Raw genomic sequence first — 57,671 nt, 5'->3', positions numbered from 1 at the left:
CACCAGCGGGCACCCGCCTCGCAAACGACCAATGCGGATCGTCTGAGGCCAACACCTCCCCTCTAGCGTGCGTGGGCAGTGCAGACGCCTCGAAGCACTCCTGCGCCGCGACGTTTGCTTCCATCCCCGCCTTGGGCTGGATCGCGCCGGTTTCGCGCACCACCCAGTCGATGATCTCTTCGGTGTTCTCCTCGAACAGCTGGCCCGCCTTGCGGAGCACGGCCGCACGCTCGGTCGGCTTGAGCGCGGCCCACGCGACCTGTGCCTCGGAAGCCTGCCGAGCGGCGTCGTAAACGTCGGCGGGAGATGCGGAACCCACCGAGCCCAGGACAGCTTCCGACGCGGGATTCTGAACGGAAATCGAGTCGCCGGACCCATCCCGCCAGCCGTTGATGTAGAGCTTTCCGTGCCAGCGTTCGTCGTCGAGAATTGCCATGTTCGCTCCTTCGGGTGGGTCGGCGAGCGCCGTGCGCAACGCACTGCACACCGCTCAATTTCTCCCCACATTGTGACCCACGAAACACAGATGCCGCTCAAAGTCTTGTCACCGCTCACCGGCGGGAGCAGCATTGAACCATGTCAGTAGTGGATGTTCAGAAGAATCTCGACGCCGCCCAACTCACCCTCGTGGCGGAACTAGACGCCCCCGTGACCACCGCCTGGAACCTCTACGCCAACCAGCAGTTCGTCGAAAAATGGTGGGGTCCGCCCCGCTATCCCGCCACGTTCACGAATCATGACCTCGCCCCCGGGGCCACGGTGAATTACTTCATGACAGGCCCGGACGGCGACAAGTACCACGGCCTGTGGCAGGTCCAAGAAGTCACCCCCGAGCGAGAAATCCACTTCACCGATCGATTCGCGGACGCCCACGGCCAGGTCGACGACGCCCTGCCCGCCTCGGACGTGGTGGTCACCTTCGAGGCGTTGGACGGCAATCGAAGCCGGATCACCACGGTCACCACCATGACCTCACGCGAAGACCTGGAGGAGGTGTTGAAGATGGGCGCGGAAGAGGGCACGGTGCAGGCCATGAACCAGATGGACGCGCTGATCGAGCAATCAGTATGACTCGTCGGGACGGGTGACCACGGCAAGAGCTCACTCCGAACGGCCAAACAGACAAACCAGCACAATAGGCCCGAAAGAGCCGAGCCCTACGGTTGCGGATCCCTTGCGTCGTACCGGCTGAACGCGGGGAACTTCCGCACCAGGACCACCACGAGCACCAGACACACGACCGCGCCGGCCACGGCAGCCAGACCGGGCCCGGCGAACTCGCCCGCGGTGCCCATGTAGGCATCGCCCAGGCGCGGCCCACCGGCCACGACCACAATGAAGATGCCCTGCAACCGCCCGCGCAGCGCATCCGGGGTCGCCGCCTGCAGGATGGTGGTGCGGAACAACATGGAGATCGCGTCCATCGCACCGGCCGCGACCAGCACGGCGCACGACGCCGCCAGCGGCCACACCGTCTCACGTCCCCAACCGCCGGAGGCCAGCAGCACTACGCCACCGAACGCCATGATGCACACGGCCCACCCGGCCACGGCCATCGCGCACGCTTTGCCATGGCGGTTGAGCCGCACCAGCGGCCCGGACAGCAACCCCGCCAGCACGGAGCCAGCCGCGAGCGCCGCGGTCAACAGTCCCACCGTGAACTGGTCTCCGCCCAGGACCGTCGCACCGAGCACCGGGAACAACGCACGCGGCATCGCAAAGAACATGGCGGCCATGTCCAATAGGAACGTCATGCGCAGATTGGGTCGGGTGGCCAGGAACCGGAATCCCTCGACCACGGAACGAAAACCGGCGCGGGACGGGACGCCGTCGGGCGGGAGGGACGGCAACTTGTACATCGCCCACAAGCTCGCCATGAACGCCACGGCATCCACTGTGTAGGCCCACTGGAAACCCAGCCCGGCCACGGTCAACGCGCCCAACAATGGCCCCACCATGAGCGTGGAGCCCATGGTCAGTTGATATAAGGCATTGGCCGCGGGCAGCTGTTTCATGGGCACCAACCGCGGCACGATCGCCCCGCGCACCGGCTGATTGAGCCCTTGGGCAAACGAATGCAGCGCCACCAGCGTGTACAGCACCACCAGTGACGAAATGTGCGCCCACGAGTGCGCGGCTAGCGCGACCGTGACTGCGAACAAACCGAACGTGGTCCACAGCCCCACGGTGCGGCGATTGTGCGCATCACCCATGGACCCGCCGTACAACCCGGACACGATCAGCGGCAGCAGCGCGGCAACACCCACCATGCCCACGGCAAACGTGGAGCGTGTGAGCTCGAAGACCTCCAGGCTGATGGCCACCACCGTGAACTGGTTGCCCAGCATGGACATGGTGGAGCCGATCCACAGGCGTCGGAACGCCGGGGACTCACGCAGCGGGGTGAGGTCGAGCAGCAAACGGGGCACTGGTCGATCCTAGGCCCACGCGCTCGGACAACGAGAGCAGCCAGATCGCCCGGAACCATTTACCCTGAAGGGAGCCCACTTCCCCGGGACATCAGGAGTTCTCATGCGCACACGCGAACAACGCTGGGCCGCCCGCTCGGCGCGCGGTTGGCCTCGATTGCGCGTGTTCGCCATCATCAACGGCATCACGGGTCTGCTGATCGGCGGCCTGATCCTGTGGTTCACCCACGGAGTGTTGCAATTCGAGAACTTCCCCGCCGCGGAGGTCCCCTGGATCTGGCGGGTCCTGGCCCTGGCCATCGCCGTCATGCTCCCCGGAATTCTGCTGTCCATGGGCGTCTATCTCGTGATCGCGGGTGCCTCCGCGCGCAATCGGGCGGCGTTGGCAGCGGGGCGAGCGCGCGACGTCGTCCTCAATGCCTCCCAACCGGACGAGCCCCCGGTGGTCGCCCACAAACTGGCCGAAACCACCCCGCCCGGCGTGAAGATCCGCGCCCACGCGCTCCACGGTTCTGACGCGACCAGTCGGTACACCCGCACCCTGCTAGGCGCGCTACCGGTGCACACGCCCATGGCGCTCGCGCCGGTGGGCTTGGGACTGATCCTGCTCGTGGTCGCCACCATCTACTACGCGACCGGTTACGGCGCCCCGGCCACGGTCATCCTGCTGGGCGTAGCCTACCTCGGCTGGAAACTCTGGCGCGGCTTCAGTAGCTACCAGGCCTTTTCCGAGTCCGATTGGGCACCCACACGCGTCGACGACGCGAACACCGGCCCCATCCCCGCGGTCACCGTGGTGCACGAGACCGAAACGACCCAGCCCATCCCCCGGCAACGCTCCGCGTACGACGACGCCCCGCCCACCTACACGACGCATCACACCGATCACGACCAGGTCGCCTACGAGAACACCGATGAACTCCCGGTCATCGAACGGATCCGGGACAACTACTCGGAACCCAAGAAGATGAGCGCGTCCCAGCGCAGGCTGGCGGAACGGGCCGAACGCGAACGGCTGGTCATGGAACGCCGCCAGCGCAATCGCCGCTCACCCGATGGTCAGCCACCCCACACCATCACGTCCATGGAGCGTCACCCGGACAGCGAGGATCAAGGCGGCGCGGCCGAACAGGAACAGCAGCGGCAACAGCAGCGCCGCTACGAGCAGTACTTGGACGAGCACCAGCGCATGCGACAGGACCGGCTGCGCAACGCGAGTGCTAAGAAACCGGAGGAAGCGCCGTCGTTGTTGGGCTATGCGATGACGCGCTGGAAGAGCAAGCGGAACGGGTCCGCGAACGACCGCTGACCGGCGAGTTGAATCAGCGAAAGGCTCAGTCCGTGATGGGCTCCGGATTGGTCGGGTTGGTCACCTGGCCGCGGAGGTACACGCGCTGGATGTCGGCCAGCGGAGCGACGGCCATGAGCGCTGCGCCCACCATCTCCAGGCCTTCTTCCAGGTGATAGGTCACGCGGTAGAGGAACCAGTGGGCCTCAACGCGGATCAGATAATCGGCAATGAACTCGAAGCCCACGGCCGCGCCCAGGAACACCACGAATCCGCTCACCAGAAGGCGGCCGGGCGTCTTGTGCAGGCGGCGCGAGGCGAAGAACGCCAACAGGATGACTCCCGCGGCGATGGGCGCGCCCAGGATCACCCACGTGAAGGTGAAGCCGGTGTCCGGGGCAAACCTCTCCACGACGAGACCAAGCTTTTCGTGGAGCATGGTGGCGTCGTCCAGGGACATCAACAGCGCGATGACCGCAATGAGCCGCCAGGACAGCCGGGCGCTGCGGCTCGGGGTGTTGGCGGCGACCAGGAACATGAGGGTGGCAGCCACGATGAGCAGGAGCACGTTCCACCACATGGGCAGGTTCACCTCTGAGGTGACCTCGAGGTAGTGGTAGATACCCAGGTTGGGAGCCCACCACACCGCGAACAGGCTGAGCAGCGTGATGATCAGAGACACGATCACTGCGGCCACTAAAGCGCCCAACCAGAACGGTCGCTTGCGGCGAAGGGTGGTGGATCGGCTCATACGTGCCCCCGGATCGTCATGAAGTTTTCACTGGAAAGCAACCCACAGTCTACCGGCGCGTACGATGCCGGGGCGGGGCATGACGTTCCCCACACACGTGTTACTTTCGTTTTGAATTGACTTCTTCATGATGAATCGCATCAATGAGATACAGATGTGGAATTGGTGAGAGTCTCTTAATCTCACCGCCGCACCACACTCCTCAGTTGCGACCTGCGGCGATGCCCCGAATTTCATCCTCTAGGATTTCGGCGGCGCGCTCCAAATCCTCCGATTCGGCTCGATGCATCAGGTGCAGGGCCAGCCCGTCGGTGAGAGCGTGAAGCCGCCGCCCGCTTCGTGTTGCGGCCTCGCTGGGAGCGTCGGGGTCCTCCCCACGCAGGGCGGCGGCCAACCAAATACACGCAGCGGCAATTTGAGCGTGGGCGGAATCTCGGAGGACTTTGAGCTCCGGCACCGCGGTCGCTTCTGCAATCAGCGCGATATTGACGTCCATTTCGGCCCGGGTCTGCTCGGTGAAGGGGACCAGGTTTTTGACCACGGCCAGGACATGGTCTTCGGTACTGCCCTCACGAGGAAGATTCGTAATGCGTTCGTAGGCGCGCTCCATCATGAGTTCCGCGGAATACACGAGGAGCTCGGTGCGCGTGGGGAATACGTGCCGCAGAGACCCCACAGCCAGGCCCGCTTCTTCAGCAACTGTTCGCACGGAGACCGCAGAAACACCCGATCGGAGAATCACACGCCACGCGGCCTCGGCAAGTTCGGCTTTGCGTGCTTCGCGGTCAATTCTGGAAGGCATGGTCCTAAATTAGCACGACTGTGCTAGATTGATTTGGCACAACTGTGCTAATTCAATCGGAGGGGCTTACAGCATGGAGACCATTGGAATCCTCGCGGCTCTTGCGCTGGTCGATTCCACCAGCTTCGGGACTCTGCTCATCCCTATCTGGCTGCTCATGGCACCCGGTCGGCTGAAGCTCGGCCGTCTACTCGTGTACTTAGCCACCGTTCTCGCCGCGTATTTCGTGATCGGCGTGCTCATCATGCTGGGCGCCACCGCCTTCATCGACGCCTTTGGCGAGGCACTGGAATCCCGCACCGCGTACATCATCCAATTGGCGCTGGGCATCGGCCTGATCGTCCTGAGCTACGTCATGGATCCGGGAACCAAGCGGGCCAAACGCCTCGCAGCCGAGCGCGCGGCCGCCGGCAACGCCGCGTCGGCGCCCGGGGGCCGCGTCTCGCGCTGGCGGGCCCGAATCTTGGGTGCCGACGGCGCTCCCATCGGCACTCGCGCCGGCGTCGGTTCCCTGGCTGCGCTCATGGGACTTGCCCTGGTGGGCGTCTCACTCGAGGTGGCCACGATGGTTCCGTACCTGGCGGGCATCGGCATCATTTCGTCGACCAGCCCCAGCCTGACGATTTCGCTGCTCATGCTCGGGGGATACTGCCTGGTGATGATTGCCCCCGCATTGACTCTGACCATCGGGCGTTTGGTCGCGCGCAACGCACTGGAGCGCCCGCTGTCCGCGCTGGAACGATGGTTCACCAAGCATGCGCAGTCCGGCTCGGCCTGGTTCATCGGCATTGTGGGAGTGCTACTGGCACTCAACGCTTTCGGAATGTTGCGGTCAATGTAGCGGGGGTTGGGCTGGGCGCATCCACAGTGACGAGCCCTCGGGTGCGTCACGTGCTCGCGTGCACTTCGCAGAACCCGATGGACTAGCGCGACCCATCCAAGCCCCGCAGCCGCTCCATCTCACGGCGGTCCTTCTTGGTGGGCCTACCCGCACCGCGGTCTCGACGACCCACGGGAACACTGAGTTCAGCGGGCCGCGGCGGCGAATGATCGATGTAGCACTGAGCAGCAACCGGCGCGCCCACGCGCTTGACGATCAACTTGGTGACCTGGAATTCCTGCTGCCACCCGGGGCGCCGCACGGTGACTCGATCCCCCACGCGAACGGGCTGGGCGGCCTTGACCGGCGCCGCATTAAGCCGTACGTGACCGGCCCGGCACGCAGTGGTCGCGGCGGAGCGGGTCTTGAACAGACGGACCGACCACAACCACACATCCAGGCGCACACTGGTCGGTTCATTGGCATTCGCGGGCATGGTCCAACGCTACTCGGGGCGCTCCGAGGCGGAAAATTCGGGGCCTCGTGGGCCGGCCTCGAACGACCTTTCCGAAAACTCTTAACGCACTAAACTTAATAGTGTTCGGGGTCACAGTGACGTGCCTCGGGCGCTGCGCCCGCGACGGACGCGGGCGCTGGTGTGAACAGGAGATAGTTACTCATGCTCAAGAACTTCATCAACAATTCCTACACCGAATCCTCATCCTCCGACTCGTTCGACCTGGTCAATCCGGCCACCGGGGAGGTCATCGACCAGTCCCCCAACTCCAATGAAGCAGACGTGGACGCCGCCTATGCCGCAGCGGCCGCGGCCGCCAAGGTATGGGGTCGCATGACCCCGAGTGCACGACAGCTGGCACTGCTCAAGATCGCGGACGCCATCGAGGCTCGGGGAGCCGATCTTGTCGAAGCCCAGTCCCGCAACACGGGTCAGCCCAAGTACTTGATCCAGTCCGAAGAAGTGGACGTTTCCGCAGACCAGATCCGATTCTTCGCCGGTGCGGCCCGCCTTATGGAGGGCCTGGCGAGCGGCGAATACATGGAGGGCCTCAACTCGGTGATCCGCCGGGAACCGATCGGTGTGGTCGGTCAGGTCACCCCGTGGAACTACCCGCTGATGATGGCCGTGTGGAAGGTGGGACCGGCATTGGCTGCAGGTAACACCATTGTTCTCAAGCCCTCGGACACCACACCCGAGTCCACATTGCTGTTCGCGGAGATCGCCGGCGAGTTCCTCCCGGAGGGCACGTTCAACGTGGTCCTGGGCAACGGTCACACCGGTGAACTGGTCGTCTCGAACACGACCCCGGGTCTGGTATCGATCACCGGTTCCGTGCGTGCGGGACTGTCCGTGGCGGCGTCGGCGGCCAAAAACCTGACCCGCGCGCACCTGGAGTTGGGCGGCAAGGCCCCGTGTGTCGTCTTTGCGGACGCGGATCTGGACGCCGCCGCGACCACCTTGGCAGAGTCCGGGCTGTTCAACGCCGGCCAGGACTGCACCGCGTCCACGCGTGTGCTGGTGGAGGAGAACGCGCGCGACGAGTTCCTCGAGAAGATCACGGAGGCCGCGAATAACACCGCGTTCGGTACGCCCGAGAAGGAGGACATCCTCTACGGCCCGCTCAACAGCGAGAACCAGCTCAAACAGGTGACCGGCTTCATCGAACGGCTACCCGAGCACGCGACCGTGACAACCGGCGGCAAGCAGGCGGACGGTCCGGGTTTCTTCTTCGAACCGACCATCGTGGCCGACCTGAAGCAGGATGACGAGGCAATTCAGAACGAGATCTTCGGCCCGGTGATCACCGTGCAGACCTTCTCGACCGAGGAAGAGGCCGTGGAGATGGCCAACGGTGTGGAGTACGGATTGGCGTCATCGGTGTGGACCAAGGATCACGGCCGCGCGCTGCGGATGTCCCGCGATCTGGACTACGGCTGTGTGTGGATCAACACGCACATCCCGCTGGTCGCCGAGATGCCGCACGGTGGTTTCAAGCACTCCGGCTACGGCAAGGACCTGTCCAAGTACGCCGTGGAGGAATACACGCGCGTCAAGCACGTGATGAGCTCGCTGGACTGACGACCCGCCTTGATCACTGAAAGGAGCGCATCATGACTGACATTCGAGAACTCGTGCTCACCGCCGATCGCGAGTTGTTCACCGAGCACGATCTGAGCACCCTGGACCGCAATTTCTCCGAGGACTACGTGGAGCACTCGCCGCTCGTGGCCAACGGCAAGGACGGCCTGCGGGAGCTGGTCATCGGCGCGGGCGCCGGGCTGCGGCACGACGTCGCTCGCGTCCTCGTGGACGAAGAGGCCGGGTTGGTCGCGCTGCACGGCGCCTACCCCGGTCTGGATCCGGACACCGTGTACGTGGGGTTCGACATCTACCGCGTGGCCGACGGCAAGATCGTGGAGCACTGGGACGGTCTGGTGGATCAAACGTCTCCCAACGAGTCCGGTCACACCCAGTTGGACGGCCCCACCGAGGTAGACGCATCCGCCGATACCGAGGCGAGCCGTGCGTTCGTCAAGAAGGCCTGGGCCACGTTCCTGCAGGGTCAGGATTACGACGCCGCCGGCGACTTCACGCGCGCTGACGACCAGTTCACGCAGCACTCCGGGGACATCGCGGATGGCGTGCAGAACATGGTCGATTTCCTGAAACAGCTCAAGACGGATGATTCCACCCTGACCTACGACACGCTGCACCGCACGGTGGCCGACGGGAACTTCGTGCTGACGTTCTCGGAGGGTTCCATCGCCGGCGAGCGCCACTTCTTCTGCGAACTGTGGCGCATCGAGGACGGCAAGTGGGTCGAGCTATGGGACGCCATCGGGCCGGTCCCGCCGGATGAGGAGCTGGCGCATTCGCACGGGGCATTCAGGTCGGTGGCGGACTGAGGCGACCGAACGGCTGGGTCTCGGACCGGCGTGATCTGACCATGCGGCGGCCCCGTGAACGTTGAGAGACGTTCACGGGGCCGCATTATTGTTGAATTTCGGTTATTCGACAGGGCGCTGCCGAGGCACCAGGGGATTAGTGATCGTGGCCCTCGTGGCTTTCGTGGCCTTCGGCACCCGCGGTGGGAGCGGCGTCGTCGTGGGCGTGGTCGTGGCCCTCGTGCGAACCGTGCTCGCCCGCTTCCTCGTCATGAGCCGGCGCCTCTGGCTTGCCCGTCACCACGGCCATCTCCACCGGGGTTTCCGGCAGGTCGATGGACTTGGTCACCTCACCCTTGGACAGGTCCACCACATGGAGTTTCTTGTTCTCCGCGTCGGTCACGTACGCGTTGGCACCGGCCACCTTGATCACGGGGCCGGCGTCTTGCCAGTCCTCCTTTTCCTCCCACGGCTCGATCACGTCGATCTTCTGGGTGACCTTGCCGGTCTCCTCGTCGATCACGTTGAGCTTGCCGTCATAGGTCAGGACCAGACCTTCACCCTCGGGTCCGCGGGCCAGCGAACGGAACCAGTAGGAGGAGTCCAGGTCGACCAGCTGATGCGAATCGTCGCGGGTGTCGAAGAGCGCAACACGGGTGGGGCGCTCCTGCTCCGCGTCCTCATCCACCTTGTAGTCACCCAGCACGATCGGCGATTCTTCCGAACCCGCCAGATTGCCCGAGCGCGCATAAGAGTCCGCCACGGCCACCTTGTGGAAGTCACCATCGCGGTAGATCACGGGCCCGTTCTCGCAGCCCACCACCACGGTGTCGGTGGTCTTACCCGGTTCCGCAGCAGCCTCGCCGTGCACGCCCGGGCAGTCCTTGGTCTCGGCCTTGACCGAGCCATCCTTGTTAAGCACCTGAACGGTATTGCGCTCGTCCTCGGTGCCCTGCGTGGTGAACAGCGTGCCGTCGGCCAGCTCGAGCGCCACACCGTGGTGCGGATTCTCGGTCTTGGTTTCCTTCATCTCCGGCTTGCCCTCCTTGAGCGCCTCGGAGTCGAAGGTCTTGATGGAGCCGTCCCCGTCGCCGAACAGCGTGGTCTTGCCGTTGTGAACCACCACATGCCCGGCGTGCGGGGCATCGAAGGTCACGTCGGTCAGCTTGGGCGCGGATTCGCGGTAGTGATAGTGGTCCCCGTGCTTGTGCGCGTCCAGGCCGCTGTCGTGGGCCCGGAACACGTCGCTGTCGCTGACCATTACGTGCCGTCCGTCGCCAGCGTTGTTGAGTCGCAGGAAACCGTCCTTCTTGGTGTCATCCACCACCTCTCCGGATTCGGTGTCCACGGTGAGCAGCCCGCCGTCATAGGACACCACGGCGCGCGGGGTCAGGCTCGAGACTTCCTTCGCGGCGGCTTCACTCGTGGTTTCGCTGGCGCTCGGGGACGACGACGCCGCTCCCGCCTCACCATTGCCACCCGCCCCACAGGCGGTGAGAGCAAGTGCCCCGATGGCCATCGCGGCCATGGTGATGGGCGCACGACGGCGCGCCTTGGTGGATCCAGACATGGGCGACTGAGCCCCTTCGGGGGCGATGCGTTCGATGTTATGCATGCGAGCACTTTATCTTAAGTGATTATCATTCTCATATAAGCCATCTGGACAACCCTGCATCGCCAGATTCACCGCAGCAGGCTGCTCTTCTCATCATCCGAAAACCTCCAAGTTTGGTTCCGAAAATCTCCAAGTTGAGCTCCGAAAATCTCCAAGTTGGGGCGCCGGCCCTCACGCCCCTGGACGCTGACAGCGGTCTTCAGGGCATGATGGAACCAGCCGTCACCGTCGCGAGGAGCCACAGCATGAGCCCATCACCGCACACCGTGGGAATCATCGGTCTCGGATCCATGGGGAAGCCCATGGCCGGGCACATCATCGACGCCGGTCACGACGTGGTGGTCCTGCATCGCAGTCTCCACAAGGCGGAGGGGGCACGCGCGGTGGATTCCCCGCGGCACATGGCGCGCCAGTGCGACGTCGTCATCCTGTTGGTACCCGGCGCCCCGGAGATCGACGGGGTGCTCGACGAACTCGTCGAGGGCGCCCGCGAGCGCGACGCCGACCACGACCGCCTGATCCTGGTGATCAGCTCAACGGTCTCCCCCGTTGATATCACTCGCTGGCACCGGGACACTTCGGGCGTGGAGTTCGTGGACGCTCCCATCAGCGGCGGGGAGGCCGGCGCGATCCGCGGAGACCTGTCCATCATGGTGGGTGGCGACGACGCCGCCGTCGGCCGGGTCTCGGACGTCCTGTCCTCGTGCGGTCGCCCCGTTCATCTGGGGCCGTTGGGATCGGGGCAGGTGGCCAAGGCGTGCAATCAGTTGATCTGCGCGGCCGAGATCGTGGCGATCTCCGAGGCCAGCGTGGTCGCCGAACGCGCCGGGCTGGATCTGGCCAAGCTGCTGGACCTGCTCCAGGGCGGTTATGCGGGATCGGTGATCATGAACGATAAGACGCCCAAGCTCGTGGCCCACGACTACTCGGTGTCCGCGCAGGCGGCGTTCGTCCACAAGGACGTCTCCGCCTACTTGGACGCGGCCCGCGCCACCGGAACCAAGTCGGTACTGGGTGGACCCATTGCGAGCGCCGCGGAGCAGCTCATCGACGCGGGGCTGGGCGAGCAGGATTCCGCAGTGTTCCAGAAGTGGGTTGCGGAGCGCGGTACGCCCAAGGACTGATGGCTGCCGCTACGACTTAGCGCTCATTAGCTACCCGGGCCCACGGGCCGCACGCCACGGGTCACACGCCACCGAGCAGTAGAAACTGTGAGCGCCGCACACACCACGTTCCGCTAGAACCCTCGAACACACCTCAGGGCCCGTTAGAACCTTCAAACCACGCCGCAAGGGCTCTTACGAGCCTTCACGTGTAGCGGAGGGTTCCAACGGGCCCTGACGTGCAAAGCCGCAAAGAACGCTTACTTGTAGAAGCGGTTCAAGAAGCGCGCCACCACGGCGGGGCGCTCTTCGCCCTCGATCTCGATGGTCGCATCGGCCACCAGATGCAGGCCGTTGCCCTTGACCTCGGAGACCTCAGTAATGGTCACGGTCATGCGCACGCGTGCACCGACCTTCACGGGTGAGGTGAAGCGAACCTTGTCCAGGCCGTAGTTGACCTTGGTCTTCACGTCGGACACGTCGAAGAGCTCGCCCCACATAGGGATCAGCAGGGACAGGGTCAGGAAACCGTGAGCGATCGGTGCACCGAACGGTCCAGACGCGGCCTTCTCGGGATCGGTGTGGATCCACTGGTGGTCGTCGGTGGCGTCAGCGAACAGGTTCACCTGATCCTGAGTGATCTCGCGCCACTCGGAAAAGCCCAGGTCCTTGCCCGCGAGGTCGGCAACTTCGTCAAAGGAAACAACGGTCTTGGCGGTCATGAAATTCTCCTTGGGGTAATGAGTAAAGAGAGCGCAACGGCGCGAGCGGCGCAGTCGGAAAATCAGGCGAAAGCTGACTTGCCCGTGATGGAACGGCCGACCACGAGCGCGTTGATCTCGTGGGTGCCTTCGTAGGAATAGACGGCCTCGGCGTCAGCATGGAAGCGGGCGACGTCGGTCGGGAGCGTGATCCCGTTGCCTCCGACCACTTCGCGGGCCAGGGCCACGGTCTCGCGCATGTGCAGCGAGATCCACATCTTGGCGAGCGCCGAATCCTCGTCCCGGTACTCGCCGCGGTCCTGCTTCTCGGCGAGATCGGACACCATCGAGAGGCTCGCCGTGACGTTGCCCAGCATGCGCGCGAGCTTCTCCTGCACGAGCTGGAAGCTGCCCAGCGACTTGCCGAACTGTTCGCGGGAACGCACGTAGCGCAGCGCGGCTTCGTACGCGCCGGCCTGGATGCCGGTGGCGATCCACGCGACGTCCGAGCGCATGACGCGCAGCATGGCCGCGACATCCTTGAACGAGTTGCAGTTCTGCAGTCTCTGCGCCTCGGGAACGCGCACGTTCTCGAGCGAGATGTCCGCGTTCTGCATCATGCGCAGCGCGGTCTTGCCGTAAATCTTCTCGAGCGTCACGCCGGGTGCCTCGCGATCCACGAGGAACGCCTTGACCTGGCCGTCCGCCACGTCGCGGGCGAACACGGCCAGGTAGTCGGCGGTGAATGCGCCACCGATCCAGCGCTTGGCACCGTTGATGACCCACTCGTCGCCCTGGCGTTCGGCCGTGGTGGCCAGACCGCCGGCGATGTCCGAACCGTGGTCCGGTTCGGTCAGGCAGAACACGCCCTTGGTCTCGAAGCTCGTGATCTTGGGATCCAGCTCAGCGAACTGCTCCGGGGAGGCACCCACGCGGCACGTGGTGCGGAACAGGCCCGCCTGCGCCGTGTAGAACGTGGCCATGGAGGCGTCCGTCCGGGCCAGTTCGAAGATCCGGAACCCGTGGTACAGCGAGCGCGGTGCGCCGTCGATCTCGTCCGGGGTCATCAGATTCAGCCCGTACAGGGACGGCGCGATCTGGTAGGGGAACTCGCCCTTCTCCCAGTACTCGGCCACTAGCGGCTTGATCTCATTCTCGAGCACCTTCCGCAGCCGCAGGATGGGTGCGCGCTCGGCTTCGGTCAGCCGGTCGGCAATGCCGTATGGGTCGCAGTCCGGGTACAGCTCGCTCATGCCCGCTCCACCTTCTGGGCTTGGGCCGCCTTCTCGGCGGCGTACTGCTTGGCCGCGACGACGACGCCGCCCTCGCTCGGCTCGTAGGTTCCCTCGAGTTCCCCGAGGCCGAAGAGCCGCAGGGCGTTGCCCTTGAGAATCTTGGGCTTGACCTCGTCCTTGAAGCGCTGCTGCTCAAAAGCACCGAGCCATTTCTGCGGGGTGATCAGCGGGTAGTCGGTGCCGAAGAGCACCTTGTCCTGGAGCATGGAGTTGGAGGCGCGTACCAGGGACTCCGGGAAGTACTTGGGTGACCAGCCGGACAGGTCGATCCACACGTTCGCTTTGTGGGTGGCAATCGAGTTGGCCTCTTCCTGCCACGGCACCGAGGGGTGAGCCATGATGACCTGCAAGTTCGGGAAGTCAGCGGCCACCGAGTCCAGCAACAACGGGTTGGAGTAGCCCAGCTTGATGCCGTAACCACCCGGAAGGCCCGCGCCCATGCCGTTCTGACCGGTGTGGAACAGAGCGGGAACGCCCAGTTCCTGAATGGCCTCGTAGATCGGGTAGTACTTCTCGTTCGATGGGTCGAAGCCCTGCAGCGACGGGTGGAACTTGAAGCCCTTGACCCCGAATTCCTCGACCAGCTGCTTGGCGCGTTCCACGGCCTCGGGAACCTGGAGGGGGTCCACGGAACCGAAAGGAATCAGCACGTCGTTGTTGCGCGCTGCACCTTCCGCGATCTCTTCGATCGAGTTGGGCTCATGACCCAGTGCGGTGGTGGCGTCCACGGTGAACACGACCGCGGCCAGGTTCCACTCGCGGTAGCGCTCGGCAATGGTGTCCAGCGACGGGGAGCGGTCCTCCGCCTTGAAGTACTTGGCGGACGCGTCCGTCAGAGGCTTGGGCAGTGACGCGTGGCCGTGGTCCGAGCACTCGATGTGCACGTGCATGTCAATGCCGTCGCGCTGGGCGAGCTCTGCACCGAATTCATAACGCATGGTGGTTTCCCTTCAGTTCTACCGGTCCGGAACGTGGCTCAGCCCTGCGCGGGCTGGAGTTCCTCGGGCAGCGGGGGCATCTTCTCGCCGCAGGTCTGCAGCTTGCCCTCGAACAAGTTGTGCGCCTGCGCTGCCAGGGCCTCGTAGCTCCAGCCGCCCTCGCGGTACTCGGTGACGATGGGCGTGGGGTGGCTGAACAGCTGGAGGCGATCGCCACCGGCTCCGATGGCCTGGCCGGTGACGTCGGCGGCGTCGTCGGAAGCCAACCAGGTGATCAGGCCGGCCACGTCAGAGGCTGTGCCAAAGCCCAAGTCGTGCCGGAAGAAGGGCGGCATGGCCTCGCCGCGCTCATCGGCCTCGACGGCCTTCTGGAAGAACGGGATGGTCTTGGTCATGGCGGTGGCGGCCACGGGGATCACGGCGTTGGCGGTGACGCCGGCCTTCTTCATCTCGAGGGCGAAGGTGCGGATCATGCCCACAATGCCGGCCTTGGCGGCGGCGTAGTTGGTCTGGCCGAAGTTGCCGTACTGGCCGGTGGGCGAGCCGATCGCGATGATGCGCCCGGCCACGCCGTTCTCCTTGAAGTAGCGGTAGGTCTCGCGCACGCAGGTGAAGGTGCCGCGCAGGTGGACCTTGATGACCAGGTCGAAGTCCTCGTCGGTCATCTTCAGCAGCGACTTGTCGCGCAACACGCCGGCGTTGTTGACCAGGATGTCCAGGCGTCCGAACGCCTCCACGGCGCCGTTGACCAGCGCGGTTGCGGCCTCGGTGTCACCCACGGGGGCGACGACGGCCACGGCCTTGCCGCCCTCGGCCACGATGGATTCCACGGCGGCGTCTGCGGTGTCCTGGTTGACGTCATTGATCACGACGGATGCGCCCTGGCGGGCGAGTTCCTGCGCGTAGGCCAGGCCCAAGCCTTGGCCCGAACCGGTGACGATGGCGACCTTGCCAGCGAGAGGTGTCTGAGTCATGTCTGCTCCCAAGTAAGTGATGCGGTTCACGATGTGCTGAAACCATGGCATCGCATTTCGTTGAGATTGTCAATGATTAAGATTCTCCATTACATGACGTTTTCGGGATACCATGGAGCCATGCCGCACACACTGAGGGAATCCGACCTATCGCAAGAGCCCGTGTTTCTCATGGCGCGCGCCAGTTCGCTGGGCTCCGCCACCGCGAACCGCGCCCTGGCTGACCTGGGACTGAAGGTGCGCCACTACTCGGTGTTGTCCCTGGTGTGCGGCAAGAAGAACCCCACGCAGCGCGAGTTGAGTTACCACTTGGTGCTGGACCCCAGCCAGATCGTCTTGATCGTGGACGCGTTGGAAAAGATGGGTCTGGTGCAGCGTCAGACAGACCCCAACGACCGGCGATCCAAGATCATCGTGCCGACCACCGAAGGCCAGAAGCTCTACAAAAAGGCCAAGGTCGCAGTGGAATCCTCCTCCGACCGGACACTGTCCAACCTCTCCGACGAGGAGCGCACCAACCTGCTGGGGATGCTGCGGAAGATCTCGCTGGACTGAGACTCCTTAGAACCAGCCATTGCGTGGCTCTAGCGTCCATTCGCCGTCAGCGTGCACCATGAGGATCTGTTCGTCGCCGCGCGCCGTGATGTCCAGTTCCACGGGTCCCGTTCCGTACTCGAACTGGTGCCATGCGCTCAAATCGTCCGCGTCGTAGACCTCGACTCGCGGCACACCTTCCTCGGATGAGAAGCGGTAATCCTGCTCATCACCGGCCGGGAGTTCTACGACTGCGGGACCGGTACCGGTGATTTCTGCGCCCCGTTCGACGCGGGGGACCTCGGAGACCGGGAACCCTTGCACCTTCCACTGGGTATCGCCATTGCCCTGGGGGTAGATCACGGTGGTCTTGGGCTCACCCGGATCCGCGTCGATGAGCCACATGCCCGTTTGACCGTCTCCGACGGAGCCCATGTGCTCGGTCATCTCCCCACCCTTGCTCTCGTGGGCGTTGAGGAAAACTCCGCCACTTTCGCGGTCACTCGTCACGGACCACGTGATCAAGAGCGGCCCGTCATGATCCGGAACCTCGATCGCGATCTCGTCACTTTCCTCCAGGACCGTCTCCGTGAACTCGCCTTCCTTGCTGAACAAGGGGTCCCCGGTCGGCGCGTGCAAACTTCCACCCTGGGCCACGGGGCGCTCGGGTTCCGTGGTCTCCTCGGGGCTCGGGGCGTTCGACGCCGCGGCCGACGGCGACGTCGTCGGCTCGCGTTCCTGGGTCGGTTGGGCGACCGCCGTAGTGGGAGGAGGCCCGGGCGGATCTTCTTCACCGCCAGTGAATAGTGTGGGAACCGTTCTGGTGATTGCCCAGAGCAGGGCGCCCAGCACGAGCAGGCCGATGAGTGCGGCAACGCCGATCAACAGGATGGCCGTCTTGACCGAGGTTCCTTCTCGAGGCTTGGCCGAACCGTACGCCGGGGCATACTCCTGCGGCCCTTCAACGCGTGAACCGTCCTCGGAGGGCTCGTGAGGGCCCGATGGACCCGTTGGGGGTGTGTAGGGCGAGCTCATGAGAACCTCCGGGGGTCGGTACTGTCATGTTGCCATGCGCCCTATCCGTTTGAGCATAGGCTGGCAGTACCGCCACTTGGACAGCACGCTGACCATGGGCGTTACCCCGTGACCGACCGACCCCCTGAGGTAATTTGCGCTATGCGCCGACTCTCCACCGCCATTGCCACCGCCGCCTGCGCCGCCCTCTTGCTGACAGCGTGCGGCGACGCCGCCACCGAAACCCCCGACCAGGCCGCGGCCACGCAGAACGGCACGGCGGCGTCGTCGGCGCCCGAGGCAACACCGTCACCCACGGAACCACCCGAGCTGATCGGGGGCGGAACAGAGTTGTTCCCGGACCGACGGTTCGTGGCCCTCTACGGACACCCCGGAACCCCGGGCCTAGGTGCACTGGGCGAGCAGGGCCCGGAGGAATCGGCACAGCGCGCGATCGAACTGGCCAAGCAGTATCAGCCGCACAGCGAGGAGAAGGTCATCCCCGCGTTCGAGATCATCGTGACGGCAGCATCCTCGGAACCTGGCGCGGACGGTAACTACTCCAATGAAGTGCCCGTGGAGCACTTCATCCCCTACATCGAGGCGGCCGAGAAGAACGGCGTGTACGTGGTCCTCGATCTCCAACCGGGCCACACCGACTTCCTGACCCAGGCCAAGATGTACGAGGAACTCCTGAAACGACCCAACGTGGGGTTGGCCCTGGATCCCGAATGGCGCCTGGCTCCCGGCCAGGTGCACATGCAACAGATCGGTTCCGTCTCCGCGGAGGAAATCAACGAGACCACCGAGTGGCTCGCCAAGCTCACCGCCGAAAACAACCTGCCGCAGAAGGTCGTGATCCTGCACCAGTTCTCGATGTCCATGATTCAGGACCGCGAGAACATCAAGACCGACCACCCCGAACTCGAGCTGGTACTGCACGCTGACGGGCACGGCACTCCGGAAATGAAAAAGGAAACCTGGGGCGTACTGCAGCAGGGCCTGCCCGAGGGGATCCACATGGCGTGGAAGAACTTCTACGACGAGGACACCCCCACGTTCACCCCGGAGCAGACGTACAACCTAGAACCCAAGCCGTGGTTTGTGTCTTACCAGTAACCACCCCTGACCTGGGTTGATGGCCCGAACAGGCGGGGTGGGCGCACGCTCTGGGCGAAATACCAGGCTCCCCCTCTTCCCCTCCCAGGGAAGTCCGTTTACATTATGGATACCTGTTCGTTCTACGAGAGGAAGTGCCTATGGGAATCGGCGATAAAATCAGTAATGCTGCGGAGAAAGCGTCCGGATCCGCCAAGGAAAAGCTTGGTGATGCCACGGAAAACCGCGATATGCAGGCTGAAGGTGCATCCCAGAAGGCTTCTGGTGGCGCCAAGCAGTCCGTGGAAAACGTCAAAGACGCCGGCAAGAACCTGAAGGACGGGCTGAACTAGGTTCCGCACCACGCAATTTTTTGACCGTAAGGCCCTCGCCACTGGCGGGGGCCTTACGCATGGGTGGGGTCCGTTGGGGCGGGTGCGCGCCCTCACGCGCATCACCCTGCGAACAATTCCGGCCGAGGTTAGCGCTTGCTGGGCCGTTGCGACATTTCTGGCAGAGGATCGTACGCAAACCACTGGTATCCCTGCGATCCCGAGCCACAGATGTCGACGCTCGCAAACCCCTGCCCCATATGTCACCGCCTTCCACCCATATGCTGGAAGGGATAACCGCAACCAAGGAGGCAATCCATGATCTTTATCGTTGTGAAATTCGATGTGAAGCCCGAGCACTCCGACAATTGGCCCCAGCTGGTCGACGAGTTCACGCAGGCCACGCGCGCCGAGGCCGGCAACAAGTGGTTCGACTGGTCCCGCAGCGTGGACAACCCCAACGAGTACGTGCTCGTGGAGGCCTTCAATGACGACGCCGCCGAGGCGCACGTGAAGTCCGATCACTTCACCAAGATGACCGAGCAATTTCCGCAGTACCTCAGCTCCACTCCCCGCATCATTTCCCGTCAGATCGACGGCGACGGTTGGGATGAAATGGGCGAGCTGAAGGTCCAGTGACCTTCTCGGGCGATCTGATCGGCCTGGACATCGGCGGCAGCACCACACGCGGGGTGCTGTTCCGCGATGGCCAGGCCGTTCGTCAAGCCAAGGGGCCCAGCGCCAACGTTCAAAACGTCTCGGCCGACGCCGCGGCGGCAGCATTGCGCGATGTGTTCGGCGAGCTGGGGGCCAGCCCTTCAGTACCGGTGGTCGCCGGTGCCGGTGGTGTGGACACCCCCGCCGACGCCGTTCGGCTCGAGAATCTCGTCCGCTCCGTTTCTGGGGCCGCACCTGACGTTCCCGTGACCGCCGTGCATGACACTCGCCTGATCCTTGCTGCGGGGGGTCACACGACCGGCATCGCGGTGATCGCGGGCACCGGTTCCGTGGCCTGGGGCATTGATTCCACGGGCTGCGAGCGCCGGGCAGGAGGTTGGGGGTACCTGCTCGGTGACGAGGGCAGCGGCTATTGGCTGGGGCGTGAGGCGGTCCGCTCCGTGCTGCGCGCCGACCAGCGCGAACCCGGTGCCGTGGCCGATAAGTTCACTCGGACGATCCTGTCGGAGGCTGGTGTTTCTTCCGTGGTGGAGCTCATTGCGGCTTTCCACGACCGCCCGGACCGATCATTTTGGGCCGGGTTGTCCAGGAGGGTGGTGGAGTTCGCCACTCACGGTGATGCTGTGGCACAGGAGCTAGTGCACCGAGCAGCTTCCGAACTGCACGAACTCACCATCACCGTTGCCCAGCAACTCACCGGGTCTCTGCCCGTGGTGCTGGGAGGCGGGCTGGCGCCAACGGTTATTGGCGAAACGCTGCGATCGTTGCTTGCTGAATCCGGCCTCACGGGCGTGACCGTCCTGGAGCAGGAACCGGTACTGGGCGCGCCAGTCCTCGCTCGAGCGATGTGGAGCTGAGGGTCTATTTCTAGTCCTCGTGGACCGCATTGCCGCCACGTGCATTAGCCGGTTTGAGAAAAACAATGCTGATCGCTAGACCGACCACGGCAACGACCAATGCACCCCTTGAGATTGGATCGCCACCGTCGCGGATGACTCCCAGTGCAAGGGCCAATGCCACAAGGGCAAACGCCAGAGGGAGGGCTACTCGGAGAAATTTGGACGCCGGCACTTCTCCCCCCTACTTCTTGTACTCGTAGAACCCTTCGCCTGACTTGCGGCCGAACTTGCCCTCGGCCACGAGCTTGGAGATTGACTCGTTGGGCTTGTCCTCTTCCGCGCCGGTCTCCTCGTTGGTGGCCTTGGCGATGAAGTCGATGACGTCCAGGCCCACCATGTCCATGAGCTCGAACGGGCCCATGGGGTGGCCCAGTCCGTTGCGGATGGCGGCGTCGATGTCTTCCTTGGAGGCGTACCCGTTCTCGTAGAGGAACAGGGACTCATCGTTGATCGCACCCATCACGCGGTTGGCTATAAACCCGGGGATCTCACGGTTAATGAGCACCGGTTCCTTGCCCATGCGCCGGGCCAGTTCCATGGTGAGGTCCACGGTGTTGTCACTGGTGGAATCGTGGCGGACCACTTCCACGCACTTCATGACCAGGGCGGGGTTGAAGAAGTGCATGTTGCACACTTGATCCGCGCGCCCGGACGCCTCGGCCACCTTGGACGAACCGAGGGTCGAGGAGTTGGTGGCCAGGATTGCGTGCGACGGCGCCAGGGACCCCAGGGATTCGAAGATCCCGCGCTTGATGTCGAGGCGCTCGGTGGCGGCCTCGATCACGAAGTCCGCATTGGCGGCCGCGCGCTCGAGGTCCGTTTCCCACGCCAAGTTGGCCAGAGCGGCGTCGGCGGTGGATTGCTCGAGCTTGCCTTTGGCCACGCGGGACTCGGCCCAACCCCTCATTTCGGTGGATGCGGCGTCGAGCATGTCCTGGCTGATGTCCTGCACCGTGGTCTGATACCCGGCGAGCGCGGCGGTCATCGCGATCTGGCGACCCATGGTGCCGGCGCCGATCACGGTGATGTTCTTGATGCTGTCGATGGTGGTGCTCATGCGGAAGTCTCCTCGAACTCGGATTCGGATTCGAACTCAGTCCTGAAATGGAGGCGCTCGCGACGGAATCCGCCGCGAGCGCCAGGTGGAACGTGCCGATCAGCGGAAGGCCGGCTCGCCGGTGAGGTACTGGCCGAGGATCAGAGTGTGAACCTCGTCGGTACCCTCGTAGGTGCGCACGGATTCCAGGTTGTTGGCATGGCGCAGCGGCGAGTAGTCCAGGGTGATGCCGTTGCCGCCCAGGATGGTGCGAGCTTCGCGGGCGATCGCGATGGCCTCGCGGCAGTTGTTGAGCTTGCCCACCGAGATCTGGTGGTTCTGCAGCGTACCGGCGTCCTTCATGCGACCGATCTGCAGGGCGAGCAGGAAGCCCTTGTTGATCTCCAGCGCCATGTCCACGAGCTTCTGCTGCGTGAGCTGGTAGCCGGCCAGGGGCTTGTCGAACTGCATGCGCTGCTTGGAGTAGTCCAGGGCCGCCTCGAACGAATCGCGGGCCGCGCCCATGGCGCCCCAGATGATGCCGTAGCGGGCTTCGTTGAGGCACGAGAACGGCCCGCGCAGGCCCTTGGCCTCGGGGAGCATCGCGCTGGCGGGCAGGCGCACATCCGTCAGCTCGATTTCGCACTGGATGGACGCGCGCATCGACAGCTTGGATTCGATGGGCGTGGCCTTGTAGCCGGCGGTATCGGTGGGCACCACGAAGCCGCGGATGCCATCATCGGTCTGCGCCCAGATCACGGCCACCTTGGCCACATTGGCCAGGCCGATCCACCGCTTGGTGCCGTTGAGCACCCAGTCGTCACCGTCGCGCTTGGCGTTGGTGGTCATCGAGGACGGGTCCGAACCCGCGGTCGGCTCGGTCAGGCCGAAGCAACCGATCGCCTCACCGGCGGCCATCTGCGGCAGCCACTCCTGCTTCTGCTCCTCCGAGCCCCACTTGTAAATGGCGCTCATGGCCAGCGAACCCTGCACGGACACGAACGTGCGCAGGCCCGAATCTCCGGCCTCCAGTTCCGCACCGGCCAGGCCGTACTCCACAGCCGAGCGACCCGCGCAGCCGTAACCCTTGAGGTGCATGCCCAGCAGACCCAGCTTGGCCATTTCCGGCACGATCTCCAGTGGGAACTCGGCGGCCTCGAACCACTTGGCGATGTTCGGCTTGATCTGCGCGTTCACGAACTCCCGCACGGTCTGGCGCAGCTCGAGCTCCTCGGGGGTGAGCAGGGAATCGAAACTGATCAGATCCGAGGGGTCCGCGGACAGCTCTGGGGTGGTCATGGTGCTCCTTTGCATCATTGGTCATGCCGGTAGTGCGAGGGCCCGGGACAGACTGCGACCGCGCCCATTCTGTAGTTGTGACTCACGTTACGGGGACGACGCCGCTCGCGAAACCTTGCCGCGCCAGCCCCCTTTTTATTTCACTCACCTAAGAAGTTCGGTTGAGCCATTCCACCACCGATTCCGTATGCTCCCCGAGCTGTGGCGGGGCCGCAGTGGGCGTATCCAGCGGCGGATTCCAGGTCACCGGAGGCCGGAACTGGCGGCCCACGGTTGTCCCGGAGGCGTCCTGAACATCCACGGTGGGTTCGAGGCCGAGCTCTTCCGCCAGGGCGACTCCCTGATCGATGCCGCCCACCTTTCCCGCGGGAACACCGACCTCGGTGAGGACGTCCTGCCAGTGCTGAGCGGTGTTGGCGGAAAGGGCTTTTTCAAGCAACGGAACCAGGGTGTCCCGATGGGCCACACGCTCCGTGTTGGTTGCGAACCGCTCATCCTCGGCCAGTTCGGCCACCCCCAGGGCCGCGGCCATGCGAGCGAACTGACCGTCATTTCCCACGGTCACCGCGAGCGGTCCGTCCGAGCACTCCAACAACTGGTACGGAACGATGGACGGATGCTCATTGCCCATGCGCGACGGAACCTTATCCGCGCCCAGGTACGCCTGCCCTTGATTGACCAGTGCACCCTGCAAGCTGGACAGCAAATTGATCTCCAGGTGGGAGCCGCGCCCGTTGTTCCGGCGGCGCGCTTCGAGCGCGGACAGCACGCCAATGGTCGTGTCCTTGGCGCACAGCACGTCCACGAGCGCCACGCCGGCCTTATAGGGCGAGCCATCGGCTGGACCGGTAATGCTCATGAGCCCGCCCACGGCCTGCACCAGGAAGTCGTATCCGGCCAGGTGGCGTCCCCCGGCGGAACCGAATCCGGAGATGGACGCGTAAATCAGCCCGGGATTCTCATCCCTCAGGTCCTCGTAGCCCAATCCCAGCTTGGCCAGGCCCCCGGGTTTGAAGTTTTCGACCAGCATGTCCGCTTTGAGGGCCAACTTCTTGGCGAGCGCCAGGTCCTCTGGATCCGTGAGGTCCAGGGCCACGGACTCCTTATTGCGGTTGGCTGACTCGAAGTACGTGGCTCCGGTTTCGGACCACGGCGGCCCCCAGTTGCGGGTGTCATCCCCGGCGCCGGGGCGTTCCACCTTGATGACCCGGGCACCCAGATCCGCCAGGGTCATGGTGGCCAGCGGACCGGCGAGCACGCGGGAGAAGTCTGCCACCAGAACGCCCTCGAGCGGGAGGGTGGTGTCGGCCGAATTCTCACCCCTGGCACCGGCGGCCGCGCCGGACTGCTCCGCCGAAGCCTGACTGGGTTCTGCGCCCACTGGATCTGGTTGGTCCGTCACTTCTGACCCGCCTCACGCACGCCGCACCAGCGAGCGATGTAGAGCGCGTAGATCTCGGTGCAGCGCTTCACGGATTCCAGGTTCACGCGCTCGTCCTTGCCGTGCAGAGTTTCCGCGAGGGGTCCGTACACCATGGACGGGATCCCCTGGAACGTTCCGTAGACCCGTGAGTCCACGTACGCCGGGGACGGATAGGACTCCAGCGGCGCACCGGTCACGGACGCATGAAGCTCCGACAGCAGCCCCTCCGCGTCCGTGCCTGGTTCCAGGACGTACTGATCGGAGAAGAATCCGGACTTGCTCACGGACACCTTGCCCCGGGAGACCACGGGGTTCTCGCGTCCCGCACGTTCCACGCATTCTTCAATTTCTTGCCACGCCGCGGCCGATCCCAGCGACGGCGGAACCGACACCCGCACCGAGAACGTACAGCGATCGGGCACCGATGACGGCCATTCACCCGCCTGCAGCACGCCGACATTGAGGTTGATGGGGTGTTCCAGGTCTCCGAAGTTCGGGTCCCCCACCGTGATCTGGTTCCAGCGTTCCTCCAGCGCACGAAGATCTCCGATGAGAGAGTACGCGGCATCCAGCGCGTTGAATCCCTTGGACATCTCGTGCGCGTGGGCGGCGGTTCCGGTGACGTCAACGTCGAACCAGATCACACCCAGATTGGCGCGCACCAGGGTCTCCGCAATGGGTTCGGAGATCAGCACGGCGTCCGCGGTGTAGCCGCGCTGCATAGCGGCCACGGTGCCGTTGCCGGTGCATTCCTCTTCCGGCACGGACTGCAGGTGCACGCGACCAGTGGGTTCCAGCCCTGCAGCGCGCAACGCCTTGAAGGCGAACAGGTTGGCGACAAGCCCGGCCTTCATGTCACCTGCACCGCGGCCGTACATCCAGCCGTCCTCGATGCGACCGTCCCACGGACTGGTGGTCCAGGTGTCCTCGCGTCCCTCGGGCACCACGTCGACGTGACCGTTGAGGATCAGGCTGCGAGCGCCGTCGGCGGGGGCGGAAGGCTCAAAAGTGCCCACGACCACGGGAGTCTCTGTGTAGTCCACGGTGACCGCGCCGGCAGCGGGGTGGGTGGCGAGTTCGGCGGCGTCGAGCGTCCACTGGTCAACGGTCAGGCCGGCGTCCTCGAATGCAGCGGCCATCATGTCCTGTGCTGCGCGTTCCTCGGTGCGGCGCGAGGGTTCGGCCACCAAGCGCTGCAGGAACTCGACCTGCTGATCGAACGCTTCCGCGACCGCCTGCCGAATCGCGGCTTCCTGAGCTTGCGTGGGTTGGGACACTGCGGCCTCCTCGTCGAGTTGTGCTTCACCACACACTCTAAGGCGCGGCGGGGACGCGCATAAGCCGCGCTTGCCGACGCTCGGCAAGCGCGGCCGGCGTTCAGGCCAACTCGCCCTGCGCCACGCGCGTCATCACGCCGATCAGCATGTCCAGCCCGGAGAGCATGTCCTGGTCAGAGGTGAATTCGTACTCGTTGTGCGTGATGCCCTTGTGGGACGGCACGAACAGCATGACCGCGGGCATCACGTCCTTGACGTTGGTGGAATCATGGCCGGCCAGCGTCATGATCCGCGTGTACGGCAGACCCAGTTCCTGCACAACCTGCTCGGCGAGCTCCACACCCTCCGGCGCGTAGTTCTTCACGTCCCAGGCGTTACGGCTCAGAGTTTCGATCTCCACATTCGCCTCCGACGCCGCTTTGGTGATCTCCTGCGCGAAGGCCGCGTCTGCGGCGTCGAGCCGGGCGGCATCCGGGCTGCGCAGGTCGATCAACAAGCGAGCCTCCCGAGCGACCGCGACGGGAGAATTGGGCAGGATCAGCAGCTCACCGCATGAGGTGATCACGTCGTGCTCCAGCGCGATCCGGCGCGCCGCAGCAATGAGCAGCGAGGCACCCAACAGCGCGTCCTTGCGATCCTCAATCAGCGTGGCACCGGTGTGGGACTGCTCGCCGGTCACCCGGAATTCGTACTTGCGCGCACCCCACGTGGCCTCCACCAGGCCAATGGTCTGGCCGTTCTCCTCCATCGACTTGCCCTGCTCGATGTGGATCTCCACGTATGCCGCGGCCTCGGGAATGCTCTCGGTTCCGCGCTGACCGAGTGCGTCGAGGGCGTCGCGCACGGTCATGCCGTCCACGTCCTCGATGTCCAGAGCCGTCTCGAGATCGAGCTTGCCCGTGTACACCAGACTGCCCATCATGGACGGCTTGAACCGGCAACCCTCCTCGTTGAACCAGTTCACGACGCACAGGTTGTACTTGAGCTCCAGCTCCCCCGCCGACGCCGCTCGGTACAGTTCCGCACACACTGTCGCCCCCGCGAGCACGCCGTATGCGCCGTCGAACCGGCCGGCCCTGGGCTGGGAATCGAGATGCGATCCGACCAGCACGTAGGGCGCACCGGGGTGGAGTTCGAACGTGCCGAACTGGTTACCGATCTCGTCGTAGTGCACCGTGGCACCGCGCGCGGCCAACCAGCCGGCGAACCACTGCCGGTTGAGACCGTCCGCTGCGGTGGCGGCCTGACGCTCAACCCCACCGGAGTCCAACCCGCCGTTGCGGGACATGAGCTGAAAATCGTGCAGGAATGCTTGATGCAGTGCGGACATGACCTCTCCAGGGATAGGAACCAGTTGCGGTCATCGTACGCAGGAGTGGTTCGAATGCAGTAAGGGCACAAAAAGGGTAGTACTGGCTAGAAAAGTGCGTACTACCGCGCACGGGAAGTGCGGGATAGCGTCGTCCTATGAACTCGGCAACTGCTGAAAGGTTCCTACCGCAGTAACTCCTTCTCCTTCCCCATGCCCGAACCCCTCGCCGTGTGGGATTGGTCAGGACGGAAACTCGGGTGCCACTGCCGAGAGGAAGCAATAAAAAATTTCCCGAAGGAGTGCACGAGATATGCCCAGGACTCGACTCTTTGATGATCTTCCCGGATGTGCAATGGAGGCCAGCGTTGCCATCATCGGTGGCAAGTGGAAAGGGGTCATCCTCTTTTACCTCATCGAAGGCACTATGCGTTTCAACCAACTAGCCAGGAAGATCCGCGGCATCACTCCGAGGTTACTCACGAAACAGTTGCGTGAACTCGAGGAAGACGGTCTGGTCACCCGAACGGTCTATCCAGTGGTCCCACCAAAGGTCGAGTACTCCCTCACTGAAGAAGCCCAAAGTCTGGTACCGCTACTGCTGGATCTCAATGAATGGGGCGAACAATGGCTGGCTAAGCGAGGGATCAGGCCTCACAATTCCACCCCAAATTCGGCCACAGATGCCGAGTCGAAAGATGAAACGGAGATGTCATGAGCAAAGTAGTTCGCTTTCACCGCACCGGCGGACCGGAAGTTCTGCAATTGGAAGAAGTCACGGCCCGCGAACCCCAATCAGGTGAAGTCAGGATCCGCACCCGCGCCCTAGGTCTTAATCGGGCCGAAGTCATGTTCCGCAATGGCGCTTATGTGGTTGATCCGGTCTTTCCCTCGAGTTTGGGATATGAGGCATCAGGCGAAGTTGAATCTGTCGGGCCAAACGTATCGGGATTGACCATTGGCGATGCAGTCAGTGTGGTTCCCAGCTTCGCGATGACTGACTACGGCGTCCATGGGGAGCTGGTAATCGCCCCAGCAACCGCAGTCGTCAAGCACCCTGAGAACCTGTCCTGGGAAGAAGCGGCCGCCGTGTGGATGAATTTCATCACCGCCTACGGCGCACTGATCGACCTTGCCAAGGTGCAACCCGGAGACACCGTCCTCATCCCGGCAGCCTCAAGCAGCGTGGGGCTGGCAGCCATTCAGATTGCTCGCATGGCAGGAGCCCAACCCGTGGCTTTGACCCGTACCAGTGCCAAACGCCAGCAATTACTCGACGCTGGCGCTGCAGCCGTGATCTCCACCTCAGAAGAGGACGTGGTAGCTCAGGTCCGCGATCTCACTGACGGGCAAGGCGCCCAGGTAGTTTTCGATCCTGTTGCTGGGCCAGGGTTCGCGGATCTAGTCGCTGCGGCCGCCCCTCATGCCATGATCATCGTCTACGGGGCATTGGCACCCGACCCAACGCCCCTGCCTGTCCTGGGGGTGCTCGGAAAACACTTGACCATCCGCGGATACGAGCTCTTCGAGATCACCCGAGATGACAACCGCCGACAGGATGCTATTGAATTCGTGCTTCGTGGCCTGACCGATGGAACATTGCGGCCGGTCATCGATACCACTTTCGAGTTCGGTGACATTGTCGAAGCTCACCGCTACCTTGAAGCAGGAAACCAGGTAGGCAAAGTGGTCCTCACGGTGCCTCGCTGATCTTGGATCCGCTATCGAAACCGTCCGAGCGGATTGGTTTGGGACGGTTGAAGAGGCTTCGGGCTCCACAGACCGGAGGTTCGCGGATTAAGAACTGAGAGTCCCGCAGCAGTGGCCCGCCGCAGAGAGCGGCGGGCCACCAAGAAGAATGACTAAAAATAGCTAAGGTCGGCAGAATGTCAGTTCGTCGATGGCAATGAACTGCCAACCTTCACGAACTGGGGAAGCAGCTGGGGCCGAATACGTAAAAGTCAATGATGAGAACGGGGAAGGCGCTCTCGTGGTCATGATATTTCTGAAAATCTTTTCATCGTTGTAAGTGACAGTGCGGGAGAAGGTCTGCCCCGCAGCACCACTTGTCCGGCTGGCATGAGTCAGGTCCTCGCCCATGACCCATGGCTGGTCAATAGTAACCGTGTCGGTATAGCGCAGAGTACTGTTCGAATTATTACTTCTTGTGATATCGAATATTTCAAGACTTGCCGAACTGACCGGCTCCGAAAAATTAAACGTCACCGTAGTGGTCGTCCTGTAGCCAATATTAAGTACCAACCCGGGATCCGTGCGACTCAGACCTCTAATGGGATAAGGAGATGTAGCAGGATAACCATTCTGTTCACCTTGGTAACCAATCCTTCCGTTGAATTCGGAACTATATTTCCCAGAAGATGACTCATTTGTCCGTGGGTTCACCGCCCCCGCAGTGCCCCCCATATTCAAAGTCATGGTCACCCGGATGGGAGGCTGGCTGCAGCCGGGCGTCACGGGCGTACCGGTCAAGACAACGCCACTCGCCAGTTTTCCCTGGTCGGCGGACGTGAACTCAGCCGTGTAGCAAAGCCCCTGGCATGCAGGAGACACCGCGTAAGCCGGCGCGGATGCCGCAGCGGCAATCACCGGGACACTCCACGCAGCGCCCTTGGCCACGGTGCGGCGGGACAACCCGCGTTCTTGACGTTCAACGTTCTCAGTTGTCGTGAAAATCTCTCCCCGGGGAACATGGGCAGCCGTGTGAGCGTCTGATGAGCAGGACGCTGGAGGAACACACGCGGACAGAAGTCCACTGCCACGAGAAACGCGAAACTCCCCAATGCTGTTCGCGCTGATCAAAGAATAAGTAACACCGGGCTCTCAACGCAACAACACGCATGCCGTTCAGGACCGGCCAGAACGTTTATCGCCCCACGCTTTTTCGGCCCCGCTGATCAGCAGCACTCCACAGCACATCCACACGGCAGCGGCGGGCCCCAGCGGCGCGGCAAAAACACCGGCGAGTAGCGGGAGCACCACCTGTCCGAGACGATTGCCCGTGAGTCGAACAGCTAAGGCGGAACCGCGCCAGTTGGAAGGCACGGACGTGGTGATCATGGTCATCGTCAGCGGTTGGCCCAAACCCAGCAAGAACCCTCCGACGGCCAGCAATGCGGCCGCTATCCAGAAATGCTGAATGAATAGCGGCGGAATAATCAGAGTAATTCCCGCCCCGAATAAACACGTCAACAAGAGCGAACGCCGGGAAAATCGCATGGACAACCACGGAAGAAGTATTCGGGACGCAATAGATGCCAGTCCCCTGACACCCAGCAGCAAACCGACCACGGCGGGTGCAACGCCTGCTTCTTCGCCGATGACCGGGAGAAACGCGGTGAGAATGTCCAACATGGCCAGCAGGGACAGCGCCGCCAACATGTGCGACGCCACGCGGGGAACCTTGAGCACACCGACTACCGTGGGCTTTTCCGCTGAAACCTGGCTGACTTGGCCGGTGCGAGGTTGGCCGGGGCGCGACGTCGTCGACCGCGGTGCTTTGAAACGGAAAATCAACAACGGAACGGCGAAGAGAGAAAGCGCGGTGCCGATCCACATCGCTTGATTGACGTCAGCTAATCGCTCGGCGGATTCGACCCCGGTGCTCTGGCCCACTAGCCAACCGCCCAACGCGGGCCCAATCATTTGCCCGGCGGAAAAGGCTGCGGTGAACCACCCGAACCCCTTATCCAGGTCCCGATCCGCGGCATAGCGGGCGATAGCGGCCTGTCCCCCAATCGTGAAACACAGATGCCCCATACCCAGCACCACACTGGCCGCAACAATGGCCCACACCGTGGGAGACGCCGCCAAGAGCGAGCCGCCCGCAACCAGCAGCCCCACCCCGGCAAGGGTCAGGAGTTTCAACTGCGGGGCACGATCCGAGTACCGGCCGAGCCACACAGCGGTAAAAAGTGGAACGAGAGCATAGGCGGCGGTGGTTAAACCAATGGTTACGGAATCCGCCTGCAGTGCGAGCAGCTTGTAGGAGGTGACCGGGCGCAGCAGGTTGACGGTGGACTGCGTGAGCACCGCGCACGCGACCAGGAGCCAGAGCCACGCGCTGGACCTGGCCCCGCTGGGCGAATCAGCCACTAATACCCACCTTATTTCCTGTACCCACTTCTGTGGACCTTATACGCCCGTATTCTTACCGTGGCAATATGTTTCTGATCAGTATTCCTTGTCAGTGCATTAGTCACCTTACTGATCTGCCACCAACATCCCTACAATCGCTAACTTTGGTTTTCCGATCCGCATAATCCTCGTGGTTTCATGGAAGGACCGCGTGGATGGGAAGCAGTGTGGGGAACCTGCTGCCATCGCGGTCATTCTAGACAGGGGTGGAAACGATGGCCGAGCCGGGGACGAGGCGGGAACACGGTGCTCACCGAGCCGACCCAAAGGGTCTGCGAGGAAAGCCCCTGCTGTGGGCACTCTTGGCCGGTTTAGTGGTCTTGGTACTGACATCTATTGGGTTCCTGTTGCCATGGGGCGGCCAGGATGAGACGCGGGGCGATCGCGGGGATGCCGCCACCGTTTCTGAACAAGAACTCCGCAACTCCCCGGTGGTCGTGGGGCCCACCGAGACCCAGGCCGCCAATTGGACCGAGGTTCTGGCGGATCCGGCCGTGGAACTGGGCCGTTCCCGTGATGACGAGGGCACCAAGGCATTGATCGCCCGCGCACTCCACGAGGCGCAGGAAGACCCCCAGGTCGAAGAAGAGCTGGATCAGACCTTCAAACTCCGTGCGCTCAATGAAGGCGACATCACCCCGGTCGTGGACGCACCCCAGCGCATAGACAACTCGGAGAAGCAGGCGGCAGAGCCGTCCGAATCAGCCACCCCTGAGGTAGAACCTCCGCCGGCAGCAGCTGCGGGGGCGGCACCCGGTGGCCCGGCCCCCACCCACACCGTGGTGACACGCGCTGAATGGGGGGAGTGGGAGTCCGCGCACCCCGATACGCAGCTGGTGGCCAGCACGCCGGGCGGTAAAGACGATTCCGAATTCTCCGCCGTGGATGACACCACCCTGCAACGATCTCTGGATCAGTGGGCCCAGTTGGCCAAGCCCTTCCACTCTCTGGTGGCGATCGACGTATCCGGATCAATGGGCTATCAAGCGCTGCCGAACGGTGCCACCCGCATGAATCTGACGGCCGGTGCCGCAGTGGCCGCCGTCGAGATGTTCCCCGACCATGACGCTCTGGGATTGTGGGTATTCTCCCGCCACCTGGACGGTGCCAAGGATTACCTGGAAATTGCACCTGTTGAAGAGCTCGGTGCAGAAGACAATGGTGTGACCCATCGTGAGGCCCTGCTCGCCAACCAGTCGGCCCTGCAGTACATGCAGGGTAGTTACACGGGTCTTTACGACACCACGCTGGCCGCCTTCCGGCAGGCCCTGGAAGACGACGCTCCCGACTCGCTCAAGACCGTGATCGTCCTGACCGATGGTGAAGACATTGACGAGGGCTCCATCGGCCTGGAAAACCTCCTGAAGGCACTCGAGGAGGAGCAGGATCCGGAGAACCCGGTGCGCATCATTACCGTGGGGATATCCTCGGATGCCAATGAGGACGTCCTGAAGCAGATTTCCGAGGCCACCGGGGGCTCCGCACACATCGCCGAGCGGCCCGAAGACATCCAGGACGTGTTCATCGAGGCGCTCACCGGCATCTGATAGGCACTCCCGGTTCGATCCCGACGCCGCTCGGGCGGCTATTTGCCCAACAGCGGGAACCGCGCGACCTCATGATGCAGTGCTCCGCCGCCCCGGCCTTCGCCAAGCACGGACGCCATCAATCGAATCTCGCTCACGGGCCATTCGGGGCCCTTGTACACGGACAGCGCGTGCACCACGTGCGGCAGCTCGGGTGCGGAACGCGCGATGGTTCGCGAGCGGCGTCGTTGTTCACGGGCCTTGCGGGAGCGCTCCGCGCGGGACATGCGCGCGACCGTGAGGTGGGCCCGCTGTCGGGCACGCTCGTCCGGATCGAGCGAGCAGGCGTGCATGAGATCAACCAGGTTCTCGGACTGGCCACCGAGCCCCATCCACAGCGTGGTGCCGGAAAATGACCCCGCTCCGCGCAAGCACGTGGTGAACGGCGCAGTCTCGCGGGTCACGGTGCTCAGATGCTCCTCGAGGTCCGGCACCGCACCTTCCGGCTGGTCACCGTAGAAGCCGAGCGTGACATGCCATTGCTCGGGATCTCCCCAGCGCAGGGCCGTACCCGTGAGCTCGCGGACCTCACGCAATGCACTCACCAAGTGCTCGCGTGCGGCTCGCGTGGGATAAACAGCGGCGAACAGCCTCATGGACCCACCCTAAATGGTGGGCGGCGGCTACCGGGTGAGCTCGGCGAGAAGGTTGTCCACGCGAGCCGCAATGTCGTCGCGCACCAACCGCATCCGCTCCATGCCCTCGATGCCGCGTTCGGACGGCTCGTCCGTAAGCCACGTTTCAATGGCCCCGGCCATGCCTTCCACCGGCTCGACCTGGGCTTCCCCGCCCACGAGCACCACGCGATCGACGCGTCGCAACAGGTCCGGATCGATGGCCTTGGGGATCCCGGCGGACATGTCCGCACCCACCTCGGCCACAGCCTCGGCTGATTGCGCATTGATTGCGCTGCCGGGTTTGGTTCCGGCCGAATAGACGTCGACGGCGCCGCGGACCTTCAGCTCCATCAGCGCGGCAGCCATCTGAGACTTTCCGCCATTCTTGACGCACACGAACAAGACGGACGGTTTGTGATCGGCCATGGGGTCTCCTGAATCGATATCTTGAAGTGTCAGCGAGTGGGAACGGTGCGGTCGCCGGGGAACAGCTTGCGGCCGGCCCAGAGTGAAACGTAGACCAGTGCCACGAGAACGGGCACCTCGATGAGCGGACCCACCACGCCTGCGAGCGCTTGGCCCGAGGTCACCCCGAACGTGCCGATGGCCACCGCAATGGCGAGTTCAAAGTTGTTGCCCGCGGCAGTGAACGCCACGGTGGTGGACTTGGAATAGTTCAGGCCCATGCCGCGCGAGGCCAGCAGGCCGATCCCGAACATCACAAAGAAGTAGACCAACAGCGGCAGCGCGATCCGAGCGACGTCCCACGGGTTGGACGTGATGGCATCGCCCTGGAGCGCGAACAGCAGAACAATGGTGAACAGCAGGCCGTAGAGAGCGAACGGGCCGATCTTGGGCAGGAATGTGTTTTCGTACCAGTCACGGCCTTTGGCGCGTTCGCCCAAGGTGCGCGTGAGGAATCCGGCCAGCAGCGGGATGCCCAGGAACACCAGGACGGACAGCACAATGGCGCCGATGCTGAACTCGGCACTCGTGGTGGGCAGACCCAGCCAGGACGGCAAGAGCTGCAGGTAGAACCAGCCCAGCAGGCCGAACGCGATCACCTGGAACACCGAGTTGATGGCCACCAGAACCGCCGCGGCCTCACGATCACCGCAGGCCAGGTCGTTCCAGATCAGTACCATGGCGATGCAACGGGCCAGGCCCACGATGATCAACCCAGTGCGGTATTCGGGTAGATCCGGTAGGAAGATCCAGGCCAGCGCGAACATCAACGCGGGGCCCACGAGCCAGTTGAGCACCAGCGAGAGCCCCAGCAGCTTGCGGTCGCCGGTGACCCGGTGGGTCTCGTTGTAGCGGACCTTGGCCAGCACCGGGTACATCATGACCAGCAGCCCGATGGCGATGGGGAGCGAGACCTCGCCGATCTTCACCGCTTCCAGGGCGGTGTCCAGGCCGGGAACCAGCCGACCCAGCAGAAGGCCCAGCACCATGGCCGCGATGATCCACACGGGAAGCCAGCGGTCCAGGAAGGACATGTCCTTGACCACCCCGTGCTGTGTGGCGGGACGGTCCTTAACGGTGTCGGTCATGGGGCAACTAATCCTTCGGATTGATATTTGTCTATACGTGAGCGTAATGGTCGTATAGACAAACATCAATCCAGAAACGCGCGCCTTGAACAGGCTAGGTTCGCGGTGGCAACTTGATGAGCTCGACCGAGGCGAGCGCGCCGTCGTCGGCGGTGACCCGCATGTACGTGCAGTGCGGCTGGCGGCGCCGATCCGTGGGCGACCCCGGGTTGAGCAACCGCATGCCTGCGGGAGACACCGAATCCCACGGAATGTGGCTGTGCCCGAAGATCAGCACGTCAGTGTCCGGGAAGGCCTTGTCCATACGCTTCTCGCGTCCGGTGGCCGCACCGGATTCGTGCGTCATGGCGAACCGCAGACCCTCCATCTCCCAGTGGATGGTTTCGGGCATAAGCTCGCGCAGCTCGGGACCGTCGTTATTGCCCCACACGGCGATCAACCGCTTGGACCTGCTCTTGAGAGCTTCATAGGTGTCCAGATCCACCCAGTCCCCAGCGTGGATCACCACATCTGCGGAGTCGACCTGCTCCCACACCTGGTCAGGCAGGGCTTTTGCGCGCTTGGGAAGGTGCGTATCGGCAATGAGAAGAATGGATGTGCTCACGGTCCTATTGTCCCGGTCAGCACTCGATCACGTTGACCGCCAGGCCACCGCGGGATGTTTCCTTGTACTTGACCTTCATGTCCGCGCCGGTTTCGCGCATGGTCTTCACGACCTGATCGAACGAGACCTTGTGTTCGCCGTCGCCATGCATGCACAGTCGGGCCGAGTTAATGGCCTTGACGCTGGCAATCGCATTGCGCTCGATGCAGGGAATCTGAACGAGGCCACCCACGGGATCACACGTGAGACCCAGGTTGTGCTCGATCCCCAGTTCGGCGGCGTTCTCCACCTGACGGGGAGACCCGCCGATCACGGCGCACAATCCGGCCGCGGCCATCGCGCACGCCGATCCCACCTCACCCTGACAGCCGACCTCGGCGCCGGAGATGGACGCGTTCTCCTTGATGATGATGCCGATCGCGGCGGCGGTCATCAGGTAGTTGAGCACCTGGTCATCGTTGGCATCTTCCATGAAGCGCGTGTAGAAATGCAGCACCGCCGGGATGATGCCCGCTGCACCGTTGGTGGGTGCCGTGACGATACGGCCACCGGAGGCGTTCTCCTCATTGACCGCGAGCGCCCACAGGTTGACCCAGTCCATGCCTCGCATGGGGTCGTTGTCGGCTTCCTTGGCGCGTAGACGACGTCGCAGTTCCGGCGCCCGACGCCGCACTTTCAGTCCCCCGGGCAGCGTTTTCTCTTCGCGCGTGCACCCGTTCTCCACACACTCCTGCATCACGTCCCAGATATGCAGTAGTTGAGCCCGGGTGTCCTCGGCGGGCCGCCAGGACTCCTCGTTGGCGATCATGACCTCTGCAATGGACAGCCCCTCGGTCTCACACACGGCCAGCAACTCGTCGCCGGTGTTGAACGGGTACTTCACCGGGGTGGTGTCCGCGACGATCTTGTCCGAGCCGGAGGCCGACTCGTCCACCACGAAACCGCCGCCCACCGAATAGTAGATCCGTTCGCGCACCAGGTCGCCAGCGGCGTCGTAGGCTTCGAAGCTCATCCCGTTGGGGTGAGTGGGCAGAGACTTGCGACGGTGCATGATCACATCGTGAGAGCGGTCGAAGCCGATCCCCTGCCGACCGCCGAGCATCAGCTTCTGATCGTCGGTGGCCTGGCGTACTTGATCGTCTGCGGAGTCCGTATCCACGGTCTCGGGATCCTCGCCCATCAGGCCCAGGATCACTGCCTTGTCCGATCCGTGGCCCCAACCCGTGGCTCCCAGAGAACCGAACAGCTGAGAGTGCACGCGCGCCACGGATTCCAGCAAGCCGTCTTCCTCGAGCCCCTCGACGAACAACCGTGCAGCCCGCATGGGTCCCACGGTGTGCGATGAGGACGGGCCGATTCCGACCGAGAACAGATCCAATGCGCTCAGTGCCACGACACTTCCTCCAGATTCACGAATTTTCCCTGACCTGCTTCGATCCGCCGGGGTATGGCCAAAGCTACGCGTGTCTCACATAGTGAGCAAGACACCTGTCGTAGTCAGGGAGGCGCACGGCCTCACCCTTGCGCCTCCCGTAGCGCGTCCGCCGCTCGAATCAAGCCCAGGTGACTGAACGCCTGAGGGAAGTTGCCCGCCATCCTGTGCTGGGCGACGTCGTACTCTTCAGCCAGCAGGCCGAGGTCGGACGAGAAGCCCACGGTGGTGTCCATGAGTTCCCGTGCATCGTCCACGCGACCGGAGCGTGCGTACTGTTCGACCAGCCAGAACGTGCAGATCACGAACGGGTATTCGTGCCCTTCCAGGCCGTCCATGGACTCACCGGAATCGGAGGTACGGTAACGCCAAACCTGCCCGTAATCGCCCTGCAGGTCCTCTTCAATCCGCGCGACTGTGCGCAGCATGGCCGGGTGGTCCGGTTCGATGAACCCGGTGTGCGGTAACTGCAGGAGGGAGGCGTCCACCTCGGTGTTGTCGTAGGTCTGGGTGAAAATGCCGAGTTCCTCGTTGTAGCCCTTCTCCCAGATCTCGTCGTGCAGACGGTCTCGCTGGTGGCGCCACCGCTCCACGTCTCCCTGCAGCCCGAACTGCTCTGCGGCGCGGATTCCCTCGTTGAACGTGGCCCACATCATGACCCGACCGTGGGTGAAGAAGTGCTTGTCACCGCGCATTTCCCAGATCCCGTGATCCGGGTCCTCCATGTGAATCTCGCAGTACTTCATGAGGTTCATCTGCAAACCCCACGAGTAATCGTTTTCCTCGATCCCCGCGGCACGCAGCTCGGCAAGCGCCATCATCACCTCACCGGTGACATCCGCCTGGAATTGGCCCGCGGCCCCGTTGCCCACGCGCACCGGGGTGGAGTTCTCGTAGCCCGTCAGATGGTCCAGCTCGTATTCCATGAGATTACGGCGACCGTCAATGCCGTACATGATCTGCAGCTGCTCCGGGTCCCCGGCCACCGCGCGCAACAGCCAGTCACGCCACAACAATGCACCGTCCGTGTGCCCGTGTTGGACCAGCACTTCAATGGTCAGCGCGGCATCCCTCAGCCACGTGTACCGATAGTCCCAGTTGCGTTCCCCACCGAAGTCCTCCGGCAGGCCCGCGGTGGGGGCCGCCACGATTCCCCCGGTGTTGGAGTGGGTGAGCGCACGCAGCACCAGTAAGGACCGGCCCACGGCGTATTCGTAGTCCCTACCCCCGTCCCAGGAAACATCCGAGGCCCATTCGCGCCAGAACTTCTCCGTGGCCTGCTGGGCAGACTGCGGGTCCGCGGGGGCCGGGAGGTTTTCATAGGCGTGGCACCAGGTGAGGACCCAGGCGAGCTCTTCGCCCTCGCGAACAGTGAATTGTCCACCGTGGCCACGTTGCACCTCCTCCGGTGCGCACATGTCCGCGTCGGATCCGTGCGTGTCCCCGTCGGTGAGCTCCTTGGTCGTACCATCCACGCTGGTCTCGTACGGCTCCAAGGAAGGGCCCGTCAGCAGCAACGCGTCCGGACCGGCCACCGCCAGCAACCCCCGGTCCACGGTGACCTGTGAACTGCACTGCGACGCCGCCTCGCGCACTCTCTGTCGGAACTTCTTGTAGGAGCCGGCATGGCTGCGTGCTCCGTGATCCTCACCCGAGTCTTCGGACCGGCGACCCACATCCTCGGAGGTACCCACCGGATGCGGATCCGAAGGGTCGTCACCCAAGTCCGCAGTGGGGCCGTCTTGCGCGCCGTCGTCCTCCGGGCCCAGGTCCACACGACGCACCCACGGCGTAACGCTGCCGTAATCGAATCGCATGCGCAGGTCGTGCTCGACCTCCACGGTGCCCTCCACGCACTTCACGCGACGGATCAGGTTGGCGGTGTCATCGCTGGGCGGGAGGAAGTCCGTGACCACGGCTCTGCCCGTGGGCGTGCGCCACTCCGTCTCCACGATGAATGTTTGGGGGACGTAACGCCGTGAGACCACTTCCCCGTCCACGGCACTGAGCTTCCACCGCCCGTTGTCCTCGTCGCCCAGGATTGCGCAAAACACCGCGGGGGAATCGAAGCGCGGGAAACACAACCAGTCCACGCTGCCGTCTCGGGACACCAGCGGTCCGGTGTGGAGATCGGCCAGTAGCGCGTATTCCTCGAGAGGGGTGCTCATGACTGAATTCAATCATCAGCACCCTGCAGACACCTGAACAAGCGGTGCGGAACGGTTCACCCGCGTGCCATAACGTTGGGGCATGGACAACATCAGGACACTGGTCATCCTGGGTGCCTCCGGGGACCTGACCGCTCGTCTTCTCCTTCCCGGACTGGGCACGCTGCTCAACGAACAGCCGGACCGGGAGATCACGGTGATTGGTTCCGCGCGCGACGACTTCCCAGGCCCCTTGGGACCCGACGACGACGTTCGGGGCGCCGATTGGCCCCAAACGGTTGCCAAAGCTTTCGATTCCGTGGGTGCGACCGGACCTTCGGTCGAGCGGGTCAAGGACTCTACCCGCTGGATCGAGTGCGACGTGGCCGAGGCAGATCAGCTGGCTGCACTGCTCGACGACGTGGAGGGGCCCGTCTGCCTATACTTCGCGTTGGCACCGGCCGTCACGCGCAAGGCCTGCGAGGCCTTGAAGAGCCTCGACTCTTTGCCCGACGACCTCTGCCTCGCACTCGAAAAGCCCGTGGGCACGGACCTCGACTCGGCGCGTGAGCTCAACGCACTGGTGGGTGAGCTGGTCGACGAGGATCACACCTTCCGCGTGGACCACTTCCTGGGCATGCCCGGCGTGCTGGACGTGAGCGGTCTGCGTTTCGGCAACCGCATGTTCGAGCCGGTGTGGAGCCGCGAACACGTGGAGTCCATCGAAATTGTCTTCGACGAATCCCTCGCATTGGAAGGCCGCGCCGGTTTCTACGACTCCACCGGTGCCGCCGAAGACATGATCCAATCCCACCTGCTGCAGGTCATGGCGCTGATCATGATGGAACCGCCCTCCCGCTTCGACGCCGTGGAGGTCCCGGCCAACACCGCGCACATTCTCCGCGCGACGCGCCTGTGGAGTGAGGATTCCTCCGCCCGTTCTCCGCAGTACCGCAAGATCACCCCCGTGGTCCGCGGCCGGTACACCGCCGGCACGGTGAACGATCATGAGCTCCCCGATTACACCTCCGAAGAGGGCGTGGATCCGTCGCGCGAAACGGAAACCTTCGCGCAGGTCACCCTGGAGGTGGACACCTGGCGCTGGAACGGCGTGCCCGTCACACTGCGCTCGGGCAAGGCCATCGGCAATCCGGTCCAGCACATCCGCGTGACCTTCCGGCAGCCGCCCCACGGGTACGAGGGCTGGCCGCACCCGCTGGCGCCCAATGCGCTGAACGTGGGATTCGAGGACGAACACGTACAGATGGAACTCAACGTGGGCAGCCCATATGACTCACGAGGCATGAATCGTTTGACGCTATCCAGTGGTACGCCCACCCCCGGACTCACGGCCTACGGCTCCGTGATGCGGTGGATCCTGGACGGGGACCCCACCTTCACCGTGCGCGCGGATGCCACCGAAGAGGGCTGGCGGATCATCGACCTCATCCAGCACGCTTACGCGACGGACGCGCCCCTGCTCGAGTACGAGGCGGGTTCCGAGGGCCCGGTGCCGCTGCCCTAGCCCCGGCTTATCCGCCGACGACGCCGCACGAAACGTTCACGCGCGGCGTCGGTTGCTCGGCGGGATGTTGCATTGTGTTTCCGGCGATCTAGCCCATCAGTCGTGACGCTCGTGGCGGTCCACGAGGGGGATCCCCGCGGTCACCGGGTGGGAGCCGGCGGTCATTTCCGCGAGCGGTTGATCCACGATGGGGATTCCGGCGGTAACCGGTTCGCGCTCGGAATCGTGAGTTTCGGCAGGAGTGGTGACCGAGCGGCGTCGTCGAACGATGTCCATGATCGACTCGGCAACAAGCACACCCAAGGCCAGCCAGATCGGCAGGTAGGTGAAGATCTGCCCCGGGGCCAGGGTCTCGCCGATCGCGAGCGAGACGAATACGAGCAGCACCGGCTCCAGGTAACCCAGCAGGCCGAACACGTTGAACGGCAGGAGCTTGCTGGCCATCGTGTAAGCAACCAGCGCGCCCGCGCTGAGCACACCCAGGCCGAAAATGGCGGCAATCAGTAGGTTCTGGTCGTCGATGGCGGCCAGCCCGTCCTCCGCGCCCAAGAGGAACGCGGCGATGGGCAGCATGAGCGCCATCTCAGCCCACAGACCACCGGAAAACGACGTGCCCGCCTGGTGGCGCACCACGAAATACACCGCGTAGCCGCCGGCCACCGCCACGGTGGGCCAGGACAGGCCGCCCGCGCGCCAGACCTCATGGATTACACCGATCGTGGCCAGCGCGGCACCCGCGATCTTCCACCGCGACATCGGCTCCTTGTAGAGCACCCGGCCGATCACGACCATGACCAGCGGCAACAGGAAGTATCCGAGGGAGGTATCCAGGGCATAGCCGTTCAAGGGGGCCCATGCGAACAGCCACATCTGCATGGCCAGAATCCCGGCGGTGACCAGCAAGGACAGACCCACCAGGGGCTTTTCCCCGGCCAGCACCAGGACCCGTTGGATGGCCCAGCGCCTGCCGGTCATCAACAAGATCAGCGTGACCGCCGGGAAGGTGAGGAGCATGCGGAACGCCAGGATCTGATTGGCGTTCATCGGTTGCAACAGCACCGGATAGAGATACAGAACCCCGAAGAACACGGAGGCCAATACGGAGGCCAGGACACCTCTCAACATGAGAATGCTCCTTCCGGTCAGTGCAGCGGTATATCGCCCCTTGAGTGTGTGGATTGAGTGGTTGAAGAACCTCTTCTCAAGGTAGGGGGTGGGAGCGGGGAAGGCCACCTGTGACCGGGGCGCTACCCTGTTGGGGGTTGCCCGGCTCAGGTTCTGCCTCGATCGGTCCCGGGCGATCTCCGTTTTCGCACTTGATCTCACCCGGGAGTTCCGTGTCCACCTCTGTGCACACCCACCACGTCACCCCGCTGCAACGCCAGTCCGTAGCACGCACTCTGCGCACCCCTTCGTGGCTCAAGGCCGAGGTATTGGGTGCCCTGGTGGTGGGTCTCGCGTTGATCCCGGAGGCCATCGCGTTCTCCGTGATCGCCGGTGTGGATCCGCAGGTGGGACTGTTCGCCGCGGCACTCATGGCCATGACCCTGGCACTCGTGGGTGGTCGTCCGGCCATGATCTCCGCAGCCACGGGCGCGACGGCATTGGTCATGGCGCCGTTGGTTGCCTCACACGGCGTGAACTACCTGATTGCCGCGGTGATTCTGGCCGGTGTCTTCCAGATCCTGCTGGGTGCGGTGGGCTTCGCACGGATCATGCAGTTCGTGCCCCGTTCCGTGATGGTGGGTTTCGTGAACGCGCTGGGCATTCTGCTGTTCATCCCGCAGCTCGAGGAACTCATTGACGTGCCGTGGGCGGTGTATCCGGTCGCCGCGGTCGCGTTGTTGATCGTGTTCGGTCTGCCCCGTCTGACTACGGCGATACCGGCGCCCCTCGTGGCGATTCTGGTGCTCACCCCGGTAGTGGTTCTCCTCGGATTGAACGTTCCCACCGTGAGTGACAAGGGCAAACTTCCCGATTCCTGGCCCCAGCTGATCGTCCCGGACGTTCCCTACACGCTGGAGACCCTGCAGATCATTGCGCCGTTCGCCCTGACGATGGCGGTGGTGGGCATCATGGAATCGCTCATGACCGCCAAGCTCGTGGACGACATCACGGACATCCCCTCCAACAAGACCCGCGAAACCTGGGGCCAGGGCGTGGGCAACGTGGTCAGCGGCATGTTCGGCACCATGGGCGGCTGCGGCATGATCGGTCAGACGATGATCAACGTGAAGGCCTCCGGTGCGCGCACCCGGATCTCCACGTTCCTGTCCGGGGTCTTTCTCTTGCTCCTGGTGGTGCTGCTGGGCGAGATCGTGGGCACCATTCCCATGGCCGCGCTAGCCGCCATCATGATCTTCGTGGCCTGGGCAACCTTCGACTGGCACTCCATCCGCCCGTCCACGCTGCGCCGTATGCCGCTGTCCGAAACCGTGGTCATGCTCGTGACCGTTGCTGTCACGGTGGCCACCCATAACCTGGCGCTCGGCGTGGGCGCGGGTGTCCTGGCGGCGATGATCGGCTTCGCCCGACGCGTGGCACACGTAGTCACTGTGGAACGCACCGTGAAGTCCCCGGCGGGTTCGCGCGGAGGCAGTGCTGTAGCGGCTGGCCCGTCCGACCCGGTCGGTTCCGATATCCCGGCTTCCGGTCACTCTGCCGACGACGCCGTGGCCACCTACCGCGTGCGCGGCGAATTGTTCTTCGCCTCCTCCAACGACCTGTACACCCAATTTCGCTACGCCGAGGATCCGGCCACCGTGGTCATCGACTTCAGCGAGTCGCACATCTGGGATGCCTCCACCGTGGCGGCCGTGGACGCAGTCACGGACAAATACCGTGCCCACGGCACCACGGTGAAGATCCGCGGACTCAATTTGCCGTCCCGGCGCATGCGAGCGCGATTGTCCGGCACGCTGCAGTAAGCTTCCGTTCCCGCCTTGATTCGCCCCCTCGCTAGACTGCCCGCGATGACGGGGGGACGGCCCCGAGCGATTCCCCGGTCAACGGTCTCCGTTCCTCATCACCAGTCGGTGAAGTTCACCTCCACCTTGTCCCCGGTCACGACCAGGTCGCCTGAACCGTAGAGGCTGGTCTCCGTGTCCTGGTCCTCCCAGTCCGCGGGCTCATCGTCATCCCACTCGGAGTTGTACTGGTACTCCAATGTGGCTTCCCCGGACTTGGACGTGCTCAGGGTCAACGAGTCCCCCGCCCCGTACACCTCGTACTCGGGGTACTCCGTGATGGTCCACGTGGGGTTCCGGTAATCCTCGTTGTCGTCGTAGGAATTGAACCCGAACGAGCAGCCTTCCGGATCGAAGGAGCCAGACGCCGCGCATTCATCCAGCTTGGCGTTGGCCACTCGGGTGGCTTCCTCGACGAGCTCGGGGGTGTGCTCGGTGGAGAACTGCACGGTGTCACTCATGAACCGGTCGTCGGCGCGCACCTCCGCCGTTTGCGCTTCGCCGTAGGTCACGTACTTGCTGGGTGCGTCCACGGACATGTCGTAGTCACCGGGCAGAACGGAGAGTGAGACCGAGTGTGGCTCGGATTCGTTCGGAAGGGTCACGGGGTTCCCGTTGACGTTCATCTTCTCCACGCCCGCAGGAACCTGAACCGTGACTTGCTGGAAGAGCAGCGAATCCGGGTTTTCGATGCGCCAGGACTTGAACAGGCCTTCGCGACCGTCGGACACCAGGTTGACGCTGACGTCGCTGGTCACGTTGTCCTGGATGACCCGGGCGTCCACCGTGGCGCGGTCACCGTTGACCGTGGTGTCGGTGATCTCGTAGGAGGAGATCCGGTTCTCCGCGGCGCCGTAGATGTCGTTGGTGAGCAGTCCACGCTGCTGCGTGGTCACGTTCGGATCGGCCAGTTCGGTGGCACGCTGGGCATCCCCGCTGACCACCGCCTCCATGAGTTCTTCGGCCTTCTTATCTGGACCGAACGCCGTACGGCTGACCACGGAGAACACAATGGCAGCGATGACTGCCAACAGGATGAGTGACCCGACGATGATGGCCACCAGGCGGATCTTCTTTTTCTTGGCCGGGTCCATCGGCTCCCGTGGCTCCTGAGCAGCGGGAGCGACGCCCGCACCGTACGTGGGACCGACATCGGGCTCGGAAGCTGGCCGAGCGACGTCGTCGTGCGGGGTGCGACCCGCGGCCGCCGCTCCACCCGCGAGCACCGCGGCCGAGGCGACCACCGCTGCGCGACCTCGGGCTCGGTCCGAACCGCGCAGCGCACGGTTCACACCGCCGGGAAGAACCCCGATGAATGCAGGGGCCACGAAGCGCGCGAGGGCTTCTATGGCGACACCCCAGAGGAGAAAGACCAAGCACGTCCACGCCACGGGACGCACGACCAGAACGCCGTCCAGACCGAAAAATCCGCCCAGCTGACCCGAGACGCGCAGCAACCACATGAGCAGTAGGCCGAGCACCAGGTAGGCCCCGGGGAGCACGGCCCAGGACTGAACCGTGCGGGCGACCCGCTGGTCCACCGGGCGCACGTGTGCCCAGCTCAGTGCGGCACACACCGCCGAAATCACGGCCAGCAGAACCAGGAGGACGATGGCCCACACGGGTTGGTCGCCGTCCGTCCACAAGTAGGCGACGTTCGAGGATCCAGATGCCTCCGCGAGCCAGCCGCCAGCGCCCGTCACGGTGACGGCGGACAGGTGCGAGAGCACAAAGAGCACTCCTGCGGCCATGGGCACCCACAACACCGCCGAGAATCCCGCGGCGGCACCGCCTTCGATGAACGCGTAGATCACCACACCGAGGCCGGCCAGAACGCAGAACACCAGCAGGTGAATGGCAATGGGTCGCAGCACCTGGAGCAGCCCCGGAGCATGCCGCTCCGTGGTGGTCACCACGCGACCGGGCGCGGGTTGAGCGACTCGAACGTTCAGAGCCGAGGCCGTGGCCAGCAGCCCCACCAGAAAGGCCACCGCGACCAAGGCAAAGCTGACGCCGGTCAACCGCATCTCAAGGGTGGAGAGGAACAGCGGGACTTCCGTCCGCACCGCGGTAATGGCCGTGAAGATGAGCGCCGTGGCTGCCCACCCCAAGCCGGCCACAGCGGCCATGAGCCACTGGACCACGCGGTTGTCGAGGCTGAGGCGACCACTGAGCTTCCGCGCCACCAACCACGACGTGACAACGCCGCACAGCAACGGGAGGTACAGCGGGAAGATCAGGCCCATGGAGACGCCTTCCGCACCTCCGCTCACGATCAGACGGAGCGGGGCCAAGAACGCGAGCGCGGCCATCTGGAAGGGGAGGCAGATGAGCGCCCAGACCTGGTTGACGTCCGTGTTGCTCTCAATCCCGGTGGTCACGTCCGAAGCGATGTCGTTGGACGACGAATCTCCGGACAGCGCGAATCCCAGCAACGTGATCAGAAGAGCGATCACCGTGGCCAGGACCGTGGCCAAGTAGCCGCTGATACCCGCGATCACCGGAACGAGCCAGTGCTTACCGGTCATCCCCCGCAGTGGAGCTGGCATCTGGGACTCGGCCTTCTCTGGACCCGCCCCGGGCCCATCATCTCCCGGGCCACCGACCGTGGGCATGGCCTTGGTCGTCTCCGAGTCCTGTGCCCGAGGCACCGGTTGAGTCTCGTCGCCCGGTCCGTACGCTGATGAGGGCATAGCCCCTCCCCTTGCTGGCTCTGTCACATTCGCTGAATGTTTCCTGAATACCAGACATTGCCAGAGACCTCCGACACCCATAAGCGTGTGGGCCCTTTAGGGCACATTGTGACGCGCGCATCCTTTCTGACCAGGGCAAATATACAACCGTCCCCCCGCAGCGGTTACAGATCCTGCGGGCCCAGCGGCAGTCCGAGCAGGTACCAGCCGACGAACAGCAGGAACCAACCGATCAACATGGCGATCGACAGCGGCAGCACCAGCGAGATCAGAGTGCCCACGCCGGCGTCCTTCTGGTAGCGCCGCAGGTAACCCAAGACCAGTGCGAAGTAGGGGCTCACGGGGCTGAGCACGTTGGTGGGTGAATCACCGATCCGGAACAGCGCCTGAGTGGTCTCCGGGGAGACATCCAGCAGCATGAGCATGGGCACCATCACGGGCGCGAGCAGCGTCCACTGCGCGGAGCCGGAGGTGATCAGCAGGTTCATGACCGCCACAATGGCCACCACGCCCGCAAACATGATCACGGGGTGCAGCCCCAGACCACCGATGAAGTCCGCGCCGTACACCGCCAGAACCGGACCAATACCAGACCACTCGAAGTACGCCGTGAACTGCGCTGCGGCAAAGAACAGCACCAGCACGGGCGCCACGGACACAATGCCCTTGGACATGGCCTCCGGGATCTGGCGAGCGCGGGTCATGGTCCCCGCAGCCTTTCCGTAGACCCAACCCATGACGGCAAACATCACGGCGATCACGATGCCCACGTTGAGCAACAACGGGGACATCAGGATCGTGCCGTCCTCGGCGCGCAACGGGGACCCCGGGGTCAGGAGCAAGGCCAGGTAGATCGCCATCATCACGGCAAATGCAATGCCGGCGTTGCGCAGGCCGCGCTTCTCACGGGGCTTGAGCTTCATATCCGAAAAGGAGCCCATGTCCTGCTGCTTGGTGTCCGTGTCTTCCTCAATCGCTTCACCGCGCTTGGCGATCACGGTTTCGGTGACCACCGTGATGATGGCGGCCAGGACCAGGGACGAGACGATGTTGAAGAAGTAGTTGGAAATGGGAGTGACGATCACGTTGGGGTCGATGAGGCCCGCGGCCGCGGTCGTAATGCCCGCGAGCAAGGCGTCCGACGCCGTCGGCAACAGCGAAGCGTTGAAGCCCGCAGCTACGGAACAGAACGCAACGATCAGACCGACCACCGGCGAGCGCCCGGCGGCTTTGAAGGCGAGCGCGCCGAGCGGGATGAGCACCACGTACATGGCGTCCGCTGCGATCGAGCCGGTGATGCCGGTCAGTGCGAGCACGAAGGTCAGCCACTTGGGGCCCACGCGCGAAACCGACCCGCGCAGCGCGGCCGAGAGCATCCCGGATTCCTCGGCCACCGCGACGCCCAAGAGGATCACGACCACCAGGCCCAGCGGCGGGAACTCCACAAAGTTGATGACCGCTTCCGAGACGATCTGCCGTAGGCCTTCCGGGGAGAGCAGGTTGGTGACCTGGATGGTCTCATCCGTGGCAGGGTTCACCGCACTCATGCCGATGGTCCCCAGAATCCAGCTCAGCGCGAGCACCACGCCGGCCAAGATGAAGAACAACCAGAACGGATCCGGCAGTTTGTTGCCCACCCATTCGATCCAGTTGAGGACCTTGAGGAGTGCTCCGTTGCCATTGCTCTTCTTCTGCGAAGAAGTTGCGGGCTGTGATGAGGAAGACATGGCGCGTCCCATTTCTTGAGGCGGTCACGATCGGTTGAGCGTTAAAGTACCCGCCTGCCGCTGCCCCACTGGCAATGACGGGCCGTGGCGCGCATGTCCGCGCAAGAGTTACAACCCGGATATCCAGCGTCACCGAGGTTCGGTTACGGGTTAATGGGGGCACCACAACGGGTGTACCCTCCTAAAGGCTTTGAGCGCCGGATCGCACGATTTTCTGAGCAAAGCCTGAGCAGAATCACCTACTGAAGGTACTCCCGTGAGCGAATTTCCCGCTGCCCTCAAGCGCGGTCTGACCGTGCGCCACGTGCGCTTCATGGCCCTGGGTTCGGCCATCGGAACCGGCCTGTTCTACGGTTCCGCCTCCGCCATCCAGGCCGCTGGCCCCGCCGTGCTGTTCGCGTACATGATCGGTGGCGCGGTGGTGTTCCTGGTCATGCGCGCCCTGGGTGAGATGGCCGTGCTGCACCCGGTGACCGGTTCGTTCGGTCAGTACGCCGGCCGTTACCTGGGCCCGCTGGCCGGCTTCATCACGGGGTGGACGTTCGTGTTCGAAATGGCCATCGTGGCTCTCGCGGACGTCACGGCCTTCGGCATTTACATGCAGTTCTGGTTCCCGGACACTCCCCAATGGATCTGGGTCCTGGCCATCGTTCTGCTCATCACCGGCCTCAACCTGCTCAACGTCAAGGTGTTTGGTGAGCTGGAGTTCTGGCTGACCATTGTGAAGGTCACAGCCATCATCCTGATGATCGTGGGTGGTTTCGCCATCCTGCTCTTCGGCTTCTCGGTCCCCTCCAGCACGCCGCCCGGACTCCACAACCTGGTCGATCACGGCGGCTTGTTCCCCAACGGCTTCACCGGCCTGTTGCTGTCCTTCTCCGTAGTGATGTTCGCGTTCGGTGGCATCGAGACCATTGGCATCACCGCCGGCGAGGCCAAGATCCCCTCCAAGACCATCCCCGCCGCGATCAACACGGTTCCCGTGCGCATCCTGCTCTTCTACGTACTCACCCTGTTCGTGCTGATGTGCCTGTTCCCCTGGAACGAGGTCACCGGCGAGGTCAGCCCCTTTGTCCAGATCTTCGACTCCCTGGGCATCCCCTACGCCGCACACATTCTCAACGCGGTCATTATCACGGCGGCGATTTCGGCCATCAATTCTGACATCTTCGGTTCCGGCCGCATGGTCTACGGTCTGGCCCAGCAGGGTCACGCTCCCCGCGCTTTCACGCACGTGGGCCGCACCGGCGTTCCGACGCTCACGGTCGCGCTCATGGCGGGCGTCCTGGTGATCGGTGTGATCCTCAACGCCGTGATCCCCGAGAACGTCTTCCTGATCATCGCGTCCCTGGCCACGTTCGCCACGGTGTGGGTCTGGATCATGATCCTGCTCTCCCACCTGGGCATGTCCCGCGAACGTTCCCGCGCCGGCGCCCCGCGCAGCTCCTACCCGCTGCCCGGTGGTCGCGTCAGCACCTACCTCGCCCTGGCGTTCATGGCCTTCGTGATCGTGCTGCTCGCCTTCACCCCGGACACCCGCATCGCCCTGATCGTGGGTCTCGGCTGGTTGGTCATCATGACCGGCGTGTTCTTCACGTTCGTCAAGGGCAAGGGTCGCCAGCGCACCATTCTTCCCGACGACGACGCCGCTCTCACCGGCGATCCCGCCGGCGCCGGTTCCAGCGCGGGTGCCGTGCGGTAGGCACTGCCCAACGCTGTCTGAATGAAGACGGTCGGCATCTTTTCCACATGGGAGGGTGCCGGCCGTCTTTTTTACGCAAAAACTGGTCGTATTAATACCTAGAACCTGCGTTGAGGTGAATGCTAGCATTTTGCTAGCACTACACCCTAGGGAGGCAATCATGTCCACCGTGACGATTCGAAATCTCGACCCGCAGGTCAAAGTTGCGCTGCAGAAACGTGCCGCGGCTAACGGTCGGTCCATGGAAGCAGAAATGAGGGACATCTTGTCTCAGTCCGTCGCAGAAGTACCAGACCCGAATAACAACCGGGTCTATGGCTTGGGTACACGCATTCACACAATGTTCGCTGAGTTGGACGGGCTGGAGATCCCGGAACGCCCCGCCGACGAAGCACGCGCTGCGGATTTCTCCTGATGATCCTGCTGGACACCAATGTCATCTCTGAGTTAATGCGCCCTCTACCAGCCCCTAACGTTCTCGCCTGGCTTGACAGTCAGATCGCCCCCTCACTCTTCCTCTCGGCAGTCTCTGCGGGAGAGCTCCTTGCAGGCGTAGCCGCTCTACCCACCGGGCGAAGGCGGGACACCCTCGCCCAAGCTGTGACACAAATTCTCGACGAAGAGTTCCGTGACCGAGTCCTACCCTTCGACACACGAGCAGCAGTTTCCTACGCCCTGATTCGTGAAGAACGGTCCCGATTGGGCAAACCCATTGGCGCTGCTGACGCCATGATTGCGGCCACCGCCAGGGCAACTGGCATGTCCGTTGCCACCCGAAACATCCGGGATTTCGAAGAGGCGGGCGTGCACCTGATCAACCCTTGGGGTGTCTGATCGAGCCCATTCGCCCGAGATCCGCACCGTCACGCATTGGATTGGAGGGATAAGTGTTGGGCCAGGTACCTACCGGTGTGGGTAGCCGTTCGGGCAAGTTCTGCGGGCGAGCCGGTGAACTGAACCTCACCACCCGCGTGACCGGCTTCCGGGCCGAGATCGATGACGTAGTCGGCGGAGGCAATGACGTCCAGGTCGTGCTCAATGACCACTACGGTCCTCCCTTCGTCCACTAGTGCGTGAAGCAGTTCGAGTAGGCGAGCGATATCGGTGGCATGTAGACCGGTGGTGGGCTCGTCCAGCACGATGATCTGAGCTTTATTGGTCAGTTCTCGAGCGAGCCTGAGCCGTTGCCGCTCTCCTCCGGAGAGCGTCGTGAGATTCTGCCCCAGCGGGAAATACCCGATCCCGACCTTGGAAGCGGCTGACAACAGTCGCCGCAAACGGGGGGCGGTGAAGTGGTCAAGCGCCTGGTCAATGGTCATCTCGAAGACATCGGCGATGGATAGATCATCGACCTTGTGGCGTAGCGCGCCAGGCCGGAATCGGCGTCCCTCACAGGCCTCGCATGGAGAGGTCACGGCGTCGGTGAAACCGAGGTCGATATAGGTGATACCCGTTCCCTCGCAGGCCCGACATCCGCCGTCGGAGTTGGGGGAGAAGAGGCCCGGGGGTTGCTTGGTCTCCCGGGCGAAGATGCGGCGGATCTCATCGAGCATCCCCGTCCATGAGGCGGGGCTGGAGCGCCGGGAACCTCGAATAGGCCCCTGGTCGACCATAACGGCCTCGGGCGCGGCAGCTAGTAAATGCGTGCGGATCAAAGTTGACTTACCGGATCCGGCAACACCACTGACGGCAGTCAGAACGCCGAGCGGGATGTCGACATCCACGCTCTTCAAATTGTGGGTCGATGCATCCCGAATGGCAATGCTGCCCGTGGGTTGCCGCGGCGTGCGAAACCCGACGGAAGCGGGCGAGCGCAGTGCCCGCCCGGTGACGGTGTCGGCCTCTTTAAGGTTCTTGTAAGTGCCCTGGAAGACCAGGTTCCCACCGGTGTTCCCGGGGCCCGGGCCGATCTCAATGATCTGGTCCGCAATTGCCATCACGACGGGATCGTGTTCGACGACCAACACGGTATTGCCCTTTTCACGGAGGGTGATGAGCATGCGAGTCAGCCGGTCGACATCGCGAGGGTGCAGTCCCGTGGTGGGCTCGTCGAAAACGTACAACAGGTCGTTGAGAGTGCTACCGAGATGGCGGACCATCTTGATCCGCTGCGCCTCACCACCGGACAACGTGGATGTCGCCCTGTCGAGGCTGATGTAGCCGAGCCCGAGGGCCTTGATGCGTTCGAGTTGGATCATGACCTCACGCTGCACAGGCCGAAGCTCACCGAGATCCCACCCCCGCATCGCCTCTGCCAGGTCACTAACCTGCATCGCGTAGGCATCAGGAAGCGTCAACCCGTGTACATGCGCCGTGGCGGCGGCCTCGTTGAGCCGCGACCCGCCACACCGCGTACAAGGACCCACGGAAACCAGGGCTTCGTGCGCCTTTTTGGTCTCCCCCTTGAGAGCGGCCGGATCCTTGGTCAGCTGCAGCCGACGAAAACGCACCACCGCTCCCTCGTACTGTCCTGGCAGCGCATACTCACCGACAGGTTCCACCTCTCCGGCTTCTGCGTGCAGAAGCATGTGCAGCTCTCGCGAGCTGTAGTGCTCAACAGGAAGATCGAGGTCGAACAGACCGCTGTTGCCATAACGCTGCCACGCAATGGATCCGGGTTTGTAATCAGGGTGACGGAACGGCCCCTCACGCAGGGAACGGGACAGGTCGACAAATGCGTCCTCATCCAATGTCTTTTCCTGACCCAATCCTTGACAGGCCGGGCACATCCCTAAAGGGTCGTTGAATGAGAAGGCATATGAAGGCCCGATATGCGGCGTAGAAGCCCTCGAAAACAGCATGCGCAGCCAGTCGCCGATGTCGGTGATCGTTGCCACTGTCGATCGAGGAGCGCCAACAAGCTGCCGTTGGTCGACAACAACGCATGCCGAGAGGTTCTCAATGAGGTCTACATCTGGACGCCCGAAGGACGGCAAGAAGTTCTGAACGAACGAACTGAAGGTGGAGTTGATCTGACGCTGGGCCTCTGCGGCCAGGGTGTCGAAAACGAGAGATGACTTACCCGACCCCGAGACCCCGGCGATCACGATCAGAGTGCCTTTGGCCAGGTCCAAGTCGATGCCCTGCAGATTGTGTGTGCGAGCGCCACGGAGCCGGATGGTGTCAAGTTTCATCGGAATCCTTTCGGTCAGTCTCAAGAAGCGAGCTTGCGGTACCTGCGAACAGCCAGGGGCCCGAAGATCGCCACGACGAGCAATGGTGTGACGACAGCCAGAGGAAGCGCGTGCGCACCCGCCCAGGTGACCGGTTCATATGTTGGGGAATTGGTCAGCTCTCGAACCGATGTCACAACGAAGGACAAAGGGTTCCATTCGGCAATTACCGCGAGCCAGGCGGGCATCGTTGAAGGATCGACGAACACCGAGGACACCATGCTGATGGGCCAGACCAGTATCTGGACGGCCGCAACGGCTTGGGGAGACCTGGCCTTGAGTCCCGCATATAACCCAAGCCACAACAATCCGAAACGGAACCACAGCAAAACCCCGGCAGCAACCGCGACCCCGATCATTGTGTTCGGTCGCCAACCCAGAACAACACCAGCGGCGATGGTCACAGCCAGACCCAGCACTGATGCGGCCATGTCCGCCAAGCAACGACCGGCCGGCACGGCCCAGCCACTGATCGGCAATGACCGGAATCGGTCTGTGATGGTACTGGAAGCATCGGTAGTGATAGCGAGCATCGTCGATTCGAGCCCGAAGAGCATGGCAACCGCCAAGACCCCGGGTACTGCGAAAGCAAAATAGCTTTCGAGGTCGCCCGCCAGCGCACCCCCTAGCAACCCACCCATCATCACCAGGACCAGCACGGGGAAGAGCAGGTTGACGATGAAAGGCCCGGGTTGAACACGCCAGTGCTGGAAGGTGCGACCTGCCAGGACGGCGCTTTGCTGAACGACTTGGTTCATCATGTCTCCTTACCGGGATGGACCTGCGCAGGCCCCGTGTGTAGCTGGAGGTAAAGATCTTCCAGCGTGGGTTCTCGCACCTCGGTACGCGGCTCGCCCGCGAGCCGTTTCAGTTCCCACGAGGTCCCAGCCACAAGAACGCGGCCCTCGCGCAGGATCACAACGTCGTCGGCCAGGGCATCCGCTTCTTCCAGATACTGGGTCGTCAGAACCACCGCGGTCCCCTCACACACCCGCGCCTTCACTGCCGCCCACAGATCCCGCCGCGCCACCGGGTCGAGGCCCGTGGTGGGCTCATCGATGAACAGCACGTCCGGTTTGCAGATGAGCGCCACCGCCAGGTCGATCCGACGGCGCATCCCACCCGAATACTTTCCGACCGGCCTGTCTGCTGCGTCTATCAGGTCGAATTGGGAGAGAAGCTCCTCGGCTCGTCGCTTCGCGGTCGCGCGATTGAGCCCGAGTAAGCGCCCGAAGAGCTCCAGGTTCGCCCTCCCCGAAAGCACCTCGTCCACCGCCGCGTACTGTCCCACAACTCCGATTCTGCCGCGCACAGCAGAACCATCCCGGATGATGTCGTGTCCGGCGACCTTGGCAGTGCCGGAAGTTGGCGCAGCCAAGGTTGTCAGCATCCTCAACAACGTGGTTTTCCCGGCCCCGTTGGAACCCAAAATTGCCAGAACCCGCCCTTCGCTAAGGGTGAGATCGACTTCCGAGATGGCGGGTCGATCGGACCCGGGAAACATCTTTGTGAGGCCTCGTGCCTCGATCATCGGCATAACCATCTCCTTGTCCCGTACGTTGTACGGTACAGCATGAGATATCATTCCCTAGAAGTCAAGAGTGGAGGTCCGGAATGCCACGAACAGCGAGCCGATCAGGCGATCCCATCAAGCTGCTACAACTCCTGTGGGCTCCTGAAACCAAGGTGGGGAGATCCGGGACGACCGTTGCGGAGGTCCTCGATCAAGCGATTGACCTGGCAAGTTCTGAAGGTCTCGACGCATTGACCATGCGTCGGCTTGCGACGCAGGTGGGTGTGGGGGCCATGACCCTGTACGGCTACGTCCCGGGCAAACCGGAACTCCTGGAGCTCATGCTGGACAAGGCGATCGCGCGCACTTACAAGGGGCATCAAAAACCTGCGCAGATCAGCAAATGGCCGGCTGCACTGAGACACGTCGCCACCCGCAACTACGAGCACGCGCTCGAGCACAGCTGGGTGGTCGAGGTCCCTCCCGCCCGGCCGATACTCGGACCCGGCCATCTCTTGAAGTACGAGGACGAGCTGACGCCCCTGGACGGAATCGGACTCGACGACGTCGCCATGGACCAGGCTCTCACGCACATACTCTCCGTCGCTCAGCACGCTGCACGATGGGAGCACGCCATACAACAGGCACGGGCCACATCGACACTCACCGACGATCAGTGGTGGTACAGCGTTGAATCAAGCCTGTACACGCTCCTGGGTGATGTGCAGCTCCCCGTTTCCAATCGCGTTGGTCAAACTCTCGCTAATGCTGGCGATCCTTCGCAGTTCCTCACACGTTCCGTGGACACCGTCATCGCGGACGTCTCCCGACAAATCGAGACGCCAACAGCGTAGGAGCGAACACCGCGCTCTGGATCGCCCATTAGAGAGGGTCGTCACAGGTCAAGAACCGATGCGAGGGCATTCCGTCGGCTCCCCGGGCTGCATGTGCATCCTGATTTGTTAGGAACCGCCGACGGTGCCAATGCGGACGTTTACATTCTCTTCCGCGCGGACATCACTTGGAGTCGTGCCTTCACCGCGCCACCAACCCATGAACTCCTGAGCTGTGAAGACCGGCTTGCCCCACTTCGCCGCGTTCTTGGCCTTATTGGATTGAGATCCGTCCTCGGCGGTGACCAGGACATCGCAGCGGGTCTTGGTCACGTTGACGACCGGCTGGAGACCGCGTTCCACAGCCATATCTTCCAGCTCTTCCCGATAGACCTCTCGCCCGTCAGCACCGATCACGGTGCCGGTGAAGCAAATGCGAGCGCCGGGAACCAGCACTGAGTCGATGTCCTGAGCTGAGTCAGCAGACTCGTCCAGAATCCGCTCCCCGATTTGCTCCTCCACCGCACGCACAACCACCAGGCTTTCGGCAGAGAACCGCCCGCGCTCACCGGCCTCACGCAATTTCTCGGCCAACACCGCACCCGGGGTCTCCGTTGCATCCGCACTGCACCGCACGGTGAATTCCGTTGTCTCCGCGGGCCGAGGCATCAGATAACCGGAACGATCCTGAGCATCCGAGAACGGATCCGCCATAGCCTCCGACAGATCCTGCCCGGCGACCAGATCTCGCACGGCACGCGCTCGCTCCAACGCCGTCGGCGCTTCGAGCGCGCGGCGCTGCTGGGCAGAAAGTCGCGTTGCGGCGACGTCGTACCCCATGGGCATGTGCGTGACGTAACCGGTGCGTTTGAGCTCGTAATCGAGGTACCCGAGCTGTCGGTCGATGTTGATGCCCACCGGGACCCGGCCGACCAGGTGCGGGGCGAGCGCGGCCCACGCGTCCGTGAGGAGGGGTGCGAGTTGCACCTGACCGGCAGTGATGCCGTACGCGGCACGGGCGTCGCCCATGTCGCGGGTGGGGTTGACCAGGGTACTGAGTTCCAGGCCGTCGTCTGTAACCAGGGCGATCTCCACGGGGCGGGGGCGCCAGCGGTCGCCCTCGTCGCCCACGCTGCAGATGCCCAAGTACACGTTGCCCTTGGTCGGCTGCGCCGCGTGGGAACCGGAGCGCAAGAATCGGCGGATCCGCTGATCGACCTTGAGGTCGCGCGGGAGAACGTTGCGGCGCAGCACGAGCCCCTCGAACGATGTGCAGCGGCTCAGCGCAACGTACAACTGGCCGTCCGCGAACGTGCCGCCCGTCAGGTCGACCACCACATTGTCCAGGGTTTGGCCCTGACTCTTGTGGATCGTGATGGCCCACGCGAGGCGGAACGGCAGCTGGGTGTACGTCCCGATCACGTCATGGCGGAGCGTTCCGTGCTCGACGACGGGCCGCGTCACCTCCCACAGGTTGGGTTCGACCTTCACGAAATCGCCATTGGGAAGTTCGACGAACACGATGAGCTCGCCGTCCTCCCAGAAGTAGTCCGCAACCTTGGCGATCGTGCCGTTGACCCAGCGGTCACCGGGGTCGTTGGTGAGCATCATGACCTGGGCGCCGCGCTTGAAGACGAGTTCCTTGTCCACGGGAATCTCGAAACCGTCCAGCTCACCGGTGAGGATTGCCGCATGATGGACCGGCTCGTCCTCGAGTTGCTCGAGCATCGTGCGGTTGCGGGACGTGGCCATGCGGTTGGTGGTGGTCAGCGTCAGCCAGAACTCGTCGATGGGAGGGGTGAACTCCGGGTCGGTGCGGGCGTTGAGCTCGCGGCGGGCCTCGTCGAGCAGGCTGCCCTCGCGCACGGCATTGAGGATGTCGACCAGGCGGTTGTCCCCGATCTGTCGAAAGACCGTGCTCAGTTCCACCGTGGCGAAATCATCCGGGTGGTAGTTGTCCGCGGAGAAGAAGTACGGGGTCTTGTAGCGGGTGGAGAAGTGATCGCGTTCGTAGTCGGTGACCACGGGCGGGAGCTGATACAGGTCCCCGACCAGTACCAGCTGCACCCCGCCGTACTTCCGGCCGGGCTTGGGACCGAAACGTTCCAACGCCGCGACCAGGCAGTCGAACAGGTCAGCCCGAACCATGGAGGCCTCGTCCACGATGAGCGTGTGCAGTTCCCGCAGCGTCTTGGCGAACCTGCCGGGGAAGTATTTACCGGTGCGCACCTGCTCCGGCGTCATACCGGGATAGAGGGACAGCAGTCGGTGGATCGTGTAACCCTCCACGTTGAGCGCCGCGATCCCTGTGGGCGCCACGACCACAACATTGCGCCGGGTGTGGGCCATGAACTCCCGGATCAGCGTGGACTTACCGGTACCCGCCTTACCCGTGAGGAACACGTTTTCACCGTGGTGCAGCCGCTGCAGGGCTTCCTGGAACTCGTCGGTGAAGACGAGTTCGGAAGAGTCGACCGCGTGCACCAGAACAAGTCCTTTCCACATCACGTTGAACAGATGACCTTACCGCCAGTGGCCGCCTGCGGACTGGCATCGGGCTGGATTAGGCTGACTGGGCAAGCAGCGATCAACCGGACACATCCTAGGACGGACCATCAGTGAGCACCGAGCAGCCTCCCCAGTCCCACAGTGCCGGGACGGACATGCTCGCCGTGGATTTCGCGGCCCGCATCGCCGCCGCCGTGGTGGCCAACGGAGGAACCGTCGCGGAAGCCACCCGATACGGTCGACAGATCCTCGCACACGCCCAGATCCAACATTCCGACTTGGATGCCAGCTACGGCGCCGTGGGCATCAACTGGCTCGATCCGGAAGGGCACCCCCGACTTTGAACTGACCCCCGGGAGTTGGACTGAGTAATTCGGTTCCAACTCCCGGGGGTCAGTTCATGGGGAAGCAGAGTGCT

52 protein-coding genes (1 of these 52 running past the window's edge) are annotated in these 57,671 nt (G+C 63.5%); 21 read left to right on the top strand and 31 right to left on the bottom strand.

Translation table 11 applies throughout. The features are described from left to right. Window positions 1-436, bottom strand: partial view of a benzaldehyde dehydrogenase gene (locus EWV37_RS12775; protein ID WP_095798709.1) — the 5' portion only. It extends 1,022 nt beyond the left edge of the window; only the first 436 of its 1,458 coding nucleotides appear in the window; its start codon is at window positions 434-436; the stop codon falls past the left edge of the window. Between the two features lie 140 nt (window positions 437-576). Here EWV37_RS12775 and EWV37_RS12770 point away from each other — a divergent pair, with 140 nt between their 5' ends. Beyond that, complete coding sequence (locus EWV37_RS12770) at window positions 577-1,071, top strand: SRPBCC family protein (RefSeq protein WP_129702029.1); 495 nt, start codon at window positions 577-579, stop codon at window positions 1,069-1,071. Between the two features lie 86 nt (window positions 1,072-1,157). On the opposite strand, the gene EWV37_RS12765 is transcribed toward EWV37_RS12770, so the two are convergent. Next, a complete protein-coding gene (locus EWV37_RS12765; RefSeq protein ID WP_129702027.1) occupies window positions 1,158-2,429 on the bottom strand; it encodes an MFS transporter in 1,272 nt (423 codons plus the stop codon). Window positions 2,430-2,532: 103 nt separating this feature from the next. Here EWV37_RS12765 and EWV37_RS12760 point away from each other — a divergent pair, with 103 nt between their 5' ends. Then, window positions 2,533-3,738, top strand: coding sequence for a DUF1129 domain-containing protein (locus EWV37_RS12760; RefSeq protein WP_129702025.1), 1,206 nt, complete (start codon window positions 2,533-2,535; stop codon window positions 3,736-3,738). Between the two features lie 25 nt (window positions 3,739-3,763). Here the strand turns inward: EWV37_RS12760 and EWV37_RS12755 are convergent, their stop codons facing one another. Beyond that, window positions 3,764-4,468: a hypothetical protein gene (locus EWV37_RS12755; RefSeq protein WP_129702023.1), complete on the bottom strand. Its 705-nt coding sequence runs from the start codon at window positions 4,466-4,468 to the stop codon at window positions 3,764-3,766. Between the two features lie 202 nt (window positions 4,469-4,670). Further along, a complete protein-coding gene (locus EWV37_RS12750) occupies window positions 4,671-5,270 on the bottom strand; it encodes a TetR/AcrR family transcriptional regulator (protein WP_129702021.1) in 600 nt (199 codons plus the stop codon). A gap of 73 nt (window positions 5,271-5,343) precedes the next feature. Between EWV37_RS12750 and EWV37_RS12745 the strand changes: the two genes are divergently transcribed. Next, the gene (locus EWV37_RS12745) at window positions 5,344-6,111 is read left to right on the top strand and encodes a GAP family protein (RefSeq protein ID WP_129702018.1); all 768 of its coding nucleotides are present in this window, start codon (window positions 5,344-5,346) and stop codon (window positions 6,109-6,111) included. An 82-nt stretch (window positions 6,112-6,193) separates the two neighbouring features. Here the strand turns inward: EWV37_RS12745 and EWV37_RS12740 are convergent, their stop codons facing one another. After that, window positions 6,194-6,586 carry an RNA-binding S4 domain-containing protein gene (locus EWV37_RS12740; protein WP_031273393.1) on the bottom strand — a complete coding sequence of 131 codons (393 nt, stop codon included), beginning with the start codon at window positions 6,584-6,586 and terminating at the stop codon, window positions 6,194-6,196. A gap of 183 nt (window positions 6,587-6,769) precedes the next feature. Here EWV37_RS12740 and EWV37_RS12735 point away from each other — a divergent pair, with 183 nt between their 5' ends. Next, window positions 6,770-8,188, top strand: coding sequence for a gamma-aminobutyraldehyde dehydrogenase (locus tag EWV37_RS12735; protein ID WP_129702016.1), 1,419 nt, complete (start codon window positions 6,770-6,772; stop codon window positions 8,186-8,188). A gap of 32 nt (window positions 8,189-8,220) precedes the next feature. Continuing rightward, a complete protein-coding gene (locus EWV37_RS12730; RefSeq protein ID WP_129702014.1) occupies window positions 8,221-9,015 on the top strand; it encodes a nuclear transport factor 2 family protein in 795 nt (264 codons plus the stop codon). Window positions 9,016-9,151: 136 nt separating this feature from the next. On the opposite strand, the gene EWV37_RS12725 is transcribed toward EWV37_RS12730, so the two are convergent. Then, window positions 9,152-10,609 (bottom strand): hypothetical protein, encoded by a 1,458-nt coding sequence (locus EWV37_RS12725; protein ID WP_238663262.1) that lies wholly within the window; start codon window positions 10,607-10,609, stop codon window positions 9,152-9,154. 245 nt (window positions 10,610-10,854) lie between these two features. Here EWV37_RS12725 and EWV37_RS12720 point away from each other — a divergent pair, with 245 nt between their 5' ends. Then, window positions 10,855-11,733, top strand: a complete 879-nt coding sequence (locus tag EWV37_RS12720; protein WP_095798720.1) for an NAD(P)-dependent oxidoreductase — start codon at window positions 10,855-10,857, stop codon at window positions 11,731-11,733. 239 nt (window positions 11,734-11,972) lie between these two features. Here the strand turns inward: EWV37_RS12720 and EWV37_RS12715 are convergent, their stop codons facing one another. The 4 genes from EWV37_RS12715 to EWV37_RS12700 form a co-directional block, all read right to left on the bottom strand. Beyond that, entirely contained in the window at window positions 11,973-12,434 is a 462-nt protein-coding gene (locus EWV37_RS12715; RefSeq protein WP_095798721.1) for a MaoC family dehydratase, read from the bottom strand. 62 nt (window positions 12,435-12,496) lie between these two features. Next, window positions 12,497-13,666 (bottom strand): acyl-CoA dehydrogenase family protein, encoded by a 1,170-nt coding sequence (locus EWV37_RS12710; protein ID WP_129702011.1) that lies wholly within the window; start codon window positions 13,664-13,666, stop codon window positions 12,497-12,499. After that, window positions 13,663-14,646: an amidohydrolase family protein gene (locus tag EWV37_RS12705; protein WP_129702009.1), complete on the bottom strand. Its 984-nt coding sequence runs from the start codon at window positions 14,644-14,646 to the stop codon at window positions 13,663-13,665. Before EWV37_RS12705 ends, EWV37_RS12710 begins: the two co-directional genes overlap by 4 nt. A 38-nt stretch (window positions 14,647-14,684) precedes the next feature. Then, window positions 14,685-15,620, bottom strand: coding sequence for an SDR family NAD(P)-dependent oxidoreductase (locus tag EWV37_RS12700; RefSeq protein ID WP_129702007.1), 936 nt, complete (start codon window positions 15,618-15,620; stop codon window positions 14,685-14,687). A 120-nt stretch (window positions 15,621-15,740) separates the two neighbouring features. Here EWV37_RS12700 and EWV37_RS12695 point away from each other — a divergent pair, with 120 nt between their 5' ends. Further along, the gene (locus EWV37_RS12695; RefSeq protein WP_238663261.1) at window positions 15,741-16,175 is read left to right on the top strand and encodes a MarR family winged helix-turn-helix transcriptional regulator; all 435 of its coding nucleotides are present in this window, start codon (window positions 15,741-15,743) and stop codon (window positions 16,173-16,175) included. A 6-nt stretch (window positions 16,176-16,181) separates the two neighbouring features. Here the strand turns inward: EWV37_RS12695 and EWV37_RS12690 are convergent, their stop codons facing one another. Further along, on the bottom strand, window positions 16,182-17,189 hold the full coding sequence (locus EWV37_RS12690; RefSeq protein WP_129702003.1) for a hypothetical protein: 1,008 nt from the start codon (window positions 17,187-17,189) through the stop codon (window positions 16,182-16,184). Window positions 17,190-17,330: 141 nt separating this feature from the next. Between EWV37_RS12690 and EWV37_RS12685 the strand changes: the two genes are divergently transcribed. The 4 genes from EWV37_RS12685 to EWV37_RS12670 all read left to right on the top strand — a co-directional run bounded on the left by EWV37_RS12685 (window position 17,331) and on the right by EWV37_RS12670 (window position 20,133). After that, window positions 17,331-18,287: a hypothetical protein gene (locus EWV37_RS12685; protein WP_129702001.1), complete on the top strand. Its 957-nt coding sequence runs from the start codon at window positions 17,331-17,333 to the stop codon at window positions 18,285-18,287. Between the two features lie 140 nt (window positions 18,288-18,427). Further along, the gene (locus tag EWV37_RS12680) at window positions 18,428-18,619 is read left to right on the top strand and encodes a CsbD family protein (RefSeq protein ID WP_129701999.1); all 192 of its coding nucleotides are present in this window, start codon (window positions 18,428-18,430) and stop codon (window positions 18,617-18,619) included. A 297-nt stretch (window positions 18,620-18,916) separates the two neighbouring features. Beyond that, the gene (locus tag EWV37_RS12675) at window positions 18,917-19,237 is read left to right on the top strand and encodes a putative quinol monooxygenase (RefSeq protein ID WP_129701997.1); all 321 of its coding nucleotides are present in this window, start codon (window positions 18,917-18,919) and stop codon (window positions 19,235-19,237) included. Continuing rightward, window positions 19,234-20,133, top strand: a complete 900-nt coding sequence (locus EWV37_RS12670) for an N-acetylglucosamine kinase (protein WP_238663260.1) — start codon at window positions 19,234-19,236, stop codon at window positions 20,131-20,133. Before EWV37_RS12675 ends, EWV37_RS12670 begins: the two co-directional genes overlap by 4 nt. Before the next feature lie 223 nt (window positions 20,134-20,356). Here the strand turns inward: EWV37_RS12670 and EWV37_RS12665 are convergent, their stop codons facing one another. From EWV37_RS12665 to EWV37_RS12645, 5 genes are all read right to left on the bottom strand, one after another. Further along, entirely contained in the window at window positions 20,357-21,232 is an 876-nt protein-coding gene (locus EWV37_RS12665) for a 3-hydroxyacyl-CoA dehydrogenase family protein (RefSeq protein WP_129701995.1), read from the bottom strand. Window positions 21,233-21,331: 99 nt separating this feature from the next. Further along, complete coding sequence (locus EWV37_RS12660; protein ID WP_129701993.1) at window positions 21,332-22,510, bottom strand: acyl-CoA dehydrogenase family protein; 1,179 nt, start codon at window positions 22,508-22,510, stop codon at window positions 21,332-21,334. Between the two features lie 148 nt (window positions 22,511-22,658). Then, window positions 22,659-23,789 (bottom strand): CaiB/BaiF CoA transferase family protein, encoded by a 1,131-nt coding sequence (locus tag EWV37_RS12655; protein ID WP_238663268.1) that lies wholly within the window; start codon window positions 23,787-23,789, stop codon window positions 22,659-22,661. 119 nt (window positions 23,790-23,908) lie between these two features. Then, on the bottom strand, window positions 23,909-25,210 hold the full coding sequence (locus EWV37_RS12650) for an ArgE/DapE family deacylase (protein ID WP_129701991.1): 1,302 nt from the start codon (window positions 25,208-25,210) through the stop codon (window positions 23,909-23,911). Window positions 25,211-25,310: 100 nt separating this feature from the next. Continuing rightward, complete coding sequence (locus EWV37_RS12645) at window positions 25,311-26,540, bottom strand: M20 family metallo-hydrolase (RefSeq protein ID WP_129701989.1); 1,230 nt, start codon at window positions 26,538-26,540, stop codon at window positions 25,311-25,313. A 334-nt stretch (window positions 26,541-26,874) separates the two neighbouring features. Here EWV37_RS12645 and EWV37_RS12640 point away from each other — a divergent pair, with 334 nt between their 5' ends. Both EWV37_RS12640 and EWV37_RS12635 read left to right on the top strand, forming a co-directional pair. Further along, window positions 26,875-27,237, top strand: coding sequence for a winged helix-turn-helix transcriptional regulator (locus tag EWV37_RS12640; protein WP_129701987.1), 363 nt, complete (start codon window positions 26,875-26,877; stop codon window positions 27,235-27,237). Next, complete coding sequence (locus EWV37_RS12635) at window positions 27,234-28,229, top strand: zinc-dependent alcohol dehydrogenase family protein (protein ID WP_129701985.1); 996 nt, start codon at window positions 27,234-27,236, stop codon at window positions 28,227-28,229. The genes EWV37_RS12640 and EWV37_RS12635 overlap by 4 nt, the downstream gene beginning before the upstream one ends. Window positions 28,230-28,391: 162 nt before the next feature. Here EWV37_RS12635 and EWV37_RS12630 read toward each other — a convergent pair whose 3' ends face one another. Further along, entirely contained in the window at window positions 28,392-29,126 is a 735-nt protein-coding gene (locus EWV37_RS12630) for a hypothetical protein (RefSeq protein WP_129701983.1), read from the bottom strand. A gap of 258 nt (window positions 29,127-29,384) precedes the next feature. Continuing rightward, a complete protein-coding gene (locus EWV37_RS12625; RefSeq protein WP_129701981.1) occupies window positions 29,385-30,632 on the bottom strand; it encodes an MFS transporter in 1,248 nt (415 codons plus the stop codon). 257 nt (window positions 30,633-30,889) lie between these two features. Here EWV37_RS12625 and EWV37_RS12620 point away from each other — a divergent pair, with 257 nt between their 5' ends. Then, window positions 30,890-32,221, top strand: a complete 1,332-nt coding sequence (locus EWV37_RS12620; RefSeq protein WP_129701978.1) for a VWA domain-containing protein — start codon at window positions 30,890-30,892, stop codon at window positions 32,219-32,221. 38 nt (window positions 32,222-32,259) lie between these two features. On the opposite strand, the gene thpR is transcribed toward EWV37_RS12620, so the two are convergent. The 6 genes from thpR to EWV37_RS12590 all read right to left on the bottom strand — a co-directional run bounded on the left by thpR (window position 32,260) and on the right by EWV37_RS12590 (window position 38,634). Next, the gene (gene thpR / locus EWV37_RS12615) at window positions 32,260-32,856 is read right to left on the bottom strand and encodes an RNA 2',3'-cyclic phosphodiesterase (RefSeq protein ID WP_129701976.1); all 597 of its coding nucleotides are present in this window, start codon (window positions 32,854-32,856) and stop codon (window positions 32,260-32,262) included. A 27-nt stretch (window positions 32,857-32,883) separates the two neighbouring features. Next, on the bottom strand, window positions 32,884-33,303 hold the full coding sequence (locus tag EWV37_RS12610; RefSeq protein ID WP_129701974.1) for an arsenate-mycothiol transferase ArsC: 420 nt from the start codon (window positions 33,301-33,303) through the stop codon (window positions 32,884-32,886). 29 nt (window positions 33,304-33,332) lie between these two features. After that, on the bottom strand, window positions 33,333-34,430 hold the full coding sequence (gene arsB, locus EWV37_RS12605; RefSeq protein WP_129701972.1) for an ACR3 family arsenite efflux transporter: 1,098 nt from the start codon (window positions 34,428-34,430) through the stop codon (window positions 33,333-33,335). A gap of 94 nt (window positions 34,431-34,524) precedes the next feature. Then, window positions 34,525-35,034 (bottom strand): metallophosphoesterase family protein, encoded by a 510-nt coding sequence (locus tag EWV37_RS12600; RefSeq protein ID WP_095798945.1) that lies wholly within the window; start codon window positions 35,032-35,034, stop codon window positions 34,525-34,527. A 16-nt stretch (window positions 35,035-35,050) separates the two neighbouring features. Beyond that, on the bottom strand, window positions 35,051-36,427 hold the full coding sequence (locus EWV37_RS12595) for an L-serine ammonia-lyase (protein WP_129701970.1): 1,377 nt from the start codon (window positions 36,425-36,427) through the stop codon (window positions 35,051-35,053). A 122-nt stretch (window positions 36,428-36,549) separates the two neighbouring features. Then, complete coding sequence (locus tag EWV37_RS12590; protein ID WP_129701968.1) at window positions 36,550-38,634, bottom strand: glycoside hydrolase family 15 protein; 2,085 nt, start codon at window positions 38,632-38,634, stop codon at window positions 36,550-36,552. 82 nt (window positions 38,635-38,716) lie between these two features. Between EWV37_RS12590 and EWV37_RS12585 the strand changes: the two genes are divergently transcribed. Then, window positions 38,717-40,138 (top strand): glucose-6-phosphate dehydrogenase, encoded by a 1,422-nt coding sequence (locus tag EWV37_RS12585; RefSeq protein WP_129701966.1) that lies wholly within the window; start codon window positions 38,717-38,719, stop codon window positions 40,136-40,138. A gap of 96 nt (window positions 40,139-40,234) precedes the next feature. On the opposite strand, the gene rarD is transcribed toward EWV37_RS12585, so the two are convergent. Next, a complete protein-coding gene (rarD, locus tag EWV37_RS12580; protein ID WP_129701964.1) occupies window positions 40,235-41,263 on the bottom strand; it encodes an EamA family transporter RarD in 1,029 nt (342 codons plus the stop codon). Between the two features lie 212 nt (window positions 41,264-41,475). Between rarD and EWV37_RS12575 the strand changes: the two genes are divergently transcribed. Next, the gene (locus EWV37_RS12575; protein ID WP_165189422.1) at window positions 41,476-43,065 is read left to right on the top strand and encodes a SulP family inorganic anion transporter; all 1,590 of its coding nucleotides are present in this window, start codon (window positions 41,476-41,478) and stop codon (window positions 43,063-43,065) included. 98 nt (window positions 43,066-43,163) lie between these two features. On the opposite strand, the gene EWV37_RS12570 is transcribed toward EWV37_RS12575, so the two are convergent. Beyond that, window positions 43,164-45,797, bottom strand: coding sequence for a DUF2339 domain-containing protein (locus EWV37_RS12570; protein ID WP_129701962.1), 2,634 nt, complete (start codon window positions 45,795-45,797; stop codon window positions 43,164-43,166). Between the two features lie 164 nt (window positions 45,798-45,961). Beyond that, window positions 45,962-47,524 (bottom strand): AbgT family transporter, encoded by a 1,563-nt coding sequence (locus EWV37_RS12565; RefSeq protein WP_129701961.1) that lies wholly within the window; start codon window positions 47,522-47,524, stop codon window positions 45,962-45,964. A gap of 256 nt (window positions 47,525-47,780) precedes the next feature. Here EWV37_RS12565 and EWV37_RS12560 point away from each other — a divergent pair, with 256 nt between their 5' ends. From EWV37_RS12560 to EWV37_RS12550, 3 genes are all read left to right on the top strand, one after another. Continuing rightward, the gene (locus EWV37_RS12560) at window positions 47,781-49,226 is read left to right on the top strand and encodes an amino acid permease (RefSeq protein ID WP_129701959.1); all 1,446 of its coding nucleotides are present in this window, start codon (window positions 47,781-47,783) and stop codon (window positions 49,224-49,226) included. Window positions 49,227-49,386: 160 nt separating this feature from the next. After that, a complete protein-coding gene (locus EWV37_RS12555; RefSeq protein ID WP_129701957.1) occupies window positions 49,387-49,641 on the top strand; it encodes a FitA-like ribbon-helix-helix domain-containing protein in 255 nt (84 codons plus the stop codon). Beyond that, window positions 49,641-50,060, top strand: coding sequence for a type II toxin-antitoxin system VapC family toxin (locus tag EWV37_RS12550; RefSeq protein WP_129701955.1), 420 nt, complete (start codon window positions 49,641-49,643; stop codon window positions 50,058-50,060). Before EWV37_RS12555 ends, EWV37_RS12550 begins: the two co-directional genes overlap by 1 nt. A gap of 29 nt (window positions 50,061-50,089) precedes the next feature. Here the strand turns inward: EWV37_RS12550 and EWV37_RS12545 are convergent, their stop codons facing one another. The 3 genes from EWV37_RS12545 to EWV37_RS12535 are packed head-to-tail and all read right to left on the bottom strand — an operon-like array spanning window position 50,090 to window position 53,936. Continuing rightward, on the bottom strand, window positions 50,090-52,360 hold the full coding sequence (locus EWV37_RS12545) for an ATP-binding cassette domain-containing protein (RefSeq protein ID WP_129701953.1): 2,271 nt from the start codon (window positions 52,358-52,360) through the stop codon (window positions 50,090-50,092). Window positions 52,361-52,380: 20 nt separating this feature from the next. Then, window positions 52,381-53,160: an ABC transporter permease gene (locus EWV37_RS12540; protein WP_202976218.1), complete on the bottom strand. Its 780-nt coding sequence runs from the start codon at window positions 53,158-53,160 to the stop codon at window positions 52,381-52,383. Further along, a complete protein-coding gene (locus tag EWV37_RS12535) occupies window positions 53,157-53,936 on the bottom strand; it encodes an ABC transporter ATP-binding protein (protein WP_238663259.1) in 780 nt (259 codons plus the stop codon). Before EWV37_RS12535 ends, EWV37_RS12540 begins: the two co-directional genes overlap by 4 nt. Window positions 53,937-54,013: 77 nt before the next feature. Here EWV37_RS12535 and EWV37_RS12530 point away from each other — a divergent pair, with 77 nt between their 5' ends. Then, window positions 54,014-54,766, top strand: a complete 753-nt coding sequence (locus EWV37_RS12530; RefSeq protein WP_129701949.1) for a TetR/AcrR family transcriptional regulator — start codon at window positions 54,014-54,016, stop codon at window positions 54,764-54,766. A 108-nt stretch (window positions 54,767-54,874) separates the two neighbouring features. Here EWV37_RS12530 and EWV37_RS12525 read toward each other — a convergent pair whose 3' ends face one another. After that, complete coding sequence (locus EWV37_RS12525; protein WP_129702078.1) at window positions 54,875-57,250, bottom strand: AAA family ATPase; 2,376 nt, start codon at window positions 57,248-57,250, stop codon at window positions 54,875-54,877. Window positions 57,251-57,363: 113 nt separating this feature from the next. Here EWV37_RS12525 and EWV37_RS12520 point away from each other — a divergent pair, with 113 nt between their 5' ends. Further along, complete coding sequence (locus EWV37_RS12520; protein WP_129701947.1) at window positions 57,364-57,597, top strand: hypothetical protein; 234 nt, start codon at window positions 57,364-57,366, stop codon at window positions 57,595-57,597. The last annotated feature ends 74 nt before the right edge of the window (window positions 57,598-57,671 follow it).

The organism is Kocuria carniphila (assembly GCF_004136555.1).
GTDB lineage: Bacteria > Actinomycetota > Actinomycetes > Actinomycetales > Micrococcaceae > Kocuria > Kocuria carniphila.
Note: the sequence above shows the minus strand (reverse complement) of the source record. Positions and strands in the feature narration are given on the sequence as shown.

Coding starts and splice junctions, on each gene's coding strand:
- EWV37_RS12770 (WP_129702029.1), top strand. CDS start 577: ATGTCAGTAGTGGATGTTCAGAAGAATCTCGACGCCGCCCAACTCACC.
- EWV37_RS12760 (WP_129702025.1), top strand. CDS start 2,533: ATGCGCACACGCGAACAACGCTGGGCCGCCCGCTCGGCGCGCGGTTGG.
- EWV37_RS12755 (WP_129702023.1), bottom strand. CDS start 4,468: ATGAGCCGATCCACCACCCTTCGCCGCAAGCGACCGTTCTGGTTGGGC.
- EWV37_RS12750 (WP_129702021.1), bottom strand. CDS start 5,270: ATGCCTTCCAGAATTGACCGCGAAGCACGCAAAGCCGAACTTGCCGAG.
- EWV37_RS12745 (WP_129702018.1), top strand. CDS start 5,344: ATGGAGACCATTGGAATCCTCGCGGCTCTTGCGCTGGTCGATTCCACC.
- EWV37_RS12740 (WP_031273393.1), bottom strand. CDS start 6,586: ATGCCCGCGAATGCCAATGAACCGACCAGTGTGCGCCTGGATGTGTGG.
- EWV37_RS12735 (WP_129702016.1), top strand. CDS start 6,770: ATGCTCAAGAACTTCATCAACAATTCCTACACCGAATCCTCATCCTCC.
- EWV37_RS12730 (WP_129702014.1), top strand. CDS start 8,221: ATGACTGACATTCGAGAACTCGTGCTCACCGCCGATCGCGAGTTGTTC.
- EWV37_RS12725 (WP_238663262.1), bottom strand. CDS start 10,609: ATGCATAACATCGAACGCATCGCCCCCGAAGGGGCTCAGTCGCCCATG.
- EWV37_RS12720 (WP_095798720.1), top strand. CDS start 10,855: ATGAGCCCATCACCGCACACCGTGGGAATCATCGGTCTCGGATCCATG.
- EWV37_RS12715 (WP_095798721.1), bottom strand. CDS start 12,434: ATGACCGCCAAGACCGTTGTTTCCTTTGACGAAGTTGCCGACCTCGCG.
- EWV37_RS12710 (WP_129702011.1), bottom strand. CDS start 13,666: ATGAGCGAGCTGTACCCGGACTGCGACCCATACGGCATTGCCGACCGG.
- EWV37_RS12705 (WP_129702009.1), bottom strand. CDS start 14,646: ATGCGTTATGAATTCGGTGCAGAGCTCGCCCAGCGCGACGGCATTGAC.
- EWV37_RS12700 (WP_129702007.1), bottom strand. CDS start 15,620: ATGACTCAGACACCTCTCGCTGGCAAGGTCGCCATCGTCACCGGTTCG.
- EWV37_RS12695 (WP_238663261.1), top strand. CDS start 15,741: ATGCCGCACACACTGAGGGAATCCGACCTATCGCAAGAGCCCGTGTTT.
- EWV37_RS12690 (WP_129702003.1), bottom strand. CDS start 17,189: ATGAGCTCGCCCTACACACCCCCAACGGGTCCATCGGGCCCTCACGAG.
- EWV37_RS12685 (WP_129702001.1), top strand. CDS start 17,331: ATGCGCCGACTCTCCACCGCCATTGCCACCGCCGCCTGCGCCGCCCTC.
- EWV37_RS12680 (WP_129701999.1), top strand. CDS start 18,428: ATGGGAATCGGCGATAAAATCAGTAATGCTGCGGAGAAAGCGTCCGGA.
- EWV37_RS12675 (WP_129701997.1), top strand. CDS start 18,917: ATGATCTTTATCGTTGTGAAATTCGATGTGAAGCCCGAGCACTCCGAC.
- EWV37_RS12665 (WP_129701995.1), bottom strand. CDS start 21,232: ATGAGCACCACCATCGACAGCATCAAGAACATCACCGTGATCGGCGCC.
- EWV37_RS12660 (WP_129701993.1), bottom strand. CDS start 22,510: ATGACCACCCCAGAGCTGTCCGCGGACCCCTCGGATCTGATCAGTTTC.
- EWV37_RS12645 (WP_129701989.1), bottom strand. CDS start 26,540: ATGTCCGCACTGCATCAAGCATTCCTGCACGATTTTCAGCTCATGTCC.
- EWV37_RS12640 (WP_129701987.1), top strand. CDS start 26,875: ATGGAGGCCAGCGTTGCCATCATCGGTGGCAAGTGGAAAGGGGTCATC.
- EWV37_RS12635 (WP_129701985.1), top strand. CDS start 27,234: ATGAGCAAAGTAGTTCGCTTTCACCGCACCGGCGGACCGGAAGTTCTG.
- EWV37_RS12620 (WP_129701978.1), top strand. CDS start 30,890: ATGGCCGAGCCGGGGACGAGGCGGGAACACGGTGCTCACCGAGCCGAC.
- thpR (WP_129701976.1), bottom strand. CDS start 32,856: ATGAGGCTGTTCGCCGCTGTTTATCCCACGCGAGCCGCACGCGAGCAC.
- EWV37_RS12610 (WP_129701974.1), bottom strand. CDS start 33,303: ATGGCCGATCACAAACCGTCCGTCTTGTTCGTGTGCGTCAAGAATGGC.
- arsB (WP_129701972.1), bottom strand. CDS start 34,430: ATGACCGACACCGTTAAGGACCGTCCCGCCACACAGCACGGGGTGGTC.
- EWV37_RS12590 (WP_129701968.1), bottom strand. CDS start 38,634: ATGAGCACCCCTCTCGAGGAATACGCGCTACTGGCCGATCTCCACACC.
- EWV37_RS12585 (WP_129701966.1), top strand. CDS start 38,717: ATGGACAACATCAGGACACTGGTCATCCTGGGTGCCTCCGGGGACCTG.
- rarD (WP_129701964.1), bottom strand. CDS start 41,263: ATGTTGAGAGGTGTCCTGGCCTCCGTATTGGCCTCCGTGTTCTTCGGG.
- EWV37_RS12570 (WP_129701962.1), bottom strand. CDS start 45,797: ATGCCCTCATCAGCGTACGGACCGGGCGACGAGACTCAACCGGTGCCT.
- EWV37_RS12565 (WP_129701961.1), bottom strand. CDS start 47,524: ATGTCTTCCTCATCACAGCCCGCAACTTCTTCGCAGAAGAAGAGCAAT.
- EWV37_RS12555 (WP_129701957.1), top strand. CDS start 49,387: ATGTCCACCGTGACGATTCGAAATCTCGACCCGCAGGTCAAAGTTGCG.
- EWV37_RS12550 (WP_129701955.1), top strand. CDS start 49,641: ATGATCCTGCTGGACACCAATGTCATCTCTGAGTTAATGCGCCCTCTA.
- EWV37_RS12545 (WP_129701953.1), bottom strand. CDS start 52,360: ATGAAACTTGACACCATCCGGCTCCGTGGCGCTCGCACACACAATCTG.
- EWV37_RS12540 (WP_202976218.1), bottom strand. CDS start 53,160: ATGATGAACCAAGTCGTTCAGCAAAGCGCCGTCCTGGCAGGTCGCACC.
- EWV37_RS12535 (WP_238663259.1), bottom strand. CDS start 53,936: ATGCCGATGATCGAGGCACGAGGCCTCACAAAGATGTTTCCCGGGTCC.
- EWV37_RS12530 (WP_129701949.1), top strand. CDS start 54,014: ATGCCACGAACAGCGAGCCGATCAGGCGATCCCATCAAGCTGCTACAA.
- EWV37_RS12525 (WP_129702078.1), bottom strand. CDS start 57,250: ATGTGGAAAGGACTTGTTCTGGTGCACGCGGTCGACTCTTCCGAACTC.